General features: G+C 40.5%; 55 protein-coding genes, 1 riboswitch and 1 other annotated feature (1 of these 57 only partly in view). Of the genes, 37 read left to right on the forward strand and 18 right to left on the reverse strand.

Annotated features, from left to right (window positions below):
- A protein-coding gene (locus H2672_RS05020; RefSeq protein WP_186670251.1) for a dicarboxylate/amino acid:cation symporter crosses the window boundary here: on the forward strand, positions 1 to 500 show its end. The gene continues 718 nt to the left of window position 1, outside the view; 500 of the gene's 1,218 nt are visible here — the last part of the coding sequence; its start codon lies off the left edge, out of view; its stop codon occupies positions 498 to 500.
- A gap of 53 nt (positions 501 to 553) precedes the next feature.
- Here the strand turns inward: H2672_RS05020 and H2672_RS05025 are convergent, their stop codons facing one another.
- Complete coding sequence (locus H2672_RS05025) at positions 554 to 925, reverse strand: winged helix-turn-helix transcriptional regulator (protein WP_186669811.1); 372 nt, start codon at positions 923 to 925, stop codon at positions 554 to 556.
- Between the two features lie 193 nt (positions 926 to 1,118).
- Between H2672_RS05025 and H2672_RS05030 the strand changes: the two genes are divergently transcribed.
- The 3 genes from H2672_RS05030 (at position 1,119) to H2672_RS05040 (ending at position 3,814) form a co-directional block, all read left to right on the forward strand.
- Complete coding sequence (locus tag H2672_RS05030; RefSeq protein ID WP_186669813.1) at positions 1,119 to 2,318, forward strand: MFS transporter; 1,200 nt, start codon at positions 1,119 to 1,121, stop codon at positions 2,316 to 2,318.
- A 67-nt stretch (positions 2,319 to 2,385) separates the two neighbouring features.
- Positions 2,386 to 3,225, forward strand: a complete 840-nt coding sequence (locus tag H2672_RS05035) for an aldo/keto reductase (protein ID WP_222439309.1) — start codon at positions 2,386 to 2,388, stop codon at positions 3,223 to 3,225.
- A gap of 226 nt (positions 3,226 to 3,451) precedes the next feature.
- Positions 3,452 to 3,814, forward strand: a complete 363-nt coding sequence (locus tag H2672_RS05040; RefSeq protein ID WP_186669815.1) for a glyoxalase superfamily protein — start codon at positions 3,452 to 3,454, stop codon at positions 3,812 to 3,814.
- A gap of 43 nt (positions 3,815 to 3,857) precedes the next feature.
- On the opposite strand, the gene H2672_RS05045 is transcribed toward H2672_RS05040, so the two are convergent.
- Both H2672_RS05045 and H2672_RS05050 read right to left on the reverse strand, forming a co-directional pair.
- Positions 3,858 to 4,136 (reverse strand): hypothetical protein, encoded by a 279-nt coding sequence (locus tag H2672_RS05045; RefSeq protein ID WP_186669817.1) that lies wholly within the window; start codon positions 4,134 to 4,136, stop codon positions 3,858 to 3,860.
- A 278-nt stretch (positions 4,137 to 4,414) separates the two neighbouring features.
- Positions 4,415 to 6,010: a catalase gene (locus tag H2672_RS05050; RefSeq protein ID WP_186669819.1), complete on the reverse strand. Its 1,596-nt coding sequence runs from the start codon at positions 6,008 to 6,010 to the stop codon at positions 4,415 to 4,417.
- A gap of 180 nt (positions 6,011 to 6,190) precedes the next feature.
- Here H2672_RS05050 and H2672_RS05055 point away from each other — a divergent pair, with 180 nt between their 5' ends.
- Positions 6,191 to 6,793: a YitT family protein gene (locus H2672_RS05055; protein ID WP_186669821.1), complete on the forward strand. Its 603-nt coding sequence runs from the start codon at positions 6,191 to 6,193 to the stop codon at positions 6,791 to 6,793.
- A gap of 199 nt (positions 6,794 to 6,992) precedes the next feature.
- Here the strand turns inward: H2672_RS05055 and H2672_RS05060 are convergent, their stop codons facing one another.
- Positions 6,993 to 7,907, reverse strand: coding sequence for a ketopantoate reductase family protein (locus tag H2672_RS05060; RefSeq protein WP_186669829.1), 915 nt, complete (start codon positions 7,905 to 7,907; stop codon positions 6,993 to 6,995).
- 583 nt (positions 7,908 to 8,490) lie between these two features.
- Here H2672_RS05060 and H2672_RS05065 point away from each other — a divergent pair.
- The 3 genes from H2672_RS05065 (at position 8,491) to H2672_RS05075 (ending at position 11,464) form a co-directional block, all read left to right on the forward strand.
- Entirely contained in the window at positions 8,491 to 9,711 is a 1,221-nt protein-coding gene (locus tag H2672_RS05065) for an MFS transporter (protein ID WP_186669831.1), read from the forward strand.
- A 9-nt stretch (positions 9,712 to 9,720) separates the two neighbouring features.
- Positions 9,721 to 10,191 carry a DinB family protein gene (locus H2672_RS05070; protein ID WP_186669833.1) on the forward strand — a complete coding sequence of 157 codons (471 nt, stop codon included), beginning with the start codon at positions 9,721 to 9,723 and terminating at the stop codon, positions 10,189 to 10,191.
- Between the two features lie 97 nt (positions 10,192 to 10,288).
- Positions 10,289 to 11,464, forward strand: coding sequence for an MFS transporter (locus H2672_RS05075; RefSeq protein WP_186669835.1), 1,176 nt, complete (start codon positions 10,289 to 10,291; stop codon positions 11,462 to 11,464).
- A gap of 110 nt (positions 11,465 to 11,574) precedes the next feature.
- Here H2672_RS05075 and H2672_RS05080 read toward each other — a convergent pair whose 3' ends face one another.
- Together H2672_RS05080 and H2672_RS05085 are read right to left on the reverse strand one after the other, a co-directional pair.
- Entirely contained in the window at positions 11,575 to 12,000 is a 426-nt protein-coding gene (locus H2672_RS05080; protein WP_186669843.1) for a protein-tyrosine phosphatase family protein, read from the reverse strand.
- A 509-nt stretch (positions 12,001 to 12,509) separates the two neighbouring features.
- Positions 12,510 to 13,124, reverse strand: coding sequence for a DUF3298 and DUF4163 domain-containing protein (locus H2672_RS05085; protein WP_370569604.1), 615 nt, complete (start codon positions 13,122 to 13,124; stop codon positions 12,510 to 12,512).
- 1,085 nt (positions 13,125 to 14,209) lie between these two features.
- Between H2672_RS05085 and H2672_RS05090 the strand changes: the two genes are divergently transcribed.
- Entirely contained in the window at positions 14,210 to 14,641 is a 432-nt protein-coding gene (locus tag H2672_RS05090; RefSeq protein ID WP_186669845.1) for a YkvA family protein, read from the forward strand.
- A 63-nt stretch (positions 14,642 to 14,704) separates the two neighbouring features.
- Here H2672_RS05090 and H2672_RS05095 read toward each other — a convergent pair whose 3' ends face one another.
- Positions 14,705 to 15,565, reverse strand: coding sequence for an SAM hydrolase/SAM-dependent halogenase family protein (locus H2672_RS05095; protein WP_186669847.1), 861 nt, complete (start codon positions 15,563 to 15,565; stop codon positions 14,705 to 14,707).
- Positions 15,566 to 15,912: 347 nt separating this feature from the next.
- Between H2672_RS05095 and H2672_RS05100 the strand changes: the two genes are divergently transcribed.
- From H2672_RS05100 to H2672_RS05120, 5 genes are all read left to right on the forward strand, one after another.
- The gene (locus H2672_RS05100) at positions 15,913 to 16,287 is read left to right on the forward strand and encodes a nucleotide excision repair endonuclease (RefSeq protein WP_067207386.1); all 375 of its coding nucleotides are present in this window, start codon (positions 15,913 to 15,915) and stop codon (positions 16,285 to 16,287) included.
- 66 nt (positions 16,288 to 16,353) lie between these two features.
- Complete coding sequence (locus H2672_RS05105; RefSeq protein WP_186669849.1) at positions 16,354 to 17,613, forward strand: hypothetical protein; 1,260 nt, start codon at positions 16,354 to 16,356, stop codon at positions 17,611 to 17,613.
- A gap of 266 nt (positions 17,614 to 17,879) precedes the next feature.
- Positions 17,880 to 18,623, forward strand: a complete 744-nt coding sequence (locus H2672_RS05110) for a metal ABC transporter ATP-binding protein (protein ID WP_186669851.1) — start codon at positions 17,880 to 17,882, stop codon at positions 18,621 to 18,623.
- Positions 18,620 to 19,480: a metal ABC transporter permease gene (locus H2672_RS05115; RefSeq protein ID WP_186669853.1), complete on the forward strand. Its 861-nt coding sequence runs from the start codon at positions 18,620 to 18,622 to the stop codon at positions 19,478 to 19,480. The genes H2672_RS05110 and H2672_RS05115 overlap by 4 nt, the downstream gene beginning before the upstream one ends.
- Positions 19,481 to 19,507: 27 nt before the next feature.
- Entirely contained in the window at positions 19,508 to 20,452 is a 945-nt protein-coding gene (locus H2672_RS05120; protein ID WP_186669855.1) for a metal ABC transporter substrate-binding protein, read from the forward strand.
- A gap of 176 nt (positions 20,453 to 20,628) precedes the next feature.
- On the opposite strand, the gene H2672_RS05125 is transcribed toward H2672_RS05120, so the two are convergent.
- The 4 genes from H2672_RS05125 to tenA are packed head-to-tail and all read right to left on the reverse strand — an operon-like array spanning position 20,629 to position 23,768.
- The gene (locus tag H2672_RS05125) at positions 20,629 to 21,606 is read right to left on the reverse strand and encodes an ABC transporter substrate-binding protein (protein WP_255485347.1); all 978 of its coding nucleotides are present in this window, start codon (positions 21,604 to 21,606) and stop codon (positions 20,629 to 20,631) included.
- The gene (locus H2672_RS05130) at positions 21,603 to 22,343 is read right to left on the reverse strand and encodes an ABC transporter permease (RefSeq protein ID WP_186669857.1); all 741 of its coding nucleotides are present in this window, start codon (positions 22,341 to 22,343) and stop codon (positions 21,603 to 21,605) included. Before H2672_RS05130 ends, H2672_RS05125 begins: the two co-directional genes overlap by 4 nt.
- Positions 22,340 to 23,101 carry an ABC transporter ATP-binding protein gene (locus H2672_RS05135; protein WP_255485351.1) on the reverse strand — a complete coding sequence of 254 codons (762 nt, stop codon included), beginning with the start codon at positions 23,099 to 23,101 and terminating at the stop codon, positions 22,340 to 22,342. The genes H2672_RS05130 and H2672_RS05135 overlap by 4 nt, the downstream gene beginning before the upstream one ends.
- Positions 23,076 to 23,768, reverse strand: coding sequence for a thiaminase II (gene tenA / locus H2672_RS05140; protein ID WP_186669868.1), 693 nt, complete (start codon positions 23,766 to 23,768; stop codon positions 23,076 to 23,078). The genes H2672_RS05135 and tenA overlap by 26 nt, the downstream gene beginning before the upstream one ends.
- A gap of 106 nt (positions 23,769 to 23,874) precedes the next feature.
- Positions 23,875 to 23,978, reverse strand: a riboswitch (TPP riboswitch).
- A gap of 150 nt (positions 23,979 to 24,128) precedes the next feature.
- Here tenA and H2672_RS05145 point away from each other — a divergent pair.
- The 4 genes from H2672_RS05145 (at position 24,129) to H2672_RS05160 (ending at position 31,553) form a co-directional block, all read left to right on the forward strand.
- Positions 24,129 to 25,286 (forward strand): exonuclease SbcCD subunit D, encoded by a 1,158-nt coding sequence (locus H2672_RS05145; protein ID WP_186669870.1) that lies wholly within the window; start codon positions 24,129 to 24,131, stop codon positions 25,284 to 25,286.
- Positions 25,283 to 28,360, forward strand: a complete 3,078-nt coding sequence (locus tag H2672_RS05150; RefSeq protein ID WP_186669872.1) for an AAA family ATPase — start codon at positions 25,283 to 25,285, stop codon at positions 28,358 to 28,360. The genes H2672_RS05145 and H2672_RS05150 overlap by 4 nt, the downstream gene beginning before the upstream one ends.
- A gap of 232 nt (positions 28,361 to 28,592) precedes the next feature.
- Positions 28,593 to 29,948, forward strand: a complete 1,356-nt coding sequence (gene brnQ / locus H2672_RS05155; RefSeq protein ID WP_186669874.1) for a branched-chain amino acid transport system II carrier protein — start codon at positions 28,593 to 28,595, stop codon at positions 29,946 to 29,948.
- Between the two features lie 189 nt (positions 29,949 to 30,137).
- Positions 30,138 to 31,553, forward strand: coding sequence for a carbon starvation CstA family protein (locus tag H2672_RS05160; protein ID WP_186669876.1), 1,416 nt, complete (start codon positions 30,138 to 30,140; stop codon positions 31,551 to 31,553).
- A gap of 73 nt (positions 31,554 to 31,626) precedes the next feature.
- Here the strand turns inward: H2672_RS05160 and H2672_RS05165 are convergent, their stop codons facing one another.
- From H2672_RS05165 to H2672_RS05175, 3 genes are all read right to left on the reverse strand, one after another.
- Positions 31,627 to 32,289 carry a GntR family transcriptional regulator gene (locus H2672_RS05165; protein WP_186669878.1) on the reverse strand — a complete coding sequence of 221 codons (663 nt, stop codon included), beginning with the start codon at positions 32,287 to 32,289 and terminating at the stop codon, positions 31,627 to 31,629.
- 78 nt (positions 32,290 to 32,367) lie between these two features.
- Complete coding sequence (locus H2672_RS05170; protein ID WP_186669880.1) at positions 32,368 to 32,955, reverse strand: VanZ family protein; 588 nt, start codon at positions 32,953 to 32,955, stop codon at positions 32,368 to 32,370.
- A gap of 15 nt (positions 32,956 to 32,970) precedes the next feature.
- Entirely contained in the window at positions 32,971 to 33,489 is a 519-nt protein-coding gene (locus tag H2672_RS05175; RefSeq protein WP_186669882.1) for a GNAT family N-acetyltransferase, read from the reverse strand.
- Positions 33,490 to 33,615: 126 nt separating this feature from the next.
- On the opposite strand from H2672_RS05175, the gene H2672_RS05180 reads away from it, so the two are divergent.
- The 7 genes from H2672_RS05180 to H2672_RS05205 all read left to right on the forward strand — a co-directional run bounded on the left by H2672_RS05180 (position 33,616) and on the right by H2672_RS05205 (position 39,983).
- Positions 33,616 to 34,212 (forward strand): 3D domain-containing protein, encoded by a 597-nt coding sequence (locus tag H2672_RS05180; protein ID WP_255485355.1) that lies wholly within the window; start codon positions 33,616 to 33,618, stop codon positions 34,210 to 34,212.
- Positions 34,213 to 34,391: 179 nt separating this feature from the next.
- A complete protein-coding gene (locus H2672_RS05185; RefSeq protein WP_186669891.1) occupies positions 34,392 to 34,982 on the forward strand; it encodes a 3D domain-containing protein in 591 nt (196 codons plus the stop codon).
- 162 nt (positions 34,983 to 35,144) lie between these two features.
- Entirely contained in the window at positions 35,145 to 35,519 is a 375-nt protein-coding gene (locus H2672_RS19895) for a hypothetical protein (RefSeq protein WP_370569605.1), read from the forward strand.
- Positions 35,465 to 36,784 carry an ATP-binding protein gene (locus H2672_RS05190; RefSeq protein ID WP_370569606.1) on the forward strand — a complete coding sequence of 440 codons (1,320 nt, stop codon included), beginning with the start codon at positions 35,465 to 35,467 and terminating at the stop codon, positions 36,782 to 36,784. The genes H2672_RS19895 and H2672_RS05190 overlap by 55 nt, the downstream gene beginning before the upstream one ends.
- A 25-nt stretch (positions 36,785 to 36,809) precedes the next feature.
- A complete protein-coding gene (locus H2672_RS05195; protein WP_370569607.1) occupies positions 36,810 to 37,511 on the forward strand; it encodes a response regulator in 702 nt (233 codons plus the stop codon).
- A 218-nt stretch (positions 37,512 to 37,729) separates the two neighbouring features.
- Entirely contained in the window at positions 37,730 to 39,067 is a 1,338-nt protein-coding gene (locus tag H2672_RS05200) for a CitMHS family transporter (protein ID WP_186669895.1), read from the forward strand.
- A gap of 190 nt (positions 39,068 to 39,257) precedes the next feature.
- Positions 39,258 to 39,983 (forward strand): SDR family NAD(P)-dependent oxidoreductase, encoded by a 726-nt coding sequence (locus H2672_RS05205; protein ID WP_186669904.1) that lies wholly within the window; start codon positions 39,258 to 39,260, stop codon positions 39,981 to 39,983.
- Between the two features lie 194 nt (positions 39,984 to 40,177).
- Here H2672_RS05205 and mnmM read toward each other — a convergent pair whose 3' ends face one another.
- Positions 40,178 to 40,765 carry a tRNA 5-(aminomethyl)-2-thiouridylate-methyltransferase MnmM gene (mnmM, locus tag H2672_RS05210; RefSeq protein ID WP_186669906.1) on the reverse strand — a complete coding sequence of 196 codons (588 nt, stop codon included), beginning with the start codon at positions 40,763 to 40,765 and terminating at the stop codon, positions 40,178 to 40,180.
- Positions 40,762 to 41,721, reverse strand: coding sequence for a tRNA modification radical SAM protein MnmL/YtqA (gene mnmL, locus H2672_RS05215; protein WP_370569608.1), 960 nt, complete (start codon positions 41,719 to 41,721; stop codon positions 40,762 to 40,764). The genes mnmM and mnmL overlap by 4 nt, the downstream gene beginning before the upstream one ends.
- A 146-nt stretch (positions 41,722 to 41,867) precedes the next feature.
- Between mnmL and H2672_RS05220 the strand changes: the two genes are divergently transcribed.
- The 4 genes from H2672_RS05220 to leuS all read left to right on the forward strand — a co-directional run bounded on the left by H2672_RS05220 (position 41,868) and on the right by leuS (position 47,323).
- Positions 41,868 to 43,055, forward strand: coding sequence for an MDR family MFS transporter (locus H2672_RS05220; protein WP_186669910.1), 1,188 nt, complete (start codon positions 41,868 to 41,870; stop codon positions 43,053 to 43,055).
- 113 nt (positions 43,056 to 43,168) lie between these two features.
- A complete protein-coding gene (locus H2672_RS05225; protein WP_186669912.1) occupies positions 43,169 to 43,855 on the forward strand; it encodes a CoA transferase subunit A in 687 nt (228 codons plus the stop codon).
- An 18-nt stretch (positions 43,856 to 43,873) separates the two neighbouring features.
- On the forward strand, positions 43,874 to 44,533 hold the full coding sequence (locus tag H2672_RS05230; protein WP_186669914.1) for a 3-oxoacid CoA-transferase subunit B: 660 nt from the start codon (positions 43,874 to 43,876) through the stop codon (positions 44,531 to 44,533).
- Between the two features lie 42 nt (positions 44,534 to 44,575).
- Positions 44,576 to 44,794 (forward strand) — a binding site (T-box leader).
- Between the two features lie 111 nt (positions 44,795 to 44,905).
- Positions 44,906 to 47,323, forward strand: a complete 2,418-nt coding sequence (gene leuS / locus H2672_RS05235; RefSeq protein ID WP_186669925.1) for a leucine--tRNA ligase — start codon at positions 44,906 to 44,908, stop codon at positions 47,321 to 47,323.
- Positions 47,324 to 47,418: 95 nt separating this feature from the next.
- Here leuS and H2672_RS05240 read toward each other — a convergent pair whose 3' ends face one another.
- Complete coding sequence (locus H2672_RS05240; RefSeq protein ID WP_186669927.1) at positions 47,419 to 48,702, reverse strand: BaiN/RdsA family NAD(P)/FAD-dependent oxidoreductase; 1,284 nt, start codon at positions 48,700 to 48,702, stop codon at positions 47,419 to 47,421.
- Between the two features lie 333 nt (positions 48,703 to 49,035).
- Here H2672_RS05240 and H2672_RS05245 point away from each other — a divergent pair, with 333 nt between their 5' ends.
- The 3 genes from H2672_RS05245 to H2672_RS05255 all read left to right on the forward strand — a co-directional run bounded on the left by H2672_RS05245 (position 49,036) and on the right by H2672_RS05255 (position 52,017).
- On the forward strand, positions 49,036 to 49,347 hold the full coding sequence (locus H2672_RS05245) for a hypothetical protein (protein ID WP_186669930.1): 312 nt from the start codon (positions 49,036 to 49,038) through the stop codon (positions 49,345 to 49,347).
- A 329-nt stretch (positions 49,348 to 49,676) separates the two neighbouring features.
- The gene (locus H2672_RS05250; protein WP_186669932.1) at positions 49,677 to 51,287 is read left to right on the forward strand and encodes a putative polysaccharide biosynthesis protein; all 1,611 of its coding nucleotides are present in this window, start codon (positions 49,677 to 49,679) and stop codon (positions 51,285 to 51,287) included.
- Between the two features lie 10 nt (positions 51,288 to 51,297).
- On the forward strand, positions 51,298 to 52,017 hold the full coding sequence (locus tag H2672_RS05255; RefSeq protein ID WP_186669934.1) for a pseudouridine synthase: 720 nt from the start codon (positions 51,298 to 51,300) through the stop codon (positions 52,015 to 52,017).
- A gap of 129 nt (positions 52,018 to 52,146) precedes the next feature.
- Here H2672_RS05255 and H2672_RS05260 read toward each other — a convergent pair whose 3' ends face one another.
- Complete coding sequence (locus H2672_RS05260) at positions 52,147 to 52,368, reverse strand: DeoR family transcriptional regulator (protein ID WP_186669936.1); 222 nt, start codon at positions 52,366 to 52,368, stop codon at positions 52,147 to 52,149.
- A gap of 269 nt (positions 52,369 to 52,637) precedes the next feature.
- Between H2672_RS05260 and pepV the strand changes: the two genes are divergently transcribed.
- The 5 genes from pepV to H2672_RS05285 are packed head-to-tail and all read left to right on the forward strand — an operon-like array spanning position 52,638 to position 57,464.
- A complete protein-coding gene (gene pepV, locus H2672_RS05265) occupies positions 52,638 to 54,044 on the forward strand; it encodes a dipeptidase PepV (protein ID WP_186669949.1) in 1,407 nt (468 codons plus the stop codon).
- Between the two features lie 2 nt (positions 54,045 to 54,046).
- Positions 54,047 to 54,901, forward strand: a complete 855-nt coding sequence (gene dat, locus H2672_RS05270) for a D-amino-acid transaminase (RefSeq protein ID WP_186669951.1) — start codon at positions 54,047 to 54,049, stop codon at positions 54,899 to 54,901.
- 32 nt (positions 54,902 to 54,933) lie between these two features.
- Positions 54,934 to 55,908: a nuclease-related domain-containing protein gene (locus tag H2672_RS05275; RefSeq protein WP_186669953.1), complete on the forward strand. Its 975-nt coding sequence runs from the start codon at positions 54,934 to 54,936 to the stop codon at positions 55,906 to 55,908.
- A 29-nt stretch (positions 55,909 to 55,937) separates the two neighbouring features.
- Positions 55,938 to 56,585 (forward strand): tRNA (guanosine(46)-N7)-methyltransferase TrmB, encoded by a 648-nt coding sequence (gene trmB / locus H2672_RS05280; RefSeq protein WP_186669955.1) that lies wholly within the window; start codon positions 55,938 to 55,940, stop codon positions 56,583 to 56,585.
- A 33-nt stretch (positions 56,586 to 56,618) separates the two neighbouring features.
- Positions 56,619 to 57,464, forward strand: coding sequence for a YtnP family quorum-quenching lactonase (locus H2672_RS05285; protein ID WP_186669957.1), 846 nt, complete (start codon positions 56,619 to 56,621; stop codon positions 57,462 to 57,464).
- The last annotated feature ends 207 nt before the right edge of the window (positions 57,465 to 57,671 follow it).

The raw sequence follows: 57,671 nt of genomic DNA on the forward strand, positions 1-57,671 counted from the left end.
TGAGTCCCATCAAGTTTTTTAAAGGGATTTCACCTGCTGCACTTGTCGCTTTCAGTACGGCAAGTAGTGCTGGAACATTGCCAGTAACCATTAAAAATACGAATGAAAACCTAGGTGTGCCAAATAAAATTTCGAGCTTCGTTCTTCCGCTTGGTGCAACGATTAATATGGATGGGACAGCCATTTATCAAGGTGTTGCCGTTGTCTTCATTGCACAATTTTACAATCTAAACTTGTCATTTACTCAACTTTTAACCATTGTCTTAATCACAATTTTAGCTTCAATTGGAACAGCTGGAGTACCGGGTGCTGGTATGATTATGTTGGCGATGGTTCTAACCTCTGTCAATATGCCCCTCGAAGGAATCGCGCTTATCGCAGGTATTGATCGGATTTTGGATATGATGCGTACAACCGTGAATATTGTAGGGGATGCATCCGCAGCAGTTGTGGTAGCGGGCACTGAAAAAGATCAAATTGAAGTTGTTCCAAGCGATTGAAGCACAGAAAAAGCGCCCTCCGCAATTGCAGAAGGTGCTTTTTCTCCTGTTCATTATTTTAGTTTATCGTTTAAAATGCTATCTTCTAGAACGGAAAATTTATCTCCATATACTTTCGTAATATGTACGTTCCCCCATGCACATAGCGAATCTAATATGCCCTCTAAACTTAAACCATATTCACTCAATTCATATTCTACTTTAGGTGGAACCTGGTTGTAGGCAATCCGGTTAATTACGCCATCTGCTTCTAGCTCACGCAATTGTTGCGTGAGCATTTTTTGTGTGATGTCAGGCATGAGCCGTTTCAATTCACTCGTCCGTTTTTTACCATGTGTTAAATGGCACAGAATAACACATTTCCACTTTCCCCCAATTACTTCCAATGTTGCTTCGACGGATATATTATACTTCTTTTTTGTCATAGTTATCCTCCTCAGCTTAGGGTACTAAAAAGTACCTATATAACCTTTTAGTGCCTATGGTACTTTAAAGTGCGTACTTTTCTTTTTAATCCCTGTGACTCATACTAACATTTGCAGGTGAATTGCACGAGTAATTTAATTTTGCACTCCGCAAATTCAATCATACAACATGGGAATAGGAAGGATGAAAATAATGACTTTAGATAAAAAGAGGAGTATGTTTGCGCTGCTTGCATTAGCTATCAGTGCATTTGCAATAGGAACAACGGAATTTATTAGTGTTGGGCTGTTGCCGTTGATCTCTCAAGACTTAGACATATCGGTGACAACGGCAGGACTAACTGTTTCCCTGTACGCGTTAGGAGTAATGATAGGTGCCCCATTATTAACATCGCTTACTTCAAGAATGCCAAGGAAAAAATTATTGTTATGGATTATGATAGTCTTTATCATAGGAAACGGGATTGCAGCGGGTGCAACTAGTGTTACCGTTTTGCTTGTTGCCCGTGTCATATCCGCGTTTTCACATGGTGTTTTTATGTCAATTGGATCGACGATTGCTGCTGATTTAGTTCCTGAAAATCGTAGAGCAAGTGCGATTTCAATTATGTTTACTGGGCTTACTGTTGCTACGATTACAGGAGTTCCATTTGGCACATTCATAGGGCAACAATTTGGTTGGCGCTTTGCTTTTGTAGCGATTGTTGTCATCGGGGTTATAGGGTTTATTGCGAACAGTATTCTTGTTCCATCAGATTTACGTCAAAGTACTCCGACAACGATTCGGGACCAAGTTAAGCTCATAACAAATAGCCGGATATTGCTGGTATTGACTATTACAGCACTAGGGTACGGAGGAACATTTGTCGTATTCACGTACTTATCTCCGTTGCTTCAGACGATAACAGGATTTAAACAAGGAACCATCGTGATCATCTTACTTGTTTACGGAATTGCGATAGCAATTGGTAATATGATTGGCGGAAAGCTGTCAAATAAAAATCCGATTGGTTCGCTATTTTATATGTTTATTGCGCAAGCAATTGTGCTTTTCATATTGACATTTACAGCTCCATTTAAGGTTGTGGGTTTAGTAACAATACTTTTCATGGGTTTGTTTGCATTTATGAACGTTTCTGGACTTCAAGTGTATGTCGTCATGTTAGCCGAACGATTTGTACCGAGTGCAGTAGACGTTGCTTCTGCTATGAATATTGCCGCATTTAATGCCGGAATTGCGATGGGTGCGTACGTAGGTGGAGTGGTTACTGATTCGATTGGGCTCATTCATACGGCTTGGATTGCAGGGACAATGGTACTGATTGCAGCCATATTAACAGGCGTTAGTCGGGCGCTAGAAAGAAAAGATCAGCAAAGGATTAACCAATCCTGAAAGGGGGTGATTGGAACTGTGTAATCCGTAGCACAACTTTAATTAAAAAATAGGGGGACATTAAATAATGAAAAACTTACAATCGTCAACAACGTTGCATAATGGTACGAAAATGCCTTGGCTGGGTCTCGGTGTATTTAAAGTTGAAGAAGGTCAAGAATTAGTAAATGCAGTGAAGACTGCGATTGCACATGGTTATCGTAGTGTCGATACAGCCGCGATTTACGGCAATGAGGTTGGCGTAGGACTAGGTGTTCGTGAGGCGGTTGAAGAAACAGGTATTGCGCGAGAAAATCTATTTATCACATCAAAAGTTTGGAATTCAGAGTTGGGCTACGAATCAACAATTGCAGCTTATGAAGAGAGCTTAACGAAACTAGGTTTAGATTATTTAGATCTATACCTTATTCACTGGCCGGTAGCAGGTAAATATAAAGAAGCATGGAGAGCGCTAGAAACGCTTTATAAAGAAGGACGTGTTAAAGCAATTGGCGTAAGTAATTTCCAAATTCATCATCTTGAAGACTTGATGGAGGATGCGGAAATTAAACCAATGGTGAACCAAGTGGAATTCCATCCGCGTTTAACGCAAAAAGAACTGCAAACATTTTGCCAACAACAGGATATTCAATTGGAAGCATGGTCCCCCCTCATGCAAGGAGGATTGCTAGATAACACAGATCTTCAAGAAATTGCAGATAAGCATGGTAAATCCATCGCCCAAGTTATTTTACGCTGGGATTTACAAAATGGCGTCATCACAATTCCAAAATCAACGAAAGAACATCGTATTGCTGAAAATGCAACCGTTTTTGATTTTGAATTAACGGCAGATGACATGAAACGCATCGATAGTTTGAATCAAAATCATCGAGTTGGTCCAGATCCGGATAACTTTGATTTTTAATAAAAGCAAGTCCCCTATCATCTGAACGAGGATAGGGGACTTGCTTTGCGCGGTAATGTTTGCTGATGGGAATTGAAGTTATTGACACATGATTAGATTGAATTTGTAATTTATTATTGGTATAGTATTGAATAATCTGGCTATGGCGTGGTATATATACTGAATCATGTTTAGCGGTAGCATATTGCAGATAAATAACTTTATGGATTAGAGAGGAGCGTAATGTATGAAGTGTAAGGATATCACGCCGATTTTTCGAATATTTGATGAGAAGAAAGCGAAAGAATTTTACGTTGACTATTTAGGATTTGTTGTAGATTGGGAACATCGATTTGAGGAGAACATGCCATTGTATATGCAGGTGTCAAACGGAAATTGTAAAATTCATCTTTCAGAACATCATGGGGATTGTAGCCCAGGAGCTGCAATCCGGATTGCGATTGAAAATATCGAAGGCCTTCATGCAATGCTTCATTCGAAAGAATATAAATACGCACGTCCTGGTATTGAAACAACTCCATGGCAAACAAGGGAACTGACAGTTGGCGATCCATTCAGCAATCGTATTGTTTTTTTTGAGGAGGAATAATGAAAAAGAGGGTTTTCTTCAATAGAAGAAAACCCTCTTTTCATTATTTACTATTTCTGTAGGAATTTAAGATTTGATCGGACTGTTGCATGATTTGTAAGGCGTTGTTGATAGATTGTTGTCTTTTATACGTCTGGAACTTCTCTTTGATTTTTTCCGAATTATCAAGGATTGCAGGTAACTTAACACTTGGCGCGACAAATAAGGTGTCATTGTTTATGAACGAACTGCCTGGCAAGTGGTTCTGCATGCCGAGCAATTTTTTCGCTAAACGGATTGTGGCCGTTCGTTCATCCGTAGCTCTCCGAAGATCCAGGTCCACTAAGTGCTAAAGCCTCTGGGAACGAATGAATAGACACTTTTCCACTTTAAGAAAGTAGCCAAAGTTGCAATTTTAGCTCATAAATCATTCTCTATTGCATTTCTTCATTTTAAAATTTAAGGAAGTGTCACTTTCAATATGGTACCTCAATGTTACTTGTATTATCTTTGCTAAAATAAGCAAAGAAGACATTACTCTATAAATATCGGAGTGAAAAAAATAGTCCGAAAAAAAACAGCTCACCCCAATGGTTTTATTCCATTGAGTGAGCTGTTTTATTAATATGGATCGGCGTCATGGCTTTTTCTCACTGCTTCATCAGGGGCTTGATCGCCATCTCTATTTCCGAGGGGCTTCTGACTCGACACTTTTGTTGATGCTTGCGTCAAGCCATCACGTAAACGACGTCCGTATTCTTGATCGGCTTCTTCAGCAAGTTCCATCATTTTATCTTGAATGCGCTGGTCACAACTTGAAAGGTCTGAAACCAAATTTGAAATCAAATCTGCTCGTTCCCATTCTTTAAAATTGCGATACGTGTCTCCAGCTTGCTTTGTATTGCTTTGTCGGTCAATCGACTCCCGCACAAGTTTACCTTCAATATAGGGGGTGTATTCTATTCCATCTTGTTCCGCTTCTTTTAATCCGCCCAAAATCGATGGCTCGTAATTAATATGAGGGTTCTGACCCGGAGCTCGGTCAAGTTTATACTGCATTTGTCCGCCACTCTGATTTGTTGCGACCCGTTTTTTTGGAGAATTAATGGGTAGCTGTAAATAGTTGGCACCAACGCGATGACGCTGCGTATCAGAGTAAGAGAAAGTGCGCCCTTGAAGCATTTTATCATCAGAAAAATCAAGACCATCAACAAGCACACCTGTACCGAATGCAACTTGTTCTACTTCAGTAAAGTAATCTTCAGGGTTTTTGTTCAAGGTCATCTTTCCGACAGGTAGCCAAGGGAACTGATCTTCCGGCCATAATTTTGTATCATCAAGCGGGTCGAAATCGAGATCTGGATGCTCTTCATCACTCATAATTTGGACAAGTAACTCCCATTCGGGATAATCACCATCTTTGATCGCATCATGTAAATCTTGTGTCGCATGATTGAAACTTGTTCCCTGGATTTCACTTGCTTCTTGTTGGGTCAAGTTTTTAATACCTTGTTTGGGCTCCCAATGATACTTGACAAGTACTGCAACGCCTTCTTGGTTCACCCATTTATACGTATTGACACCGGAGCCTTGCATCATGCGGTAGTTAGCGGGAATCCCCCAGGGCGAATAGACGAATGTCACCATATGGAATGATTCAGGTGAGCTGGCACAAAAATCGAAAAAGCGTTCACCATCTTGAATATTCGTAATCGGGTCTGGTTTAAAGGCGTGAATCATATCAGGGAACTTAATCGCATCACGGATAAAGAAAATTTTCAAGTTATTTCCGACGAGATCCCAGTTGCCGTCCTCTGTATAAAATTTCACAGCAAATCCACGGGGGTCACGGAGTGTTTCAGGTGAGTGACCACCATGAATAACGGATGAAAAGCGGACGAATACAGGCGTCTGTTTGCCTTTCACCTGAAATAGTTTTGCGCGTGTATACTTGGACACAGGTTCGTCACCAGTTGTTCCGTAAGCTTCGAAAAAGCCGTGCGCGCCGGCACCACGCGCATGGACAACACGTTCAGGAATTCGTTCTCTGTCGAAGTGGCTGATTTTTTCTAGAAAATCATAGTTTTCTAAAACAGCAGGACCTCGATTGCCGACTGTCCTTAGGTTCTGGTTGTTTGTAACAGGATGTCCCTGTCTATTCGTCAATGTGTCTTCTTGTTCATCATTCGAGTTGTTAGTGGTTGAACTTTCAGGCAAATAAAAACCTCCTCTTTAATGAAATTCATCTTGAATAGGGTATCTCATCCTCACTCTGCTCAATATCGAAGGAATTAATTCCTGTTTTAGTTTATTTTGAAAATGAATGTTGTGAATGAGTGTAGAAATGCCGGAGACAAACATATACATCAATAAAGTAATTGAAATAGGTGGGGTCTTGTGTACATATTGCAAAAGGCATTGACGATATTTATGGGAAGTATATTAATTGCAATTGGTGTGAATGCATTTCTTGTTCCATTCGAGTTGTTGGATGGTGGTGCGATTGGTATTAGTCTAATTATCCATTACTCGATGGGCGTCAAAGTAGGGCTAACATTTCTTATCGTAGGCATTCCGATTTTTATGTTGGCTTGGAAGTATTACCGTTCATTCTTTTATAACGGAATCCACGGCATGTTGTTTTCATCCCTAATCATAGATTTGTTATATCCACTGAATGTGATTGGAAGGGAATTGGTGACTGGTCCTCTAATGAGCGCAATATGTGGCGGAATATTTATTGGTATAGGAGTCGGCATCATGCTTCGTAAAGACATTAGTATTGGGGGAACCGATTTACTTGCACAAATGATCGCTAGAAAACTAGGCATTAATACAGGTTTTGTGATTTTTTGTATCGATGTACTGATTGTTTCAATGGGAAGCTTATTGATCCCTTCCGTTAATTTGGTTTTGTCGTTTACGACGGTGTTCATTGTCGGGCTCACAACGAGTTTGATTGTATCGGTATCTGGAAAAGTTATTAATGTAAAAGTGTAGCGATAGCGCCCGTATTGATAGTAAGAAATGACTTGAAGAATAATTATGAAGTTTAAAAGCATTACATCGAAACTCCGAAATGTCACGGAGAATCTCAATAAGGAGAGTGGGGGCATACAGATTAACAAATTGAATCATTGAGACTAAAAAAGCTAACAGGGAAACAAGACCAAGTGTATCTCACTCGGTCTTGTTTCTGTCAGTCTTTTTTTTCGTAAATCTTTAGTTTGGTATAAATTGTTTCCAGTGTCGGGGTGGGAATGCCATGCGTTTTTGCATGTTGCAATAATAAACCTTGCAGATGATCAGCTTCTAATGGAAGGGATTTTTCCATGTCTCGTTGCATCGATGATTTCATGTCATACGGCATAGTACTTATTTTAGTGAATAGGTCTCTCGTAATTGTATCTTGTATAGGTGCACCCATCTTTTTCATTACTGTCCCGAGTTCTTCCAAAAGTGAGGCAATCGTATTACGCCCGGATTCAAGTTCCATGATAGGTCCAATAGAGGATCCCATAAGTGAAGTGACACCAGACATTACTGTAATGAACAAATATTTGTGCCACATTTCTTGAGTGATTTGTTTACTTAGGTCAAATGAAGCGTTTGCTCCATTAAAAACCGATTTTAATTTTTCAATCCGGGGTGTGATTTCACCGGATCTTTCGCCGTAAACAAGTTGGTGGAGTGGGCTTTTTTGAAGGATGGTCCCGTGTTCGTCAAGTGTTGTCTCGATAAAGCAAAGGCCCCCTATAACTGCATGTTCACCAAAAGCATCGACTAATTGGTCAAGATGGCCGATACAATTCAAAAGTGGCAGAATAATCGTGTCCTCTTTAACAAATAGACGGACATCATCAATTGCTTGTGTAAGATGATAGGACTTCGTTGAAATGATGACTACATCAAATTTCTCCCCAATGTCGTTTATCGTAATCAGTTGGGGAATGAACTTCATATTACCGTTAACACTTTCAATAGTTAAGCCAGATTTTTCAAGCGCTTCTTTACGCTTTGCCCGGACAAGAAAAGTAACGTTCTCCCCTTTTTCTATTAATCTTCCCCCGAAATAACCTCCGATTGCCCCCGCCCCGACGATTAATATCTTCACGTAAAATCCCCCCGCATCTGTATGATAAACTCTAGTATACATTAATCAGAGTTATTAGAAACGTTGTGTTGCGTGAAATGAAAAACGGTGGCACGACGAGACTTGAATGTCCCACTTGCCATCATTTAGCCTTAACCAATAATCGTAATCTATTTATTGTCAAGAACTTCATTTGTTTCGGAATCAACATTAGAGAATTGTTCACCCACGAATGCATCATCGTCTTTTTCTTTACTATATAAGTTAACCTACTTTTGAGGTGTAGAGAGATTGATAAATTTCATTTCAGTGTCCCCACCGGTTCCGCATATACCAGTTTCTAAGTCACATATTGAATTGCTTTTCATTTCCATCCCACTTCCTCATTTCTTTAGTTTGTATTTGTCAGTTCCAATAAATTAGGGACAATGGGTCCATTAAAAAGCCTGTCTAAAAAATATAGAAGCACGATTCCAAATTAAGTATATTGACATAGGTAGATTAAATCATTATTTTTTGCTTTATTAAACATCCGGTTATTCATAGTCTTTGATATACTTAGCCTATTAAGTTATCAACGTCAAAAAAAGGGAGCGGAAATCAAATGGCCGAAGAAAAAAATTCATCCGCATTAGGAAACCCCGTTTATCCAATCATGTTTGCAATTGGCGGCGTCCATTTGTTGAATGATACGCTTCAATCTGTCATTCCTGCAATGTTTCCGGTTCTTGTAAGGGATAGGGGATTCAGCTTTACTCAACTTGGGTTCATTTTCTTCGCTTTGAATATGGTTGCATCTGTGTTGCAACCGGTTATCGGGTATTTAAGCGATCGAAAGCCAAAACCTTATGCACTTCCTTTTGGAATGGTGTTTTCGCTTGTTGGCATAGGCGGACTCGCTTTTGCACCGAGCTATTGGCTACTAATTGTATCTGTCATGTTGCTTGGATTTGGTTCCGCTGTTTTTCATCCAGAAGGATCTCGAGTTTCATTTATGGCTGCTGGATCGAAGCGGGGGCTTTCCCAGTCCATCTATCAAGTAGGTGGAAACTCTGGTCAGGCACTTGCTCCGTTGATTGGGGCGTACATATTAGTTCCTTATGGCCAAAAATCGGCAGCGTTATTCTTGCTTGTCGCGGCACTTGGTATTTTCATTTTGATGAAAATATCTGCCTGGTATAAAAAACAGTTGGAACAGGAGAAATTAAACAATCGTAAAAAAGTGCTACTATCTTCTATTGGTAATTTGACGAAAAGGAAAATAGGGATAGCACTAGGTTTACTTCTTGTCATCATCTTCGCCCGTTCATTTTACGTTACGAATATTACAAGCTTTTTCATCTTTCACTTGGTGGAGAAATATAACATATCAGATAAAGAAGGACTACTCTATATATTCCTGTTTCTTGCACTTGGGGCAGTGGGCACATTTTTCGGCGGACCGATGGCAGACAAAATTGGACGGAAAAATGTCATTGTACTTTCGCTTACGGTGCCGATACCGTTATGCCTATTGCTCCCATACGCTTCATTATGGATTGTAGCAGTGTTACTGATGTTAATTGGTTTTTTCATTATGCTAAGCTTTTCGGTGACGGTTGTTTATGCACAAGAACTAGTACCAAGCAAAATTGGGACGATGGCAGGGCTGACTGTTGGCCTGGCATTTGGTATGGGAGCAATCGGTTCGGTTGTCATCGGAATAATGATGGATAGTATCGGGATTTACCCGACGATGATCATTGTTTCATTCCTCCCTATTATTGGACTTGTAGGATTGGCGCTTCCGCGCGATCAAAAAATAACAGCAGAAACCGCTTCTTAAGGAGGAGAAATGAATAGTTATTGTAATAACACATTGCATCAGATAAGGATTGCGGTTGATTCCATCGTTGAGCTAGTGGATGGCTTGGAAGAACATGACTTACAACAAAGACCTACAGCCAATAAGCATTCGATTGGAGAGTTATTAGGACATATAGCGACAATTTGTAGAGCGGATTATTATATTTCTGATGGTAAGAATCATGAGGAAATGATTACATATTATTCAACGGTTTCATTGACTTCAAAAATAGAAATTAAAGAGGCGTTGTTGAGTAATTACGCTTTTATGGAAGAGAGGTTTATGAAGTTTAGTAAGGAAGAGTTGCATGAGGAAGTGACTTCTTATTGGGGAACAACGTATTCGCGATTTGAATGGCTTTTAGAAATAGTGGCCCATCTGTACCATCATAGGGGGCAGTTGCATTCAATGCTTGTCCATTGTTACGGTATGGATTTGAAGATTCAGTTGTTTGAATAAGTGTACTGTGAAAATAAATGGTTTTTCCAATTGGCTTTTACATTCATTCCATATTATAATATGAAGTCGGTTTATATTTGAAAGTGGGTTGTAAAAGTTGTCAAAAAACCAAAGGAAGAAAATGCTAGTATTAATGATAAATATGTTTATTGCGGTAGGAAGTTTTGGAATTATAATCCCTATTTTACCGGCCTATCTTTTGTCAATTGGTCAAGGTGGGATGGCAGCAGGCTTGATGATTGCCATATTTGCGGGAGCACAGCTTATTATGTCGCCAATAGCAGGGAAATGGACAGATCGCTATGGACGTAGAATAATGATTATTTCAGGGCTTAGCGGTTTGGCTCTATCAATGTTTGTTTTTTACTTTTCAGATTCAATTGGAGTTTTATATCTTTCACGCGTAATTGGCGGCGTTGGGGCAGCACTATTAATCCCTGCAATTTTTGCCTATGTGGCAGATATTACGACAATGGATCAGCGTGCCAAAGGTAATAGCTTCATTTCCGCTTCGATGTCACTTGGGATTGTTATTGGACCAGGAATCGGGGGATTCTTAGCTGATTTCGGTTTGAAAATGCCTTTGCTCATTTCAGCATTGGTAGGACTTGCAGCTGTTGCTTTCTCAGCATTCATGTTGGAGGAAAGCATGGATACGAAAGTCGAAGTATCTAATGAAAAGCCTGAGCCAATGGTAAAAGAAATTGCACAGTCATTTAACAAACCATACTTTATCCCTTTAGTTATAACACTTGTCATGAGCTTTGGGTTAATGGCGTATGAATCAGTTCTTGGACTTTTTGTAGATAATGTGTTCGAAGCCACTCCGAAAGATATTGCTATATTAGTGACGTCAACAGGTATCATCAGTGTAATCATTCAACTTTTTGCTGTTGAGTGGATTGTTCGCAAATTTGGTGAAGTGGTCGTATTAAACATTTTCCTTGTGCTTGCAGCACTTGGATTTTTACTGTCCATCTTTGTACCAAGTTATATCATGTTTTTCGGTGTTACAATGATTATTTTCCTATCGACCTCTATACTGAGACCAGTACTGACGACACTCATTTCGAAGTTAGCGGGGAACGAGCAAGGATTTGCGATGGGTATGAATAATGCATATATGAGCATTGGCAACGTCCTTGGTCCACTTCTTGCAGGCATTCTGTTTGACGTGAATATTATTTATCCGTTCATTCTTGGATTAATCGTTCTTGTTATTACGATTTTTGTCTCGATGAAATGGAAAGGTCCACAGAATATCTCAATGTGAAAAAACAGGCAATCCCAATTAGAGGGGTTTGCCTGTTTTTTGGGGGTTCTATAATATTTGTTGGGGTATCCATACAATTTTTTGTAAGTTCTGTTTGGATTAGCGCTTAATTAAATTTCATAAATTCGTTTCAGTGCATCTTTAAATTGAAGTTTTACATTAATAGCGGGTTGTATTAATTTCGCTTGTTGCTCCGCTTCATCAATGGAATCAGCTAGTCCTAGTTCCATTAATGTTGCAATAGCAATGGTTCCTGCTCTACCTCGGCCGGTATTGCAGTGAAAGTAGACATTCTTTCCCTCTTTATATGCATCGACTACTTTTTTAACCGCAGCTTGGATGGACTCATCTTGTTGCTGGGCATCATCCACTATAGGCTGATGTACACTTTTATCACTTGAGAGTGCACCTGTCACTTCTGCCCGTAAATCATAAATCACATCGATGTTTTCATTGGTAAGAAGATCATCAATTGCATCTACACCGCCAATAAAGATACGGTTTGGGATTAGTTCTTCATACTTTTTGTTCGTCATGGATGCTCACCTCATTATGTAGTTACAATCAGTATATCATTTTTTAAAGATTGCTTCATATGATCAATATTCACATTAGTAATAAGGTGATGTAAATGCGGTTTAATTAATAAAGGATAATTTTTTACGTGCTCGATTTACATTTATGTGATTAAAAAGTCAACACTTTAAACGATTTAGTGGCTAGGTCTAGTTTTAGTGTGAAGTTCTATATTTCCTGGGGAATATTTAGTGAGTTTTGAATATAAGGCAGATAATCATTTGTATATCACTGTAATTAAGGTTTTATTCATCGGGAGTAATGTGGAATTACTTTCAATTACGGCCTATCGGCGAAGAATAACCATTCTTTTTTTACTTTTAAAGTCAAGTTTTTTAAAGCCAATTCATCGTTAGGTTAACTGGTATTTATGTTGGTATTAATTATAATGAAAAATTGAAAATCCTATTGCTGAAACAGAATCGAAGTTTCAACAGTAGGCTTAACTTTCAGGTTTATTGAAGAATAATCAAGTGAATGCCATCATCCGATCAAGTGGACCGTCAGGTTTTATAATATCCGCTAGATCTAGGATTGGAATAGGGAAATAAGGAAAGCCCCAATAGTGTGGCGTAATTTCGATTTGTTGGAAGTAGATAACCAGAGATGTATCTGCAATATAGAAATCCTGATCACTGCGGATTCCTTTGAATGGTGGGTCCGACAACTGGATATTCCAGTCTTTGATTCGTTTTCTAATTATATCCGACAACATCTTCTCGTAATTGCTTCCAGTTTTGAATAAATCCTTCAGTTCATATTGTTTTCCAGTTTTCGTATCAAAGGTCAGCGATTTACTGATAGTTAACCCGTTTGCACCGCCTGTAAATGAATAGACGATTAGATTTAAACTAAGGATGCCGCGTTGATTGTTTTTTAACTCATAATTGGCGAATAATTCCACAAGGTCTTTATCGTAAAAACTTTGCTCGACTAGAATTTTGTTCAAGGCTGTTATGATGGCATGATTAATCGTACTTTGCACATTCGGATTTGGTAATTGGGTAACGACAGGGTAATACACTTTAACATCTTTCGAGGCATGGGGCAGTCTTTTTGTCGTGATCGACACTGGTAAATCCACTGGGGACGTCCTTTCCTTCTCAATAGAGTAGTACATCATATGTGCAATTGAGCTTGAAAAGTCGAAATAATGGGTAGTAAGAATAAAATAATACCACGTCAGTTGATTAACCATTCATTTACATAAAGTACTGGTGAGATGGGCTTGATGACCTTTATTTTCACTTGACTATTTTCGGCCCGCTTACGGCTAACTATTCATAACAGATTTACTAAGGGGTCCTAGTGTGGCTAGAAGTGACTCCGTCACTTCTAGCCACACTTTTTTCAGTAATACTATTGCGAATTGTTGCCTGTCGCGATCCTACACTATTCAAGTGAAAAATGAAGTTGTTTTTGAAGAAAAGAGTAGATGCCACCCTATAGGGAGTGTAAGTGCCCGAAGATACAATTTCGGGCACTCTTGCACGTTGTACAATGTGTTCCTTGCTTACTTTTAGCAAAAAGTATATATCTAATCATCTGATGCCCTATAGAAAGTGACACTTCTTTAAAATAAAAAAGAAAAAATCATAAGGAAAGCATCAGCCGCCAAAATTGTATCTTTGGCGGCTTTTCTCCAGGTAAGAAGTCAGTTATTCTTTCGTCCCGAAAAAATTCAGCACTCTGTGTATGTATGTCTTTGGAGAGCGACGGATGAATGACAACCATAGGATTACCGAAAAGATGTGTAGGGATACGACTAAGTCGAATCCCTACACATCCAGACATCTCGGTAATCGTAATCGTAGTCATTCAATCCAAAGTAATCCAAAATCAACTATACACATAGCGTCCAGTAGGTGATTAAGTTAGTTAATGGTAACTACCGGTTAATCGACAGACGTGAAATAATACCTTTCTGATACGAAAATTATAGCCGCATATAGATTGAAATAAAGAACTTCATTGAATCCACAGCGGCTACCCCTTGAAAAGCGCCTTCGCTGTTTATATTGTTATTCATAAATCCAATCTCCTATATAAATGTTGATGTATCAACGATGTATAAAAAACCTACCGGCAGGGCTCTAGAGCTATCGAATGACACATAGCGTCGTTCCGTGTAGAATTAATGGCACGAGCACTAAATGGGGAGGTTTTAATATGACGAAAAAAGAGAATGAATTTGAAGACAAATTAAAAAACTTTGACCCTGAGTCCAGAATGCAGGGAACAGAAAACCATTATTCAGACGAAAAGTTTTGGGGCAAAATGATGAAATATGGGAAACGGGCGGGGAAGACAACAGTCTATTATAGCTTGCTCCTTTTTTATGTTGCAAAAAGCCCAAAGGTTCCCAAATCGACAAAAATGATTATTGTCGGTGCACTTAGCTATCTGATATTTCCACTCGATCTCATTCCAGACTTCATTCCAGTAGTTGGACTGGTGGATGATGCCGGCGTCATAGCGGGGGCCGTATTTAAAGTGATTTCTCATATTGATGACGATATAAAAAACAAAGCAAAAACAAAAATGAATACACTGCTTGGTGTTAAATTCGATGCTGAAGAAGTTGACAAGCGATTGGTATAGTGGAAAGAGCTAACGAGGGAATGAAGAATTCCACGTTAGCTCTTTTTGATTGCTGTGCTGTTGTTATTCATAGACAATTCTAGGTGCCTTGCGAATAACGATTTCCCAGTTTGTTCCCGTGCCTACACGATAGGCATCTGCAAACGATCCCTGATTGATGGCAATACCGATGTTATCGAGTGAGTTCACATAAACGAGTGGCTCGCCGATATGCAAGTCTGCAAATGATCGGCCAAAAGTCATTATGTTGTTGTAAATAGTACGGCCATCTGTCGTTATTGAAACTTCTATCGAATCGCCATGCTGTTCTACGATTTTCTTAAATTGACTCCGGCTAATATTCGTCCACAGATTGCCGAAGGGGCGGTCGATAATATCGACTATACCTGTAATTGTTTCATCCACAATGGTGGACAATTTCAAGGGGAGTGCAATTACTGTCGATGGATCAACTGATGCACCGATATCTTCAAATTGGATAATACCAGCAGCCAGCCGTGCACCTGTGTATGCGAATATATCCCGTCCATGGAAGGTGTGCGATTCACCTGAGTTAGGGAGTCTGTTTTTCGATTCATCGATTTCCCGGATCTCCGTTATTTTGATGAATTGCAATACATGTGTTAAGGTCCCGTTATCTGGGGTAATAATATAGTGATCATTCGCAGTCTTCGCGACAATCGCACGCCGATTCGATCCTACACCTGGGTCGACAATCGATACAAATACCGTTTCACTTGGCCAATAATTGATGGACTGTAATAAACGGTAGGAAGCTTCCCAAATATTGTATTGGGGAATTAGATGCGTGATTTCAAAAATCGGGATTCCACGTTGAACTGAGTTTGCTACGCCATGCATTGCACTCACTGCGCCATCACTTTTTCCGAAATCTGATTGAAAAACTAATAAACCTGTTGTCATTATAAATCCACTCCTCATTTATATAGTCTATGATAATAAGAAATAAAAAAATTCCATCCAAATCAATCATTAATCGATTGAAAAGGACGGAATTTACTCACTCTAGTTTACTCTTCAACGTGCATCTTTATTATTGTATAATTTACATGATTATGAATGGAAAGTCAATAAGGTTGGATAACGAAATTATCAGGACATGTGAAATGCCCGCCACACCAAGTCCTTTTTGAATGAGTCCGCTTTCTTCAGCACTGATGGCTAACGGAATAAAATGACACCATTCTTCGCTTTTTGGGTCGTTTTATGGTAGAATTTAAGTTCATAACAGAAGAGGACGTGACGTTTAATTGATCACAATTACTATACCAAATCCGGATGTAACGATTGTACAACGCAAACAAGAAATGGGTGCCGATGTTGCACCGATAAAACCGATTTACGGCTTTATTGATTTGCATGAGATTCCGCGTGATAAAGGCGGTATCATTTTGTTTTATAACAACAAAGATGAATTGCTGTTTGCTGGGAAAGCACGTAAACTGCGCCAACGTGTCAAGAAGCATTTTGAAGACACGGTCTCTCCAATCAAAAATCATCGTAACGAAGTGCATGAAATTGCGATTATCGTTGTCGAAGACCCAATGGAACGCGAAATTTATGAAACGTATATTATTAATACACAACGTGCGAAATATAACCTTGATAAAGTATTTTTTGAATGAAATAAAGAGCTGACTGCTTAATGCAATCAGCTTTTTATTTTGACTACATTGGAATAGGGTGAAGTTATGGATAGTAGATTGCAGGCAATTGTAAATCGCACGCAAGAGGAGTTCGGTCTTGAAAATTATTTGTTAGGAAGACACTCATTTTATAAGCAAAGGGATACTATGCAAAGTGTGTATTATCAATTGACGATGGAATGGTTCCCTAAAAATTTAAAGGGATTGATAGAAGAGGATGAGAATCCTGAAGGCACAGCAATTATTGAATATAATATTCAAAGTGGGAAATTTGAGAGAGTCATTTTTGTCCATGGCGAGTCAGATTCAACGATTACATTATTTAAAGAGAAAACCCCTGAAGAGGTGGTATCTTGGGTTGAACAACAAACAGATCTAGTATATGGAGTAGATTTCACTCTGAAAAGAGCAGCAGAAGATGAGTATGTTTATGAGACGAATGTAGATGGCGTCCAAATTTCACCTAGCTTTCAAATTGAAGTGAAGTTCGATAAAGAGGGAAAACTAACTTTTTACACTACATATGGAAGTCCGCCGAAGATGGAGCTAGTTGCAAAATCAGCATTCACTTTGACGTTGGAAGAAATTGAACCCATCGTAAAAGAGCATCTTCAGCTTGTCAATTTCCCATCCGAATCGCAAAAAAAGTTTGTACCAGCTTATGCGATGAATGAAGTGTTTGTCATGAATGATGGGAATAGACTTATCCCATTTTTAGAGGAAGAGCGTTCTGAAATAAAGTTGGGAACTGTTTTAGAATGGAACGTGTCGTTAAAAGGACATCTTGAACGGAAATACCTTCATGTGACCCCGTCAACCTTTAAGGAAGCATTTGAATCGGAAAAATTTTCCGATCCTCTTGTGCTTACAGATGATCAAATTGAGCAGTGTAAACAAATCATACTGGATACTATGCGAACGGAGTATCCGGCAGAAAGTGGCATATGGAAGTTAGACAAGCTTAAGGTGTTGGAAAACTATATAGAAGGATTTTGTTTTTTAAAAAATGAGAATGTGGAATTATTTAGTCGTAAGATTGTCATTCTAATAGACCGGGATTCGATGAAATTTGTAAATATGATGGATAATGAAGGGATGCTTGAAGTTTTTGATTCATTTACACTAGCAGAACAAGCTACTGTATCACATGAAGAAGCATACGAGAAAATGATTTCCTATATAACTATGGATCCTGTTTACGTATATGATCAAACGACGGAAAAGTATGTCTTATGTGGCTTGCCTGATTCGGAGATGGCGGTCGATGCCGTATCCGGTGAAATCATTGCATTGGCTGATCTATAAGGGGTAAATTAGAAAGGGCAGTTCTTAATTTTTAAGGATTGCTCTATTTCTCTTTACTTTTTCAGAACTTTCTTTTATAATCAGAGTATATTAAGTTTCCCTCGTGCAACAAAAGAAGTTTAGAGGAATGATATTTTTTTGTTATTAAAGTTTCCCAAGGGAAAGAAACGTGTGTAAGAATTTTATTTTTTTGACTATAAAGTTGCACTAAGGAAACATATGCGCATACACTACGGTTATACAAACTAAAACTAGGAAGTGATTGAATGGAGAATAGCATACAAATCCGCCATTTATACGTTTCTTATGACGGACAAAATGTATTGAATAATATTGACTTTGAAATTACCAAAGGGAAACTTGTAGGTATTATAGGGCCGAATGGCGCGGGAAAATCAACGTTGATGAAAGCGATGCTTGGATTAGTTCAAACGGATAAAGGCGAGATTTCAATTTTTAATAAACAAATCAAAGAAAATAGAAGAAAGACGGCTTATGTACCACAACGTGCAACAATTGATTGGGATTTTCCTATCACCGTAAAAGATACAGTTCTTATTGGAACTTATCCTTCGCTGGGTATATTGAAAAGACCTGGCCGAAAAGAAAAGGAATGGGCGTTGGAATGTTTGGCGAAAGTGGATATGTTGTCATTTAAAGATCGCCAAATTGGTGAGTTATCGGGGGGACAACAGCAACGTGTTTTTTTGGCACGTGCCCTTGCGCAAAAAGTTGATTTGTTTTTATTGGATGAACCATTTGTTGGTATCGATGCTACGAGTGAAGAGATGATTATCAAAATATTGAAAGAGCTGAGAGGTGAAGGCAAGACGATTATCGTTGTTCACCATGACTTAAGCAAGGCGGAAAAGTATTTTGATGAGGTTTTATTGCTAAATAAAGAATTAATTGCCTATGGGCCCGTACGGGATGTATTTATTCCTAAGACTATAGCAAAAGCCTATGGCGGACAATTATCCTTTTTGGAAGACATGGTGATGCCGACATGATGAATTTTATAGAAGCAATCATCCAGTATGAATTTCTCCAGAAAGCACTAATTACTTCAGTAATGGTTGGCATAATAAGCGGGGTAATTGGCTGTTTCATCATTTTAAGAGGAATGGCGTTAATGGGAGATGCTATATCACATGCAGTGTTGCCAGGTGTAGCTCTATCCTTTATGTTGGGTATTAATTTCTTTATAGGTGCAGTTGTAACAGGTATTTTGACAGCTGTAGGCATTGGGTATATTACTCAAAACAGCCGTGTTAAAAATGATTCATCTATAGGGATCATGTTTACTGCCGCATTTGCTGTAGGTATTATTCTCATAACATTTCTGAAGAGTAGTTCAGACTTGTATCATATCCTGTTTGGGAATGTATTGGCTGTAAGACCATCGGATATGTGGATGACGTTGATCATCGGATTGGTTGTTTTAGGAAGTGTGTACCTCTTTTATAAAGAGCTACTCGTCAGTTCATTTGATCCAATAATGGCTGAAGCATATGGTTTGCCTAATAAAATGATTCATTATTTCCTAATGACATTGCTCACATTAGTGACCGTTGCATCTTTGCAAACAGTAGGTATCATTTTAGTTGTAGCGATGTTAATTACACCCGCATCGACTGCCTACTTATTAACAAATCGCTTATCCATTATGATATTTTTAGCGATGTTATTTGGGGCGATTTCGGCAATCGTTGGCTTGTATTTGAGTTTCACTTTTAATCTGGCTTCAGGAGCTACAATTGTTCTTGTAGCGACAGCTCTATTTATTTTGACGTTTATTTTTTCACCGAAACAAGGGGTTTTATGGCGGTCAATGAAAGTTAGAAAACAAAAGATTCGTGTATCATAAATAAAGAAAATAGTGGGGGAATAATAAATGAAGAAATTAAGCATACTCTTATCCGTTTTCATCATGGCGTTTTTATTGGGTGCATGTAATAAAGGCACAGCTACAAATGAAGCGCCATCGGAACAAAGTAAAGATAAGGTAAAAGTAGTGACAACGTATTCAATTGTCTACGATATTGTGAAAAACGTTGGTGGAGATTTAGTAGATATTCATAGTTTAGCGCCAATTGGATCTGATCCACATCAATATGATCCATTGCCTCAAGATGTTGTATTAACAACTGATGCAGATGTTGTATTTTATAATGGGCTTAATCTAGAAGAAGGAAACTCTTGGTTTAATAAAATGATTGAAACTGCTGGGAAGTCTGGGGATGATGCCCATGTATATCAGGCAAGTGAAGGTGTTAAACCTATGCTACTGAATTCGGAAGACCACAGGGGGGAAGAAGATCCACATGCATGGCTAGATGCTAGAAATGGAATTATCTATACCGAAAATGTTCGTGATGCGTTAAAAAAAGTTGATCCTACCCATTCAGAAACCTATGATGCAAATGCAGAAAAGTATATTAAGGAAATAGAAGCAGTGCATACGGAAATTAAGGAAAAGATGGATAGTATACCAAAGGAAAAAAGAATTTTAGTAACAAGTGAAGGCGCATTTAAATACTTCTCCTCGGCATATGATTTCAAAGCGGCATATATTTGGGAAATCAATTCGCATAATGAAGGAACGCCAGATCAAATAAAAAGTATTGTTTCTACAGTTTTAGATGAAAAAGTTCCTGCCCTATTCCTCGAAACAAGTGTTGATCCAAGAAGTATGGAAATGGTATCAAGAGAAACAAAAGTACCAATTGCAGGAAAAATTTTCACTGATTCCCTAGGGAAACCGGGAGCAGACGGTGATACTTATCTGAAGATGTTAAAGTGGAATGCAGATATGATCTATGAAGGATTAAGTAAATAATGAACAAACCAACGGTCAGCTTCCTATTAGAAAGGAGGCTGACCGTTTTAGATTGTATAATAAGCGGAAGGTTTACCTTTGGCCCTAAGGGGTCCTAAATGGCATTAAGAATTCCTTAGCGGTTGCTCTTTCTGAACGAACCTGATGTACCAAGGTAGTAACAAGGATGACTTTTGTTAGTCCATATTAACAAAAATACCATTCAAATCAGGTTCTTCCGTTAACAAACCTTCATTCAACATCCAGTTCGCGGTCGCTTCCCAGTTATTCACATCCTGATCACCAAACTTGTTCTGTGCTTTCATTTTTGGAAGAAGAATAGATAGCGATTCTTTTTCAACATCCTCAATAAGAGGGAAGTTGGCTTCATTTTGGTTTTTTAGTAAGATAGAAATTGCTTCGTCAGGAGAACTTTCTATATCGACAAATGCCTTCCCTACTGCACGCCAGAAGGCCTCAATATTCTTCCGTTCCTTTTCCCACGTTTCATCACTCGTGACAACAACAAGCTCATAAAAAGAAGGGACACCATATTCAGTTGGATCAATATAGCCAGTAGGGTAGCCTTCGTATTCAAGAAGCGGTACTTCGTGGTTAATATAAGCGCCAATGACAGCATCTGTTTTGTTAGAAATAAGGGATGAATTCAATTCAAATCCAACGTCTACCATATTCACTTTACTGTAATCTCCACCATTCGCTTTCATCATCGTCTTAAGTATGGCTTCGTTTAATGGATTGCCTGTATAACCAACCGTTTTCCCCTCCAAATCTTTTGGTATCGTAATGCCACTGCTTTTTAAAAAAGCAACATGATTCAAAGGTGACTGGACAAGTGCACCGACGGATTTGATGTCAACATTCTGCTCAGACTTTGCAATAATAACGTCAGGCTGATAGGTGATACCCATTGTAACTTTCCCAGCTGCCGCAAGATTAATGGGGTCAGTCGGACTTGCAGGGAACTTGATATCCAGTTCAATACCCTCATCTTTGAAATAGCCTTTTTCCTCCGCGACATAAAGGAAGCTATGTACCGCATTCGGATACCAATCTAGCATGATACTTACGTTCTCAGTTTCTTCCTTATTATTGCATGCGCTGAGCAATAGGATTAGCGCGATACTTGTTAGTGATAATGTGATTTTCTTCAATTCTTATCCCTCCATTTTAATGTTTGATTTTCAATGATGGTCACACAGATAAATAGAACAATTCCGACGGCACTAAGTACAAAAATGGGTGCGAAAACAGCTGCACCATCGAATTGCGTCATCATACGTCTGCTGAAATAACCAAGGCCTGCCTGCGCTCCGAGCCATTCTCCGATTGCCGCACCAATCACGCTTAGTGTCACAGCGACTTTCATGCCAGAAAAGAAATGGGGGAGAGCAGTTGGTACGGAATACTTATAGAAAATATCCTTTTTTGAAGCACCCATCGTCAAAAAGAGCTCTTGCATGTCTTTTTTTCCCGACGATAAACCATCGAATGTATTCACTGTTATTGGGAAAAATGTGATTAGTACGGTAACGGCAACTTTGCTCCAAATTGTGTAGCCAAACCACAGTACGAAAATAGGGGCAAGCGCAATAATAGGAATCATCTGAGATGCAATGAGAATAGGATAGAGTGCTTTGCGGACGCCTGGACGGGAAGACATCAGTACGGCAAGGGCTGTTCCTGAAATAATAGAAATGACTAAACCGATAACAATCGTCATCAAAGTAACAGGCAGATGTTGCAACAACAATACTTCCTTCAATTCCCAAAAACGAAGGAATATCTGAATAGGGGAAGGTAGAATGAACGCTTTACCGTAAAGGCGTGCGCCCAACTCCCAGATACTTAGGAATACAGCAATAATTATTATGGATGCCGCATTTTTCACAGTGTTACCTCACTTTGCAGCTTACTGAGCAGCTGTTCTTTCAGTTTGAGTATTTCAGGTCTATGAAGATCCACTCTTGTCCGAGGTCTTTCAAGAGGCACTTCGATTTCCACGAATGAAGTGACGGGCTTGTTTTGCAACAGAAAAATACGGTCTGACAGAAACAATGCTTCTTCTACGTCATGTGTGATGAAAAGTACAGTTGATTTGCGCTTTACCCATTGATTGATGAGCCACTCTTGCATCGACAGTCGAGTGATAGCGTCGAGTGCCGAAAACGGTTCATCTAACAACAGTAGGGAATTCCCAGAAAGGACAGCGCGCAAGAAAGCGACGCGCTGCTTCATTCCACCGGAAAGTTCGCTGGGATAGTTATCCTCTGTTCCACCAAGACCAAACTCCTCTAATAATGGTTGCACTTGCTCCCTGGCAGCCTTTTTATCTAATCCGGCTACTTCAAGCGGAAGACATGTATTTTCTAAAATGGTTCGCCAAGGCAGTAGCAAATCTTGTTGTGGCATATAGCCAACCTTTCCGAGGCGCTGACTGTTTGGATTCCCTTCAAGAAAAATGGTACCCTCTGAAGGTTCATCTAGTCCGGTTACAAGACGGAAAATCGTGCTTTTACCGGAACCGCTCACGCCAATTATAGAGATAAACTCGCCGGGAAGAATGTTGAATGACAGATGATCAAGTATGCTGTTGCCTGATTGGTACGTGAATGAAACATCGTTAAACGCTAGCATTTGCCATTTCAACCCCAGGCCACATTTGTTTTGTATTCGCCATATCCCAAAACATGTATTCATAGCGAGTTGTATTGAGGAAGATATCTTCGAGCTTTAACAGTTCATGCTCCGGTTTACCCTCTGCTGATTTGTTCATTAAGTCGATACACCAGCCAGCAAGTTCCTCGAATTCATCAGAAGAATACATACGAATCCAGTCTCCGTATAACGGGTGATTTGCGGCTCCTGGAATGGCATTCAGTTCCTTGCCAATTTCCCAGTAACTCCATGCACAAGGAAGCAGTGCAGCCATAACCTCGGCAACGGTTCCATTTTGACAGACATGCAACATGTAGTGCGTATAGGCAAGAACAATCGGAGAAGGTTTTGCGTCTTCTAGTTCCTGTTTAGAAATGCCAAACCGTAGTGCATAGCTACGATGCAATGCCATTTCCTTGTTTAGTGTTCCATCGAGAAGCGTTGCGAACTTGCCCATTGTTTCCAAGTCATCGGCTTTGACAGCACCAATTGCAAACAGTTTTGCATAATCAATCAAGTACAAGTAATCCTGTACCATATAAAATCGGAATTTATCCGGATCAAGCGTCCCATCGCCAATCCCTTGTACGAACGGATGGCTATGATTCTGTTTCCAGACTGGTAATGTCTTTTCGAGCATGCGGTCAGTGAATTTCATAATTTCAACACTCCCTTTATTTATTGAAACCCCAAAAACCCACTCCTTGAAGAAGAAGTGGGTTGTAGACAGTCAAACGTATCCCGGAAAATAGACCGGCAGAATTATTGTGTCAGCACCTCTTCCTTACGCTGGTATTAACCAGTTCAAGTTATAAGGGTCAAGGCACATGCCTCTCTCAGCTCTGTTAGAGCACCCCTAGCGGTGGATCATATGAAATTGGATTCACTCACATTATAAGCATACTAAAAATAGAAGGTCAACCTTAATGTTGGAAATAGTTGAAAAGGAATGTATGTTTCCTTTTTTGGTAATTATCCTGTAAAATAGAGGGAAAGAGTATTGAAAGGGGAAATGAAATTGAGATTTTTCCATACAGCGGACTGGCACCTTGGCAAGCTTGTTCAGGGGATTTATATGACAGACGGACAGCGTTATGTACTAGATCAATTCATTGAAGCGATAAGAGAAGAGAAGCCCGATGCGGTCGTTATCGCAGGCGACTTATATGACCGAGCCGTGCCGCCGACGGAAGCTGTCACGCTGCTAGATGAAGTGCTTGAAAAAATCACCATGGAACTAGGGATACCTGTCCTTGCGATTGGAGGTAATCATGATAGCCCGGGACGCCTTCATTTCGGTAGTGGATTAATGCGGGCAAATGGTTATCATATCACGGGTCAAATGACGAGAGATATCGAGCCAGTTGTTCTGACTGATGATTTCGGCGAAGTTCATTTTTACCTCGTACCTTTTGCGGACCCATCTGTAGTGAAACACTTGCATGATGACGAAACAATTATGAACCACAATGATGCTATGAAGAAAGTGACGTCAACCATTCGTGAGCAGATGGTTGAGGGGGTTCGACATGTGTTTGTTGGACATGCTTTTGTGACGCCTCATGGAGAAAGTGAGGCGAACACGAGTGATTCCGAACGACCGCTTGCAATTGGTGGAGCGGAATATGTGTCTGCACATCTTTTCGAAGGATTCCATTATACCGCTCTTGGTCACTTACATCAGGCACATTATGTGTTAAATGAAACAGTGCGATTTGCGGGTTCGCCAATGAAATATTCGATTTCAGAAGAAAATCACAATAAAGGGTTTCTGATCATCGAACTCGATGCTAGAGGACAAGTATCCGTTGAAAAACGGGAGTTGAAGGCGAAGCATGATATGCGGACAGTTGTAGGGACGATGGAAGATATTTTATTGCATCCAGTAAGTGAAGATTATATTTTTGTGAAATTGCTAGATGAGACACCGGTTTTATTCCCGATGGAACAAGTCCGGTCAATCTATCCGAACGCGATGCATGTTGAGCGTAAAGTGTTCATGTCGAACGCAAATGTGGCGGATGAACAACGTATGGAACATGGGAAGCATGATGATTTTGCACTCTTCAAAGCGTTTTATGAACAGATGAAAGGCGAAGTGGCGGACGAAGAAACGGAAACCCTCTTTGCGGAAGTGCTCCATGAAGTTATGCACAAGGAGGGGGCGGGACTGTGAGACCAATTCAATTGACGATGACGGCATTTGGGCCATATAAAGGAACGGAAATAGTCGATTTTAGAGAACTAAAAGACAATCGTCTGTTCGTCATATCTGGCGCAACGGGAGCAGGAAAGACAACGATTTTCGACGGCATCTGCTTTGCATTATATGGCCAGGCGAGCGGAGAAGATCGAACGGATATTCGGGCGATGCGAAGTGATTTTGCTGACGATGCAGTCCAAACAACGGTTGAATTGATGTTTGACATACATAATCGGACGTATCGAATCATGCGACAAATTCCATATGTCAAACAAGGGAACAAATCTGAAACGTCTGCACGTTGCGAGTTTTATGAATTAACGCCGGACGGGGAAGTTCCGCTTGTAGATAGGCAAATCGTGTCTGAAATTAATAAAAAGGCGGAAGACCTGATTGGATTTACACAGGCGCAATTCAGTCAGATTGTCATGTTACCACAAGGAGAGTTCCGGAAGTTTCTCACGTCCGATACAGAAAATAAAGAAACAATCATGCGTAAAATATTTAAAACAGACAAGTACCGTGAAATTGTGGAACAGCTGAAAGGGAGGAAAGAAAATGCACAAGCGACCCTGACGAAAGAAATGCAACAGAGCGAGGGGCATATTGGACAAATAGCATCCTTACTGCCGGAGCGCGAGTCATCGGTCTTTACTGTCCTTGCGAATGAACATTACAATGTGAACCAAGTTGTTCAAGGGTTGGAAGAGGAGCTAGTGTTTTATCAAGAAAAGACGGTTGTTGTTAAAAAGAGTTATGACGACGTCTACGTGAAGCATGCAAAAATGCAAGAAACTTACCACGCTGCGAAAAGTATGAATGAACGTTTTGTTGAGCTGCAACAAAAAGAAATCTTGTTAACAGGTTTATCCAAACAACAGTCGGAAATGGAACGAAAAGAACAACAGATAACTGATGCGGAACGAGCTGCTTCAATTGGTGAAATCGAAATGCAGTTTCTCGCGTTGAAAGAAGAGACTGACGCAAAAGCCGATAACTTTAAGAAAGCAGAGAAAGCCATCCTGGTAGCTACAGAAAACATGGAACTTGCTGGACAGTGTTTTAGTGTTGAAGAGGCAAGAAAAGAAGAACGTGAAAAAATGACAGAAAGCTTGATTCGCCTAAAGGATTTTTTACCGGCAGTATCGAGTTTGGCGTCGAAGGAAGCCGCTCTTGATTTGATGAAGAGAGAAATCAATGTTTTGGAACAAGAACTTGGAAAAATCGCCGGAAAGACAGATGAAGAAACCAGTAAATTAGAAAAGCTGAAATTGAAAATTGAGACGTTTGAAGTGGGAATTGCTCCGTACGATGAACGTATCGATCAATTAAATGAGACGAATGAAAAGTGTAAGATACTTGATGAATTCATCAGTATTCAAAGTCGTTTAAATGTATTGGGTAAAGGAAAGTACGACAATGAAATGCATTACGAAAAATGTAAAACGGAATACGATGCAGTCGAAAAGACTTGGCTGAATAATCAAGCAGCTATGTTGGCTGAGTCTCTTAAGGATGGGGAATCCTGCCCTGTATGTGGGAGCGAACATCATCCCGCAAAAACGGATAAAACAATAGAGGTAACCGTTTCGAGGGAACAGCTTGAAGCGGAAAGAAGAAGGCTGAAAGAAGTCGAAAGTCAATTCCGAACCGCCGTTATTACCTATCAAAATGTAGTAGAACAGTTGAATGAAAAAGATAAGGAAATGAAGCGTTTTGCTATAGAAATAGGAAAAAACAATCTGCATGTGGATAAACAAAAGTTGGAAAGGGAAGTAACGAAGCTTCGTGAGGATCGGAAATTACTTGTTGATCTGAAAGAGAATTTGAAAAAACAAGAATTGATTACAGCGCAATTCATGGCGCGAAAAATTGAAGTGGAGCGTGCGTTGAATCAACAGCAATCGTTGTATGATACTCAATTAGCCGTTTTTAACATGACATTACAAACAATACCGGAAGATGTTAGGGTACTTGCTAAACTTCAGGAGCGCATTGCTGAAGTGGAAAAGAAAAAAGAGGAATTAGATTATGCTTGGGAAACAGTACAAAAAGTGCGGGAAGAAACTAGCAAGAAGCTGACGGAGGCGAAATCTGCAGGAATTCATGCTTTGGAAACATTGGGGGAAGTTGAAGGGAAGAGGAGCCGTGCGGAAAGCAGATTCACACACGCATTGGAAGAATCCGCGTTCGCTACAGAAGAGGCTTATCGCGAGGCGAAAATGCAAGAAGTGGACCGCACTTTGTTAAGAGAAAAAGTGGCAGCATTCAAACAACAGCTTCATAGTTTACGCGATGCAGTAGGGGAATTACGGGTACTTCTTGAAGGGAAAGAAGTGTTGGATCTAAGCAATTTGGCTACGAAATTGGCCGAAATGAAAAATGACTATGAAGCCGCTCTTACTGATTACAATGCATCTTCAGAATATGAAAAAACTGCATTCGGTTTGAAAGAAAAACTTGTGCAGTCATCCGGAAAAGTGATGGAACTTGAACGGATATATGGGAAAATTACAGACCTTTACGATATTGTAAGAGGACAGAACGGATTGAAATTGTCATTCGAACGCTTTATTCAAATCGAGTACTTGGAACGCATTATCCAATCTGCGAATGAACGTCTGAAGGAAATGTCGAACGGGCAATTTGTCTTAATCCGCAGCGACCGACAGGAAGTACGAGGGAAACAAAGTGGACTGGGTCTGGATGTATATGATGCTTATACAGGTCAAACACGCGACGTGAAGACATTGTCAGGTGGTGAAAAGTTCAATGCCTCTCTCTGTCTTGCGCTTGGTATGGCGGATGTCATTCAAAGTTTCCAAGGTTCGGTTTCGATCGACACGATGTTTATTGATGAAGGATTCGGGTCACTCGATGAGGAATCGTTGAACAAAGCGATTGATACACTTATTGATCTGCAGAAATCAGGTCGAATGATTGGTGTTATCTCTCACGTTGAAGAACTGAAAGCTGCTCTTCCAGCCATCCTCGAAGTGAAAAAAGCGAAAGAAGGCAATAGTCACACTCATTTTATTATAAAATGAGTGAACCTTATGTCCGTCTGCATGTTCAATCATGCAGACGGATTTTTTTCATTACGCAAATAGGATCTTAATTTAGTAACATATTTGTGTTGGTAAAATCAATATATTCAATTTATTAAAATGATAATATTTTCAGTAATATATTGTGTTTTTCAGATAAAAAGAGTAATATTAGTTTCACTGATATATTGCATATATGTAAAAGCAATCACACCAAGGGGGAACTGGAACTATGGAAAAGAAATTATCATTTTCATCATATCTTGCTATAGGCTTGATGTTATTTGCATTATTTTTTGGAGCGGGAAATCTAATATTTCCTGCACAGCTCGGACAATATGCAGGAACGAATATGTGGCTTGCTGTTATAGGCTTTTTGATCACGGGCGTAGGGCTTCCGTTTCTTGGCATTTTAGCAATAGGCTTCTCAGGTAGCCGTAATTTACAAGATCTCGCAAGTAGAATCCACCCGGTTTATGCAGTAATATTCACATCACTTCTATATCTGACAATCGGACCATTTTTTGCCGCTCCTCGTACAGGTGCAGTTGCTTTTGATGTCGGTATATCTCCATTTATTAGTGCAGAATATACACAAATTGCTTTAATTATTTTCACATTGCTATTTTTTGGCGTTACATTGTGGCTGGCACTGACCCCAGCAAAACTAGTTGACCGTGTCGGTAAGATTCTTTCACCAGCGATTATCATTCTACTTCTCGTATTGCTTGTAATGGTCGTCATGAAACCAATGGGGACAATTGGATCTCCGCAGGGTGCATATGCAAGCGGTGCATTCATGAAAGGATTTACGGAAGGGTATAACACAATGGATGCACTTGCATCACTCGTCTTCGGAATTCTCGTTATCAATGCCATTCGCTCGATGGGTGTGACGAATAAGATAGCTATTTTAGCTGCGACTGCTAAGACAGGTGCCGTTGCAACGGGGCTCCTTGCAATTCTTTATCTGGGAATTGCATACTTGGGGGCGACGAGCACGCAGTTGTTCGGACTTTTTGACACGGGTGGGCCCGTCTTGAGTAATGCATCATCGTATTATTTCGGTGCGTTTGGTTCCGTCATGCTTGCAGTCATTATAATTCTCGCATGCTTGACGACTAGTATAGGGTTAATGATGGCTTGCGGAGAGTATTTCCATACGATTATGCCGAAAATCAGTTACAAAATATTCGTAACGATTTTCACTACATTCTGTTTCGTTGTGGCAAACTTTGGCTTGTCTAACATCATTACGTATTCGATTCCTGTATTGATGTTCCTTTATCCGCTATCTGTTGTTTTAATACTGCTTACGTTCTGTTCACCGCTGTTTAACCACTCGCGTCTTGTATACGTATCGGCAACAGCTATCGCATTCATGATCAGTTCGATAGATGGTTTGAAAACACTTTGTGAATTACTTGAAATAGACTACTTCGGATGGATGGCACCAATCGTTTCGTTTTATCAACGTGTATTACCGTTCTATAATGAAGGTCTAGGTTGGCTATTACCAGTTCTAGCTGTCATGCTAGTGACAGGAGTATTGGCTCGATTACTAAAAATGTCATCAGTGAATACTTAATGAAATAATAAAGTAGAGCTACATCACCTTTTGAAAAGTGATGTAGCTCTTTTTTGTGTAAATGGATTGAATAGTACGTTGAATAAAAAGTTATTGGTTTATTATTTTATAACATTTCTACTTGTTTTATATATCTAATAATATATAATAGTCTGTGTATTGCTTTTATACATAGAGGAGGAAGCGTAAATGGTAACGTTTTTTGCATCATTGATTGTACTTTTTGCCGGCTACGCAGTTTATTCGAAAGTTGTTGAAAAAGCGTTTGGGGTGAATGATGCCAGAGCAACACCGGCGTACACGGTGAATGATGGTATGGATTATGTACCGATGAGTTGGTGGAAAGGATGGCTCATCCAATTATTGAACATTGCGGGACTAGGACCAGTTTTTGGTGCAGTTGCGGGTGCGCTGTATGGACCAGTAGCGTTCATCTGGATTGTTTTCGGAAGTATTTTCGCGGGGGGCGTACACGATTACTTTTCGGGAATGCTGTCATTGAAACATGGTGGGGCACAATTTCCGACAATTGTAGGTAAATACTTAGGGAGTTTTGCTAAAAAAGCAATCACGATTATTTCAATCGTGTTGATGATCCTTGTTGCTGCTGCATTCACCGCGGGTCCAGCTCAGCTGATTGCACAAATTACACCGCTTAGCTTTATGGCTGCACTTATCCTTGTATTCGGTTACTTTGTACTAGCTGCAGTTTTGCCTATTAATAAAATCATTGGTAGAATCTATCCGGTTTTTGGCGCTATCCTCATTTTTATGGCGATGGCAATCGCTGTAGCCCTCATTTTTGGTGGTCAGCCGATTCCAAACCTGACATTAGAGAACTTACATCCAGGAGACTTACCGATATGGCCGCTCCTTATGGTGACGATTTCATGTGGTGCGATTTCAGGCTTTCATTCGACCCAGAGCCCAATCGTTTCCCGGACGATGAAAAAAGAGTCGGAAGGTCGTAAAATATTCTACGGTGCGATGATTGCAGAAGGCGTCATTGCGCTCATCTGGGCTGCTGCGGGAATGACATTCTTCGGAGGGACAGGCGGTTTACAGGCTGCTCTGGCGGCTGGGGGACCTGCAGGTGTTGTCAATGAAATATCCACTACGCTTTTAGGAACAGTCGGAGGTATCCTGGCTATTCTAGCTGTGATTATCTTACCGATTACAACGGGCGATACTGCTCTCCGTTCTTCCCGGATGATTGTGACTGAATCCATTTCGAAATGGGTTAATCCTGATAGAAAAGTTATCGTTTTTGGTATTACAATCGCACTTGGCGTACCGATGTTTTTTTTATCGACAATTGACTACACATTTTTATGGCGTTATGTCGGGTGGACGAATCAGCTGTCCGCAACTATCATGTTGTGGACAGCCGTCTCATTCTTGATGAAAGCAGGTAAATCGCATTATATTGCTGGAGTACCGGCTCTATTTATGACAGGGGTAGTATGTACGTATATTTTCTATGCACCTGAAGGATTTAACATAGACTATACAGTATCGCTCATCATCGGAGCTATTTTGACTGCGGGGGTGGCTGCCCTCTACATTCGACAGATTATTCGTCACAAAGATGCTACTATGAAATAAGTTTTACCGAAGTCTTGAATGATCTAAACCAAAAGCCGGCTTCCTCATTTTCGAGGCAACCGGCTTTTCGCTTTCAGTTAGTTGATAATGAATGGAATTCTTCAATCGCACGGAGCCAATTTCCACGCATAATAGCGGATACGTTCGCTTCATCACGATTTTTCATTAACGTTATAATTTTATCATGCTCATCAATCGATTTTTCAGTCAAAATAATCGAGTTATGGAAGAACAATCTTCTAACATGCGCTTGAAGTGATGCAACCATGGATATGATGTATGGATTGTGCGCTACATCAACGATAATCTGATGGAATTCCTCGTCGATTTTCAAAGCAGAAAAATAATCTTCTGTATAGACTGCGTGAGCAAATCTTCTATTCGTACTTTCAAGTAAGGCAATCGTATCTTCTGTAAGTTGCGGGATCGCAAGCTCTGCGGATAAAGCTTGCAGCGCTGCTAGTGGGGGGAGAAGATCTGTTATAGATTCTTTATCCACTTCTGTTACTTGTGTCGCTTTCCCGGGATACATCTTCACGAACCCTTGCACTTCGAGAAGTTGCAACGATTCACGAATAGGTGTCCTGCTAACTCCGAGCGCCCCGGCTAGTTCTGTATCGTTTAACTTCTCACCTGGATGTAATGTACCATCTATAATCCATTGCTGGAGTTGGTTAAATGCATTTTCCTTTGCGGAAACTCGAAGCGGCTTCGCATGATCTGTAGGTACCGGCACTATGAATCACCATCCTGTATAAGTCATTATTGCTCTAGTATACAATAAAGTAAGACCAGTTGAAAGATATGCAATATATTACGAGCGGAATTTTTTCTTTTTAAACAAATGGTTCACCTTCGGGAAGTGTTTTTTCATGACAACATACACGCAGTAGCCAATCATACTTCCTACTGTATTTAACCATAAATCATCAATATCACTACTTCTTGCTTGGGATAATTGCGTTATTTCAATGAAAAGTGAAATGCTTAAACCAATCAAAGAAACTTTCCAAAATCGATTGAATCTACTCCATACTAAAGGAATCATAAAGCCGATGGGCATGAAAATGCATATGTTACCTAAAAAGTTTATTATAAATGGCTGCCAGAAATTCAATTCTGTAATGGCATAATAGTTATCTTGAAAAACTCTGAACGGAATTAGATTTACATTCGAAAAAGAGCGTGTAACGACGGGTCCCGTATAGAGAAACGTCAGGATCGTTTGTGAAAATAACGCTGTCATGAATAATAGAAAGATGACAACACCGATTTCATGGTAGACATGAAGTTTCTCGTAGCCACGTATTTTATTGTAAATGATACGAAAAATGATAATAATGGGCAAAGCAACGAATAAATAAGGAATCATTTCTGTGATATAACCTAAAATTGAAGTCATTAAATCCACCTTACTTTAATTAATGTCACGCTTATATTTCAGTGATATATCCTGGTCTTCTTTAGAAGTTCCGTATGCAAATTCTTCATGCTGGAAGATGAATCCGCGCGCCTCGTAAAAGGGGATGCCATAATCATTGCCTTTGGCGACGGAAACCCATTGTTCATGTGCGCCATACGTATATTTCTGTATTTTAGTAAAGAAGTCAAGAAGTCGTGTGCCAATACCCATTCCGCGCATTAAGGGGTCTAAATAGAAGACATATACTTCTCCCGCCGTTTTACTCGTCATTCCGCCGCCAATAGCCCCGACGATTTTTCCATCTGTCTCAGCTATGAAATAACCGTGCCATTCTTCATTAATAGAGACGATTTCCTGCTCAATACGTTGCACGCTGTAATATTGACCAATCAGTTTAGTGATGTAGTCTACAGAATAAAGTTTCTCGTATGTAAACCATTGACTCGCTACAAGTATGTCAGTTATAGCTGTAGCGTCGTTTCTTGTCGCTCTACGAATAGTTATCGCCTTCATTACAGACACCTCTTTGCATGTAATAATACACATCCTGATTGTAATGGTAAAGACGGCTTTCTGTAATGTTCTTGTAACAGTAGGTTGCTATTATAAGTATAGACTAAATAGCAGGGAGTAGAGTAATTGAGAAAATTATTAATGACACTCATTCTTACGATTGCATTATTGGTCAGCGGCGCAAATGAGAGCTGGGCAGCATCGCCAAATTACACAGTGAAGAAGGGCGATTCGTTATACAAAATCGCGAAGATGCATAACGTATCCGTATCTAATTTAAAGTCATGGAATAACTTGAAGTCAAACATAATTCATCCGAATAAGAAGCTGAAAGTCTCTTCTGGAGCAAAGGTAGTAAAAAAAGCACCTGAAACGAAAAAAACAGTTAAATCAGTTGCTAAAACGCCGTCTCGGTCTGACTCCGACAATGTAGTCAAAGAATTCACCGTGTCGGCCAGTGCATTTACAGCGAGCTGTAATGGTTGTTCAGGTATAACGAAAACAGGTATTAATCTAAAAACTAACCCGGGAGTGAAAGTCATCGCTGTCGATCCAAGTGTCATTAAACTTGGAACGAAGGTATATGTGGAAGGCTACGGATATGCAATCGCTGGTGATACGGGAGGCGCAATCAAAGGAAACAAGATTGACGTGTTTTTCCCCACAAAAGGGGAAGCGTATAAATGGGGCCGTAAAAATGTGACGATAAAAATATTGAATTAAATAATAAAGCGTTGGCTTTCCAATTGGAGAGTTGGCGCTTTTTGTGTACCTACTTACAGTAAGAGAGTACCAAAAAATATGCTGATTCTTTGTAATGAAAAAGACAACTCGTTGTAATGTTCTTGTCATACAACTTGGGCAAGCTGTCTCCTGAGAATAAAATACAAGGAGACGAGTAAATGAAAAACATATTTTTGACACTAATCCTGACGATTGCCTTATTGATCAGCGGAGCTAATGAGGGTTTCGCTTCATCTTCAACGTATAAAGTTAAAAAAGGCGATACATTATACAAAATTTCTCAAATGCATAATACAACAGTAGCGAAATTGAAGTCGTGGAATAATTTGAAATCAGATATCATTCACCCAAATCAAAAACTTAGTATCGTTTCAAACGCTAAAAAATCTAAGAAAGTAGCTACAACAGCCGATAAGCCTCCTGCAAAAACTGTATCACGGTCAACAACTACGAACGACGTCAAAGAATTTACCGTCACGGCAACTGCATATACAGCGTATTGTAACGGTTGTTCTGGTATCACAAAAACGGGCATAAACTTAAGAGTAAACTCGGAACTAAAAGTAATCGCTGTCGATCCAAATGTCATCAAACTTGGAACGAAAGTGCATGTAGAGGGCTACGGATATGCGATTGCGGCTGATACTGGAGGTGCTATTAAAGGAAACAAGATTGATGTGTTTATCCCTTCGAAGAGTGGGGCTTATAAGTGGGGGCGTAAGAAAGTGAAAATAACAATAATCGAATAATAACTATCAAAGCTTGCCCAGAAGATTGGGTAAGCTTTTTTAATTGAACTAAGGGATTCATAAAACACAATTTTGCAATACATAATTAGCACATTGCTATTCACACTTGAGTCTGCTATATTTCGAGTTTATATACACATTCAATCGAAGGAGAAATTCACTATGATTAACTTTCAAAAAAGTGACATCAACAATCCTCATATCAAACCTGACGTAACAGTTAATTTAAAAATGAAAATGATTCTTCTCATTGGCATTTTAATCATTGCAATCGTCTTAGTAATGGGTCTTTTCGTCGGATTTTTCATGTCTGATACGTTGGAAACTCAAATGGGGGAGCGGGCACTTAGCGTTGCCGAAAGTGTAGCGCGTATTCCGGAATTGGCAAAAGCATTTGAGGATGACGACCCCGCTTCTATAATCGACCCGATCATTGCGCCGATTCAAGAGGCACTGGCGCTCAGTTCATTGTCATCGGAAACATGGAAGAGATCAGGTATGCCCACCCGAAAGCGGATCATATCGGTAGAAAAATGATTGGTGAGGATAACGAGAGGGCGTTAATATATGGCGAATCATACGTCTCGAAAGCGGTTGGGTCTTTAGGTAGTTCGCTAAGGGCGAAAGTGCCGGTATACTTGGAAGGTAACATCGTCGGTGTCGTTTCTGTCGGTTTTTTAGCCGACAATATACAAAGTATAAGCCGAAACTACAATCACCAATTATGGCTTGTCCTTGTACTTATTACAGGATTTGCAATCCTGGGAGCGGTAATTATTGCAGCGTATATTAAAAAAGTGTTATTTGGAATGGAGCCTGAGGAAATTTCGCATTTATTATTCCAGAAAGAAACAATTCTTCAGTCGACGCATGAAGGGATTGTTGCATTAAATCCAAATGGAATGATTACGATGATGAATTCCGCCGCTCAACGATTATTATTCGATAAACAACTTGCGTCCGATTATTACATAGGAAAAATGATACAAGAAGTATCCCCAATCGTCCATTTATCAGAATTATTGACCGATGTAAATGGGCTTTCGGATAAGGAGATGGTGATTGGCAAGAACATTGTTTTTGTAAACACGGTTCCCATTTATTTTGAACAGACGTTTATGGGGACGGTCTCCACTTTTCGGAATAAGACTGAAATTGAGTTGTTAACGAAGGAACTGACACGGGTTAAATTATATGCAGATGCATTAAGAGCCCAAACCCATGAATTTTCAAATAAGTTATACATGATTTTAGGCTCACTGCAACTAGGCAAGAAAGAGGAAGTTATTGATTATATTCAAAAAGAAAGTAACCTGCAAAAAAACTGGATTCGCGTATTAATAGGCAAAGTGTCGGATCCGTTAGTTAGCGGGATTTTATTGGGGAAATTGAATCAAGCGAATGAATCAGGAATTGAGTTAACGATTCATCCGGATAGTGTATTGAAAAATAACGTTTCTGAAAAGAAGGGCGAAGCACTATTGACCGGTATTGGAAACTTGATTGATAACGCGATGGATGCGGTGAAAATGAAACCCACCTCAAACCGGAAAATATCGATATTTTTCACTGATATAGGAGATGAAATCATTTTTGAAATCGAGGATTCAGGCGTTGGAATTCATATAGACCTGGTCCGGAAAATATTTGAACAAGGATATTCTTCCAAAGCGGGCATGAATCGCGGCTTTGGACTTGCTTTGACGAAGCGGCAAATTGCCGAAGTGGGTGGCGCTCTCTATTTAGAGGAAAGTGAACTTGGCGGGGCTTGTTTTGTTATTTCTATCCCGAAGGACATGTAAGAAGGAGGACAGGAAAATGAGTGAAATGATACGTGTATTAATTATAGAGGACGATTTTAGAATCGCTGAAATCAATCGTCAGTTTGTTGATCGGGTGACTGGATTTATGGCACTGGAAGTGGTTAAAACCGGCGAAGATGCGTTAGCCTATCTGCGGAATAACAGCACTGGAGGACCCCATCTCATATTGTTGGACGTCTATATACCAGATACGGAAGGATTGGGCCTGTTTTGGCAATTACGGAAAGAGTTTAATGAAATTGACGTCATCATGGTGACTGCGGCCAGGGAAGTGGGGACAATTACGGAAGCATTACGTGGCGGCATTTTCGATTACATCGTGAAACCTTCAGATTTTGCCCGGTTTGAGCAGACGTTGATAAGATTCAGGGATCAGCGCGCCTTTTTGATGTCAAAGGAGGAGCTTGGACAAGATGAAATCGACCGGCTGACCGGTTTGCAAACAGTATCAGGTTCGCGGACTGTTTCGGAAGAGATATTGCCAAAAGGGATCGATCAAATTACTTTGGATAAAATAAATGCCGCTTTACAGACAGGCGGAAAATCAGGGATGACCGCAATGGAGGCTGGCAATAAAGTAGGGGTAAGCCGCTCTACAGCCCGACGCTATTTGGAATATCTTGTGTCGGTAAAAAAAGCGGGAGCACAACTTAACTACGGAGACATCGGTCGGCCCGAGCGTAAATACACACCGTGGACAAAATGAGCAAAAAGAACAGAACGATTACTAGTGTTTTTACATACATAAACTTATGCAATCATCTCCTTTGTGGTAAATTTCTGAGTATAGAAAAATTTGAAAATGAGAGGGTTTACTTTATGTGCCGAAACAATCTTTCTATCATTCGGAAAAAGTTGTATCCGCTTACATTTAAAGACCTTCCTTTTCGTTAGTAAACAGCTGTTTACTAGAAGGGAGACATTATGCTAAGTATTATTGGTTTAGTTACGATTCTTATTATTGTTCTACTGCTCATCAGCGGAAAAGTTTCACCGATTGTGGGACTTGTACTCGTTCCTATTGCAGGAGCGTTCATTGCAGGATTCAACTTTGAACAAATTGGTGAATTTTTCACAAGCGGAACACAGTCGGTATTCAGTGTCGCTGTCATGTTCATTTTTGCGATACTCTTCTTCGGTATCATGCAAGATGTCGGAGTATTTGATCCTCTAATTAATAAGATGATTTCGATCAGTCGCGGGAATGTAATTGCGGTTGCTGTCGGAACGGTCGTCATCGCCGCAATCGCCCAATTGGATGGTTCTGGAGCTTCAACGTTTCTAATTACGATACCCGCCTTGCTTCCGTTATATAAAAAGTTGAAGATGAACCCATATTTATTGCTGATGCTGGTCGGGACGAGTGCGAGTATCATGAACATGGTTCCATGGGGAGGTCCGCTAGGCAGAACTGCGGCAGTGCTCGATATGGATGTCACGGAATTATGGAGGCCGCTCATTAAAATACAAATTATCGGTCTAGTGTTATTAGTTGTACTTGCAGTGCTCTTGGGTATTCGCGAAAAACGCCGTATTGCAAAACTCGCCTTAGCAGGAGAAGGACCCATATCTGCCGATGATGTATTAGATTCATCATTAGATGTCAATCAAAACCAAGATTCAGTGACAGAAAAAGTAGTAAGTCGTCCGAAACTCTATTGGATAAACACCGTATTGGCAATCAGTGTAATTGGTGTTCTAGTTTGGGGTGTAATTCCAGCAGGCTTTGCATTTATGATTGGGGTCAGTATCGCTTTACCTATTAACTACCCTAATATTCAGGACCAGATGGCACGTATAAAAGATCACGCACCGAGTGCGCTTCTGATGGCAACAATCATTCTGGCTGCAGGTTCATTTTTAGGTATTCTGAATGGCACGGATATGTTGAATTCAATCGCAAAAGATCTCGTGACAATTCTTCCGGCATTCATCATTCCTTATTTACATATTATAATAGGCGTGTTCGGAGTTCCATTCGATTTACTTCTAAGCACGGATGCTTATTACTTTGCACTGCTTCCGATTGTCGATCAGGTTGTAACCGGTTTTGGCGTATCTTCCTTATCTGTCGCTTATGCTATGATCATTGGAAATATTATTGGAACGTTTGTCAGTCCTTTATCGCCGGCTCTTTGGCTAGCGCTAGGATTGGCAGGTCTCGAAATGGGACGCCATATCCGTTATTCGTTCATGATGATGTGGGGTTTCAGTATTGTTTTGTTGGCAATCGCCGTAGCAATTGGTGTTATTGCAATCTAACATACAAATAGCAGCCAACTCACCTTCGGGAAGTTGGCTTTTTAGTCGGTTAAATTGTGTCAGAATTGACTGGGTGAATGTGCCCCAGTCAATTCTATGATATATATTGGTGTTAGGGGGAAGATGTGAGTACCTCTGATTTATTTAGGGGTATTAAAAAATAGTGAAAACTAGTAGGGGGGGAAGTTAAATGAACGTCTATATTATTACAGGTGCTTCTAAAGGTATTGGGTTTGAACTTGCAAAGCAGCTACGCGTTGAGGGGCATTTCGTTATTGGAATCGCACGCACGTCAAGCGAACTTGATAGCGTAAAATTCATTCGAGCCGATCTTTTGGAAACGGAGAAACTTGAAGCGCTTATGGATGAAATAATCGCGGCTGCCCCACAAGAAGCGATGTCATTCACACTTATTAATAACGCCGCAATGGTTAAACCTATTGGATTAATGGGGAGTGTCCATGCAAAGGAAATGAAAAAAGCAATTGCGGTGAATTTGACGGCACCAATGATATTATCCAATGCATTTATTTCGGCTTTGAAAAAATTCCGAGGGCTGAAGCGAATCGTCAACATCTCTTCTGGAGCAGGTCGCAATGCATACGAAGGTTGGGGAACATATTGTACAACAAAAGCTGGGCTCGATCATTTTTCACGGGTTGTCGCGCTTGAGCAGGAACATGTAGATTACCCAGTAGAAATCGTTTCTATCGCGCCGGGTATTATAGATACCGATATGCAGAAAACTATACGCGGAAGTAAAGAGGAGGCATTTCCGCTCCTTGACCGCTTTATTGATTATAAGGATAAAGGGTTGTTAAGCAGTGCGGAACAAACTGCTGGGCAATTGATTGAATTTATGGCGCATGTAGATTTCAAAACAACAGGGCCGATTGCTGATTTGCGGAATTTTTGATGGTGAAGTTCGGAGCGACCGTATAAGTAGTCCAACCGTTCATACACCATAGCGTACGGACCGTATAAGTTGCCTGACCGACCATATACCATATCGTACCAACCATATACGCTACAAGACCAATCAAATACTAACAAAATAACAACCAAAAAGGTTGCCTACGATTAATTTCCAATCGTGCAACCTTTTTCTATTTATTCAACTTGTTTAACTGCTGTAAAATCTTTCATTTTTTCCATCGCTATCAAGAATGGGGGGTTGTTTCGCTGATTGATCATTTCATAACGAATGACATGGACATCGGCTTGATGAAGATTTTTTACATAAGCCAGAAGCGCATCCCGTTCTTCTCCGCCGCCTTCATGTCCATCATAGACAGAAACTGCGATGATCCCGCCTTTTTTTAGTAAACCAAGCATTGTATGGATTGCTTTGATTGTTGAATCGGCTTTTGTAACAATCGACAAATCTTCACTATGCGGCAAGTAACCGAGGTTGAAAACTGCACAGCCAATTTGTCCGTTGACATACTTTTCGACGTTTGAATGACTATCTAATATAAGTGACACGCGTTCGCTTAAATCACCTAGTCGCTCCGCTGTTGCGTCGAGTGCTGCCTGCTGAATATCGAATGCTAGGACATGTCCATTTTCACCGACAAGATCAGCTAAAAAGAGTGTGTCGTTTCCGTTGCCTGTTGTTGCATCAACAACAGTTTCACCAGCATTGACTGTTTCACTAAATAATTGTCTTGCAAAAGGAAGGATGCGATGCAGCTTCAAATCAATTCGACCGCCCCTGCATAATGTTTCCCTTGCCAGCTGTTCCGGCATTCGAGTTCTTTGTCAATGCCGTTCAACACTTCCCATTTCGTGACACTCCACATTGGGCCAATCATTAATTCAATTGGACCATCGCCTGTAATGCGGTGGACAATCATTTCAGGTGGAAGAATTTCAAGCTGATCAGCAACGAGATCAATGTATTCCTGTTTTTCTAGGAATTCAAGTTGGCCTTTTTCGTATTGTTTCACCATTGGCGTTCCTTTTAGTAGATGAAGAAGATGGATTTTGATGCCTTGAACATCGAGTTTTGCAACTTCACGTGCCGTTTCCATCATCATGTCATAATCCTCAAGTGGTAAGCCGTTGATGATGTGTGTGCAGACCCGAATACCGTGTTTGCGCAGTTTCTCGACGCCTTCAACATAGGATTTGAAATCATGGGCCCGGTTAACAAGATTGGCTGTTTTTTCGTGAACGGTTTGCAGACCAAGTTCAACCCATAAATAAGTCCGTTCATTTAGCTCAGCTAAATACTCAACGACATCGTCAGGCAAGCAGTCTGGACGAGTTGCGATTGACAATGCAACAACGCCTTCTTGCGCTAATGCCGCTTCGAATTTTTCTTTTAACTTTGGAAGAGGTGCATGCGTATTTGTGTAAGCTTGGAAATAGGCCATGTATTTGCCGTCTTTCCATTTCTTATGCATTCTTTCGCTGATTTCTGCAAATTGGACGTCAATCGGATCGACGCGGTCGCCGGCGAAATCACCGGATCCTGCAACGCTACAAAATGTACAGCCGCCGAAAGCAACAGTACCATCCCTGTTTGGGCAATCAAATCCAGCGTCAAGTGCAACTTTCATTACTTTGAATCCAAATTCGTCTTTTAAGTGACGTGACCATGTATGATAGCGTTTCCCTTCAGTAGGGAAAGGTAAGTTTAATTTATCCACTTTATTCACTCCTCTAACAGCTAATTGTATCATGTTTTTCCGCGCTAGCATCATCTGAATTATGGAACTTATTTTATTTGTCTTGTCCGAATGTAGAAAAAGTCATACACTTTTACTAACTTTAGATATGGACGGAGACGGACGGTATGCCTAAAAAAGTATGGCTTCTCGTAATTGGAATGTTTATCAACGTTATGGGCAACTCGTTTCTGTGGCCGCTTAATACAATCTATATGCACGATTATTTAGGGAAATCGCTTTCTGTCGCTGGACTTGTCCTAATGGCGAATGCAGGAGCGGGTGTCGTGGGCAACTTGCTTGGCGGTTATTTATTTGACCGGATAGGCGGATTCAAGTCTATCATGGCTGGAATTATTATTTCAATCATCGGTCTTGTGGGTCTTGTATTTTGGCATGACTGGCAACCTTACATCTGGTTTTTGACACTTCTAGGTTTCAGTGGAGGCCTAATTTTTCCGAGTATGTATGCCATGGTCGCAACGCTATGGCCGGAGGGCGGCAGGAAAGCCTTCAATTCGATTTACCTTGCTCAAAACGTCGGTGTGGCGATTGGGCCAGCCTTAGCAGGGCTTGTCGCATCTGTTAGTATCGACTATATATTTCCTGCGAACTTAGTGTTTTATGTCATCTTTTTCTTTATCGCTTTCTTTGGTTATCGCAAACTTGAAATTGCGCCTGATCGTCATACAAGTGTCATTAAAGAGAATAAAAAAATTCGTCAAAAAGCACCGTTTTATGCGCTACTTATCATTTCAGGTGGTTATTTGATTATGTGGCTCGTCTATTCCCAGTGGATGACGACAATTTCTACGCATTCATTATCACTTGGTATTTCATTGAAAGAATATAGTTTATTATGGACGATAAACGGTCTGTTGATTGTAATAGGACAGCCAATCATTAAGCCTGTCATCTCCAGGCTGGAAAATAAGATAAAAACACAAATGCTTATCGGGATTGTCATTTTTAGTATTTCTTATATCGTAGTTAGTTTTGCAGCATCATTTACAATGTTCATCGTCGCAATGGTGATTGTGACATTTGGAGAAATGTTTGTGTGGCCAGCTGTACCAACCATTGCGAGCCAGCTTTCGCCTAAAGGAAGAGAAGGATTTTATCAGGGAATTGTCAATTCCTTCGCGACAATGGGTCGGATGTTTGGACCATTCATTGGAGGAATTCTGGCTGACCAATACGGTATGCAAGTGATGCTATTCATTTTGACGGCATTTATGATTATCCCAATCATCACCAGTTTACTGTACGATCGGCCTATTAAAAAAGCTAATCATCAATCGGAAAGCCACTTATAGGCTTTCCGTTTTTTTTCTATACACTACTATCGTTGCAACATTCGGTAGAGTTTGATTTAATTGAGGTGAAGGATTATTACGTGACTTCCGAATGATTCAAAGGGGGATGTAAAATGAAACCGATTTATTCATCAGCAAAAGAGGCGGTTGCACAGATTAAAGATGGTGCAACGTTAATGGTTGGGGGATTTGGGCTAGTAGGAATTCCGGAACAACTCATTTTAGCACTTGTTGAAAAAGGTGTGAAAGACTTAACAGTTATTTCGAATAACTGTGGAGTCGATGAGTGGGGACTTGGACTTCTGTTGAAAAATAAACAGATTAAGAAAATGATAGGCTCATATGTTGGTGAGAATAAAGAATTCGAACGCCAGGTGCTATCGGGTGAAATTGAAGTCGAGTTAACGCCTCAGGGAACACTTGCTGAAAAGATACGTGCAGGCGGAGCTGGTATACCGGCATTTTTCACGCCGGCCGGTGTTGGAACGCTCGTCGCGGAAGGGAAAGAAATCCGCATATTTGACGGTAAAGAGTACGTTCTGGAAGAAGCGCTTCATGCAGATTTCTCACTTATTCGTGCAGCAAAAGCCGATAAATTCGGCAATTTAATTTATAATAAAACAGCACAAAATTTCAATCCGATGATGGCGGCTGCAGGGAAATTCACAATTGCAGAAGTGGAGGAAATCGTCGAAACGGGTGATCTTGATCCAATGACTATTCATACACCAAGCATTTATGTGCAAGGACTTCTAAAGGCGCAACAAGAGAAACGAATTGAGCGTCTGACGACTCGCTAAGGAAAGGGGAATTGTGATATGGGAGAAGTGAATGTAAGGGAAAGAATCGCAAGACGGGCTGAAAAGGAAATCGAAGACGGTAACTACGTCAATCTTGGAATTGGTATGCCAACGCTCGTAGCTAACTATATATCGCCTGATAAAACAGTCGTACTCCAATCAGAAAATGGATTGTTGGGCATTGGGCCTTATCCGACTGCTGATGAAGTCGATCCAGATCTCATTAATGCTGGAAAAGAAACGGTCACCTCTATCCCGGGTTCGGCATACTTTAACAGTGCTGAATCGTTCGCGATGATTCGCGGAGGACATGTCGACGTTGCCATACTTGGCGCGATGGAAGTGTCTGAAAAAGGTGATTTAGCTAACTGGATGATTCCGGGCAAGATGATCAAAGGAATGGGTGGAGCGATGGACCTAGTTCATGGCGCGCGAAAAATTATCGTCATTATGGATCACGTTGCGAAAGACGGCTCTGCGAAGATTAAGAAAGAATGTTCACTTCCGTTAACAGGGAAAGCGGTCGTTCACAAAATCATTACAGAACGTGCATTAATTGACGTGACACCTGAAGGACTTGAATTGAAAGAAGTCTTTGAAGGTTTCACTATTCAAGAAGTCATCGATTCGACGGAGGCAGTGCTAATTGTTAAGGACGTTATTGAAGACGTAAAATGATTGTTGTTAAAATGACATGATTCGGGTAAACTAATAGCAATAGCTTTGGCATTGATGAGGAATAGTAATCTTTGCTGTCGATTTTAGAGAGCAGGCGGTTGGTGGAAGCCTGTACGACAGAGATGAACTCGCCTTGGAGCCTGCATTGGTGAATTATGTACGACTAACCCGTGCCGTTTTTCCGCGTTAAGGAGTCAAGTTGGGCGGTTCTGCCGTCAATTTGGGTGGCACCGCGGGAATTATACGACTCTCGTCCCTTATTTTTTTAAGGGACGGGAGTTTTTTATTTTGATTCAGCCGGTGTTCATGCACAGGTTCAATCAAAATAAAGCCTCCGGCGGATGTCACAAATTTGAATAGGAGGAATTATAAATGAGTTATAATCACGGTCAAATTGAGAAGAAGTGGCAACAATACTGGAAAGACAATAAAACATACAAAATGATGGATGATCCGTCAAAACCGAAGTTTTTTGCGCTTGATATGTTCCCTTATCCGTCAGGTGCTGGACTTCACGTGGGGCATCCACTTGGCTATATCGCGACAGATATTTTGAGTTCATTCAAACGGAAGCAAGGTTATAACGTCCTGCATCCGATGGGCTGGGATGCATTTGGTCTTCCAGCAGAGCAATACGCGCTTGATACAGGAAATGATCCTGTCGAATTCACAGCTAAAAATATCGCAACGTTCAAGCGTCAAATGAATGATCTTGGTTTTTCGTATGACTGGGACCGTGAAATTAATACGACAGATCCATCTTATTACAAATGGACGCAATGGATTTTCATCCAACTTTACAATAAAGGCTTAGCTTACGTTGACGAAGTTGCTGTGAACTGGTGCCCAGCACTTGGTACGGTTCTTGCGAATGAAGAAGTAATCGACGGCAAGTCAGAACGCGGCGGCCATCCGGTTGAGCGCCGTCCAATGCGCCAATGGGTACTGCGTATTACAAATTATGCAGATCGCTTACTTGAGGATCTTGATGAACTTGATTGGCCGGAAAGCTTGAAAGATATGCAGCGTAACTGGATTGGTCGTTCTGAAGGGGCACAGCTGACGTTTGAAATCGACGGAACAGATCTGTCGTTTGAAGCATTCACAACACGTCCGGATACGATTTTTGGAGCGACGTATGCAGTCCTTGCACCTGAATTAAAACTCGTCGAAAAAGTGACGACTGCCGAACAAAAGGATGCAGTTGAAAAATACCTAAACGAAGTCAAAATGAAGAGTGATCTTGAACGCACGGATCTTGCAAAAGAGAAGACGGGTGTCTTTACGGGAGCTTACGCAATTAATCCTGCAAGCGGCGAAAAGATGCCAATTTGGATTGCAGACTATGTTCTTGCTACTTACGGAACAGGCGCGATCATGGCGGTTCCGGCACATGATGAGCGTGACTATGAGTTTGCAAAAGAATTTGACCTGCCGATCATTGAAGTTGTAGCAGGTGGCGACGTTTCCGAAGAAGCATATGTTGGAGATGGAAAACACGTTAATTCAGGTTTCCTTGATGGCTTAGGTAAAGAGGAAGCAATCGAAAAAGCAATTGCATGGTTTGTTGAAAAAGGCAAAGGCGATAAGAAAGTTACATTCCGTCTTCGTGACTGGTTGTTCTCAAGACAACGCTACTGGGGCGAGCCGATTCCAATTATCCATTGGGAAGATGGCACAATGACGCCTGTTGATGAAGCAGATTTACCGCTTGTATTACCGGTAACGGATAATATCAAACCAAGCGGAACGGGCGAGTCGCCACTTGCAAATATCGAGGAATGGATAAATGTGACTCATCCAGAAACAGGGATGAAAGGTCGTCGCGAAACAAACACGATGCCACAATGGGCGGGCAGCTGCTGGTATTACTTGCGTTATATCGATCCTGATAACGATGAAATGCTTATCAATCCGGAACTTGCAAAACGCTGGTTACCAGTAGATATCTACGTAGGCGGCGCAGAGCATGCGGTTCTACATCTGCTTTACGCACGATTCTGGCATAAAGTGCTTTATGATATCGGAGTTGTTCACACGAAAGAGCCATTCCAAAAGTTGTTCAACCAAGGGATGATTCTTGGTGAAGGTAATGAGAAGATGTCGAAATCAAAAGGCAATGTAGTTAATCCAGACGATATCGTTCATTCGCACGGAGCCGATTCACTTCGCCTTTATGAAATGTTCATGGGACCTCTGGAAGGTTCAAAAGCATGGACGACGAATGGTCTTGACGGTGCTCGTCGTTTCCTAGATCGTATTTGGCGCCTATTCGTCAATGAAGATGGATCACTTAGCACGAAAATTGTTGGTAAAACGGGTGGATCACTTGAGAAAGTTTACCATCAAACAGTGAAAAAGGTGACGGAAGACTTCGAAGGGATGCGCAATAATACAGCAATTTCTCAGATGATGGTCTTCATCAACGAAGGCTATAAAGTCGATTCGATTCCGAAAGAGTATGTCGAAGGCTTCGTCAAAATGATCTCACCGATTATCCCGCATCTTGCAGAAGAGTTATGGGAGAAGTTGGGGCATGCTGATACAATTACGTATGAAAAATGGCCGACATTTGACGCATCAAAGCTTGTCGATGATACAATTGAAATGGCTGTTCAAATCAACGGTAAAGTGCGTGTGAAAATCGTCGTATCGAAAGACGTTACGAAGGATGAACTTGAGAAGCTTGCACTAGAAGATGAAAGTGTGAAAGTGCTCCTTGAAGGCAAAGATGTGAAAAAAGTCATCGCGATTCCGGGAAGACTGATTAATATTGTTGCAGTAGGATAAAAAAGAAAATCCGTGTAAGAGGGTTGTACCCCTTACACGGATTTTTTGTTGTAAAGTTCAAACAATCTGTGGCACAGAATTTCCGAATTCAACGATTATAAATCAGTCGCGTGCTCCCCGGCATTCATCCCAGCAATCCTGCCAGTAACAAGTGCAGAAGTAATATTATACCCGCCAGTATAGCCATGAATATCTAAAATTTCACCACAGAAGTATAGACCTTCTTTCTTGCGTGAACTTAGTGTTTTCGGAACGATTTCTTTTACGGAGACTCCACCGCCTGTGACGAATGCTTTTTCAAGCGGCTGTGTGCCATTGACATTCATCGAGAAAGCTTTCAATAACTTAGCCAGTGCCCTAATCTTTTCTACTAGCATCTGAGCTCCAGTTTCAGTCGGATCAATTCCTGCCCGGTCGAATAAAAACAGCATCCAACGTTCAGGTACAATTCCTTTTAACACATTCTTTACGGCTTTCGTTGAATCTTCTTTTAAAGTGGTATTGAGCAGTTGGAAAATTTTTTCTTCATTCAGATCCGGCAAAGAATCGATTCTCATTTCAACGGGCTTGTTGCCGTTTTTCATACGTTCTTTCACGACGAATTGACTGCAACGTAAAATGGCAGGTCCGCTTAAGCCGAAATGGGTGAACAACATGTCCATTTGATGTGTGATGAGATTCTTACCTTTGGAATTAAGGACGGATACTGCCACATCACGAAGCGCAAGACCTTGTAAATCTTTTGAAAGGATGAAAGGCTCATTTGACAATAAAGGCACTTCCGTTGGATAAAGTTCTGTCACGGTATGACCGGCTTTTTCCGCCCATGGATAACCGTCACCAGTTGAACCAGTTTGAGGGACCGCTTTTCCTCCGACTGCAACAACGACAGCATGAGCACGAATTTCCTCGCCAGAATCCAGTCTGACACCTAGAATTTGCTCTTCATTCATCAACAGTTTTTTAACGCGCGTTTCTAATCGCACTTCAACATGTAAACGATCCATTTCTGTCAGCAATGCATTGACAACATCTTTTGCTTTGTTCGAAACAGGAAACATTCTGCCATGATCTTCTTCTTTCAATGCAACGCCAAGACCTTCAAAAAAACGAATGATGTCTTCATTATTGAAAACTGAGAAGGGACCATATAAAAATCGACCGTTCCCAGGAATGTTTTTAACGATTTCTTCTTGTGAAAGGCGATTTGTAACGTTACAGCGCCCGCCCCCTGAGATTGCCAGTTTAGTGCCAAGTTTTTTACCTTTTTCAAGAAGGAGAACTTTCCTTCCATTTTCAGCAGCGGCAATTGAAGCCATCAATCCTGATGGGCCACCGCCGATGATGATGACGTCTACATCAATATTGTTAGTAGTCATTGTGTTATCAAGCCTTTCGGAAATGGATTATTAACTATCAGTTTACCACAGCATCATTGAAAAATAGTAGGGGCGATCAAAATGGAAGAAAATAGAGCAACGGCATGTGGTACAATTAAAATTGCTTTTACAATAAAACTTTCAAGAATAGTGCTATATATGTTGAAGTATTGCCTACGGTATATAAACTAGCGTAGGCGCCTTACAAGGGTAGCTGAAGCCATATTCAATGGAATCATTTATTCAACTGATATTGAAGTTGAATGATAAGAAAGCAAAGTTAAATGTACATGAATATATTTACTTTGACGAAGAATCGGGAGAGTGTACGTAATGACTAAAGAAGTAACTAGCGAAGTTGAACAGCATATAAGTCAGCAAGAGGGATATCAAGAGAAATCGTATCCAACGAGCGCGGAGAACGAACAAATAAGACACGATGCTTTTCAACAAAAAGAGTGCCAGCGCATCTACCATAAATTGATTAGCAATGCAGGGGGAATGGAGGTTGTCAGAAAAGGTAGACGATTGATAGCGAAAAAGATTGCTACCACATGCTTCCTAAACTCAACAGAGCCTGACTACGAAGAATTTAAGCAAGGTGTACTGATTGCTAACGAAAACATTAAATTAGTTAGAGATTAATCACCCTGAACTTACTTAGTGGTAAATGACAAATGTGGAACATCCTTTAGGCTGCCTTTACTCCGTTATTTATTGGACATAGGTGGCCTACTTTTTCTTGAATTCAACCTCCGTCATACTATTCTCGCCATTGTTTCTGGCGACTACTCGCTCATATTCACTTGTTCATACGTTTTGCTCAATACATTGTCAGATGATGAAGTCATACATAGTGGGAATAACACTTTCAGTTTTTCTTTAATATACACAATTGACGGCTATACATTGTGAAAAGCGTCGCCTATGGGGTAAACTGTTAAGTAGATTTATGAAGAATGGAAGGATCAAACATGTCGTCAAATCTTGTAAAAGGGACCTTCATACTTACGATAGGTCTATTTTTATCGAAAGCGCTTGGACTCTTATATGTTATTCCGTTTTACGCAATCGTTGGGAAAGAAAGTATCGGTCTTTATCAATATGCCTACATCCCTTACAATATCGCGTTGGCTATAGCCATATCAGGGGCACCACTTGCAATATCAAAATTTGTAGCAAAATATAACGCACGTGGTGATTATGCAACCGGGCGGAGGCTTTTGAAGTCGGGAATGCTTGTGATGTTACTCACAGGTATACTTTCCTTTTTAACGTTGTACTTTTTAGCCGAACCGATTGCAAGACTAGTTCGTAAAAATGATGAACAAATCTTTACAGTAGAAGAGATTGCCGGAGTTATTCGTTGGGTCAGTTATGCACTGCTTGCCGTTCCGCTTATGAGTATCGTGCGTGGCTTCTTGCAAGGCAACCAGAAGATGATGCCGACTTCTGTTTCGCAATTAGTGGAGCAGATTGTGCGTATTGTTGTTGTTTTAGCAGGAGCATTTATTGTCGTAAACTTCATGCATGAATCACCGAGAACTGCAGTGAATTTTGCAGTGTTTGCAGCGTTTATCGGAGCGCTTGCGGGTCTCGGTGTACTGTTCAAGTATTGGAAAAGTTATAAACCGGAATTCGACCATCTTCTTGCGAATAGCACTTCTTCGAGTGATATTTCATTCAAAGATATGTACAAAGAAGTATTTGCTTATATTTTGCCTTTCGTTCTAGTTGGGGTTATTAATCCCCTTTATCAATTTGTTGATATGATTACATTCAACGATACGATGTCTTCAATTGGCTTTGCAGAGGTAACTGACATCTATTTCACTATGCTGAATTTTTTGACGCATAAGATTGTCATGATTCCAGTAATGGTTGCCACAGGATTTTCGATGGCGCTTATTCCGGTTATTACAAGTTATTATGCGAAAAATGATCAAAAAGGGATTACAAATTCACTTGATCAGACCTATCAGATTATGCTGTTTTTAACGATGCCAATCGTCATCGGATTAATTGTTCTAGCTAATGAATTTTACCAATTTCTATATGAAAAAGACGCTATGGGTGCAGAGATATTAGCAAATTATGCCCCTGTAGCAATTTTGTTCGGATTATATACGGTAACGGCTGCCATCTTGCAAGGTATTGACAAGCATAAGTGGATTGTATTCACGTCATTACTTGGTCTTTTTTTCAAACTTGCACTGAATATACCGCTTATCAAATTATTTGAAACAAATGGTGCAATTTTGGCAACATCAATTGGCTATACAATTGCAGTTGGTATAAATATAGCTATCATTACAAAAGTCCTTCACTATAGGTCGCAGATGGTATTCAGAAGACTAATTCTCATCGGTATTCTAAATGTCATCATGCTTTTAGCGGTCACATTTACGTTGAAAGGCCTGACAGCAATCAGTCCCACTGACGGGAAAATGCAGTCCCTCCTGTACATATTAATTTGTGCTGCAGTAGGCGCTGCTATTTACGGCTATCTATCACTTAAAACAGGTCTTGCACAGAAGTTATTCGGAGAGCGATTGACTAGATTTACGAAGAAATTAGGCTTTTAGGAGGAACAAAATGCGTTTAGATAAATTGTTGTCCAACATGGGATACGGTACTCGGAAAGAAGTTAAGAAATTGATGAAAAAAGGTGCTGTCCGGGTTAATGCAGAGCCGGTGAAAGATGCGGCTTTTCATGTCGATACAGTGAAGGATGAAGTAACCATACTTGGTGAAAAAGTCATCTATAAAGAATTTATGTACCTGATGATGAACAAGCCACAGGAGGTATTATCTGCAACTGAAGATAAAAGGGACCAGACAGTTATTGATTTATTAGACTCAGAATATAACATTTTTGAACTGTTTCCTGTTGGCAGGTTGGATAAAGATACAGAAGGTTTTCTGTTGCTAACGAATGATGGAAAGCTTGCGCATAACTTATTGTCACCTAAAAAAGGTGTGCCGAAAACGTATTATGCCCATATTGAAGGTATTGTTACAGAAGAGGATACCGAGCGGTTTTCAGAGGGCGTTATTCTGGATGATGGATATGAGACAAAGCCTGGTCAGTTGCGCATTTTGAAATCAGCCGATATTTCCGAAATTGAGTTGACGATTACAGAAGGGAAATATCATCAGGTCAAACGAATGTTTGAAGCTGTTGGTAAGCAAGTTATTTATTTAAAACGTTTATCAATGGGGCCCTTATCTTTGGATGAAAGTCTAGCGCTGGGGTCATACCGGGAATTGACGGAAGAGGAATTACAGCAACTTGTGCAAATTACTGAAAAATAAAAAGGGCTGAGCCGTTTGAGAATACGGTTCAGCTCTTTATTTTCATCCAAACCGCAGGCGCCAGCCTCAGTGCCTACGGAATGCAGGTACTGGAACTGACGCCTTACGCTTTTCTAGGTTATGTGCGGGTCATGAAGATAATTTCACTTTTTTTGCTGTCGTCGTCCATTTACCGCGTACCGGGCTTATAATAAGCTCGTTGTATTCCAGGACGTTTAAGTCCCTTTGTACCGTACGGTGAGTGATGCCAAATTCTTCGACCAGGTTTTCGGTAGTTACAGTACCATTATCAAGGATATAAAAGTAGATATCCTTGATGCGTGTAAGCATACGATCAGTTGCAGGTTTCAAGTGTGGAATCACCCCTTCATCTTCATTTTCCAAAAATTTTGGTCATGAGACTTATGAATGTTGCCTAAAGCACGTTGAAATTATCCCTGACGACGCACATCCTTTCGAAAAGGTTGAAAAGTCAGATTAAACATTCTGACAATACTAGTATAGCGTATTTCCTTGAAGATTGCATGAGTTTTTTGTAAAAAGTCTGTAAAAGAGGATTCCTCTTTATTTTCTTGGGTTAACGTGTGAAAATAGACTTATTGTGAAAGAAGGTGCCTTGAATGTTTAATTGGGAAAATGAAGCTTTGAAAAGGCGAGAATCTCTACTAACTGATTTACAAAGTTTAATTGCCATTCCTTCTGTGCTTGATGAAAGCGCAGCTACTGAAGATTTACCATTTGGACCAGAACCAAAGCGCGCGCTCGACTGGATTTTAGAAGAAGGTCGCAAAGCGGGAATGATTGTGAAAAATATAGACAATATGGCGGGACATATTGAGATGGGTGAAGGGGATGAACTCATCGGAATCCTTTGCCACGTCGATGTCGTACCAGCGGGTAGTAATTGGATACATGAGCCGTTTGGCGGTGCTATCGAGGACGGCAAGCTGTTTGGTCGCGGTGCTATTGACGATAAAGGACCGACTATAGCGGCATGGCATGCTATGAAAATGGTCCGGGACTCAGGTGTCACAATGAACAAACGAGTGCGGCTCATTATTGGAACAGACGAAGAGAGTGGTTTTCGTTGTGTGAATCGCTATTTTAAAAAAGAGGAAATGCCGGATATTGGATTTGCACCAGATGCAGACTTCCCAATTATTAACGCTGAAAAAGGAATTGCTTCTATCCTATTTAGGCAAAAGGCGATAACTGCGGATGGACAGCTTCTGTTATTTAAGTCAGGAAATCGAACAAATATGGTGCCGGATTATGCAGAGGCCCACTTGGCAGAGGAAGTTGAATTCAACAATGAACAGTTCATTACGTTTTTAAATATTCATGGCGTCACAGGGGGAGTTTCCACGGATGGTCGTAAAACCGTCATTAGTTTGAATGGGAAATCAGCTCACGCGATGGAACCAGATAATGGTGTCAATGCCGCTGTACTTCTAGCTTCTTTCTTGAATCGGATTTTAAAAGAAGGTCCATCAAAAGACTTTACACAATTCATGTTTGATGCATTTGCTAATGAATCTAGAGGGCTTTTCTTAGGTTTGGCATTCAATGATGAAATGTCGGGTGATACGACGCTGAATGCGGGTATCGTGACATACAATCCCGAAAGCGGTGGGGAAATTAACGTTAGTCTGCGTTATTCAGTTAGCTATCTTTTTGAAGAGAAAATGACGACATGTATGAAACGGTTAAAGGAAACACCTTTTTCGGTCGATATCGGATCGAACTCTGCACCGCATCATGTGGATGCAAACGACCCCCTTATTCGGACGTTGCAAGAAGTGTATACTGATCATACCGGTGAACATGCTGAGTTACTGGCAATCGGGGGAGGCACATACGCGCGTGTCCTTGAAAAAGGGGTTGCTTTTGGAATGCTATTTCCTGGTAGGGAAGATGTAGCTCATCAGGCAGATGAATATGTATATATAGATGATTTAGTGAAGGCTACTGGGATCTATGCAGATGCAATTAGCCGACTCGTATCTGAAAGAACGGAGGGGGAATAAGGATGACAGTATATTTTATGGATGGACAGTTTACAGAACGTGATGGATTAGCTATTTCGATTGAGGATCGCGGTTATTATTTTGGCGATGGTGTGTATGAAGTAATTAAAGTATATGGTGGGGAATTATACACTGCGGAAGAACATATAGAACGTTTATTTCAAAGTGCTACGAAGATAAAGATGACAATTCCCTATGCTGAAGTCCAGTTGATGGAAATTGCTCGTGAATTAGTGGCGAAAAATAACATTTTGGTTGGACACGTTTATATCCAAGTGACACGTGGATCCGCACCAAGACTTCACCAATTCCCTAATCCGGCAGTACCGCCAGTCGTGACAGGATATGCAATTAACAACCCAAGACCGATGGCGGGCATAGAAAACGGAGTCGGGGTCAAGTCAGTGGAAGATGTCCGTTGGTTGCGTTGCGATATTAAAAGTCTTAACTTACTTGGCAATGTTCTCGCTAAGCAAGAGGCGCATGAGGCGGGTTGTATAGAGGCATTGCTTCACCGTGACGGTGTTGTCACGGAGGGTTCTGCGTCGAATGTGTTTGGGGTAAAGGATGGAATAGTCTATACTCATCCTGTAACAAATCTTATTTTGAATGGCATTACACGGCAGGTTGTTCTAGGACTATGTGAAGAACAAGGAATTCCTGTCGTCGAGAAATCATTTACACTAGATGAAGCTTTTGAAATGGATGAATTTATCTTAACGTCAACAACATCTGAAGTGACACCAGTCATTTCAATCGACGGGCGTCCTGTAGGCTCGGGACTAGTAGGACCATTGACAAAGAACTTACAAAAAGCATTCAACTTGCAAATCCCGTCTTTCATTGCGGGTGAATAATAACGAACAGTATGTGATCGGAGTGAATGGACATGGCGCAACTTGTTAAACTGCTTGACTATGTCTCCCGTTACGAACAAGATCTTACGCGTTACCCTTCGCAGTATATCCGATTAAAAAGGTATCAATGGGAACGTATGAAGACCCAGTGGGAAAGTGGAGCGGATTTATCAGAATGGCAACAGGAGATTAAAGAGGTAGAAGAACCGCAAGAGAGCAAATGGTTTTCACCTCTACTCCGGGTCTTCGGTCAACGTAAGGATGTTGAGGCAGAGCAAGATCACGACAATCGCGTAGATGAAAAAAGTGATGAAGAAAATTTTGGATTTAGCCCAAATCTGATTCATAATCCATCAAGTCTTGAGCATTTAAGGAGACTGTATTTGGAACAACTTTTTCATTTTCAAATCAAGTGGGCAAGTTCGACGTTAATGGACAAGTCAAGAGTGGATTCGCGTTTTTTCCGAGATTCACTTTTACGAAGTTTCGCTCAGAATCTTCCGGATAATTATTTATTGTTTTATTATCCAATCTTGCTTCTGAAGAAAGCGCCTGTTGAGCTAGACATTATCATTGTGACACCTGTTGAATGCATGTGTATTACGGTACTTGAGAAAGAGGACGTTGCAGCGTTTAGCGGGAGCGGGGACAGATTCTGGTTAAAGAAGCTTGGGAAAAAAGAAACGAAATTTCTTAGTCCGCTCATCGCCCTGAACAGAACTGAAAAGATTATTTCAAGTATATTTAAAGCACAAGAAATCGATTTTCCTATACGGAAATATTTAATTTCACGTAACGGGTATATCGACCATCCAGGTTCTGCGTTTGATGTTGAAATTATCGATAGACGGTCCTATGATGACTGGTTTTCTGTACTTCAGAAATTGCCTGTTCCTATGAAATCTACGCAATTCAAGGCGGGCCAGGCAATACTTGACTTGGGGCAAACTACATCAATAAGTAGATTATTTGGTGAAGATGAGGAACAACAATCAGAAGAAGATTAATTACCTATAAATAGAAAAGAGTGTATACAATGCGACTTCGTAATAAACCATGGGCAAGAGACTACATGGCAGAACACCCAGATATCCTATTAGCAGAACCAGAAAAAATGATGAATGGTTGGCATACCCTTTTTGGTAATGAAAACCCAATACACATTGAAGTTGGGTCGGGTATGGGGCAATTTGTCATCGGCATGGCAATTGCCAACCCTAATGTGAATTATATTGGCATAGAGCATTTTGACAATGTTATCGTATCTGCGCTAGAAAAGGCGGTTGAAGCAGAAAAGCCGTCAAATTTAAAACTGTTTCGTGCAAATGGAATGGACCTTACGAAAATCTTCCACAAAGGGGAAATAAATAGGGTATATTTAAACTTTTCCGATCCGTGGCCGAAAACGAGAAATGCTAAAAGAAGACTAACGCATGAAACGTTTTTAAAGCTGTATGAAGAAGTACTTGCTGAAGGTGGGGAAATTCACTTCAAAACAGATAATCGTCTGTTGTTCGAATACTCACTTGTCTCAATGTCGGAGTACGGCATGAAGCTAGGCTATGTATCGCTTGATTTGCATGCAGAAATGCCTGAAGATAATATTATGACGGAATATGAAGAGAAATTTTCTGCAAAAGGACACCCGATATACAGGCTTGAATCTCAATTTACTAATTCATAATCGTATTAGACAAGGGAATGGGAGGATGTTTCTGTGGATACATATACATTTCATGATATGACGTTGAGGTGGCTAGATGGTAGTGGGAATTTTCTAGACGGCGGGACGATGTTTGGAGTTGTTCCAAAAGCACTTTGGTCAAGGCGATACGAAGCTGATGAACAAAATCGTATCAAGATGAGAAACGATCCGATTTTTATTCAGTATGAAGGTAAAAATATATTGATCGACACGGGGCATGGAAAAGGAAAACTCAGTGAGAAAATGATGAAAAATCTGGGCATTGTTGAAGAGGCAAAGGTTGAGGGGAACCTTGCTGAGCTGAGTTTATCACCGGAAGACATTGATATTATTCTTATGACACACATGCATAATGACCATGCAGCGGGTTTGACAGAATGGCGTGAAGGGAATCTTGTTTCTGTTTTCCCGAACGCTGAAATTTACGTTTCACAAACCGAATGGGATGAAATGCGTAATCCGAATATCCGATCCAGGAATACATACTTAAAAGAAAACTGGGAGCCTGTTCAGCTACAGGTGAAGACTTTCGAGGGAAGCATTACGATCATGCCGGGAATTGAAATGATCCATACAGGCGGTCATAGCGATGGTCATAGCGTTATCAAATTGACTCAGAATGACGAAACGATTCTCCATATGGCTGATATTATGCCTACACAAGCACATAGTAACCCGTTGTGGGTTCTGGCTTTTGATGATTACCCGATGACGTCAATTTTTGCTAAAGAAAAGTTGATGAAAGAGGCACTTGCAGGTGGATATAGATTCACATTTTACCATGATGCTTATTATCGACTTGTTAAATGGGATGCAAGTGGCAAAGAAATCATAGAATCCGTTAAGGTTACTATTTAATAAAAAACCGTCACAATTCCAGTGGAATCCGGAATTGTGACGGTTTTTTAAAAGAAAAGAAAGTAAACTTTTTTTCGACTTAGAAATGTGTCTATACTTCAGGCGCCAGCCGCTTGGAGGCCCACAGGATGTGGGTCACGTAGCCATTGCCGCAGGACGCGGCGTACTTAGGCTACGTTCCTTGAAAGCAATCCAGCTATGTGGCAA

The sequence above is a fragment of the Sporosarcina sp. BP05 genome, assembly GCF_014282005.1.
Taxonomy (GTDB): Bacteria; Bacillota; Bacilli; order Bacillales_A; family Planococcaceae; genus Sporosarcina.

Coding starts and splice junctions, on each gene's coding strand:
- H2672_RS05025 (WP_186669811.1), bottom strand. CDS start 925: ATGACAAAAAAGAAGTATAATATATCCGTCGAAGCAACATTGGAAGTA.
- H2672_RS05030 (WP_186669813.1), top strand. CDS start 1,119: ATGACTTTAGATAAAAAGAGGAGTATGTTTGCGCTGCTTGCATTAGCT.
- H2672_RS05035 (WP_222439309.1), top strand. CDS start 2,386: ATGAAAAACTTACAATCGTCAACAACGTTGCATAATGGTACGAAAATG.
- H2672_RS05040 (WP_186669815.1), top strand. CDS start 3,452: ATGAAGTGTAAGGATATCACGCCGATTTTTCGAATATTTGATGAGAAG.
- H2672_RS05065 (WP_186669831.1), top strand. CDS start 8,491: ATGGCCGAAGAAAAAAATTCATCCGCATTAGGAAACCCCGTTTATCCA.
- H2672_RS05070 (WP_186669833.1), top strand. CDS start 9,721: ATGAATAGTTATTGTAATAACACATTGCATCAGATAAGGATTGCGGTT.
- H2672_RS05080 (WP_186669843.1), bottom strand. CDS start 12,000: ATGACGAACAAAAAGTATGAAGAACTAATCCCAAACCGTATCTTTATT.
- H2672_RS05090 (WP_186669845.1), top strand. CDS start 14,210: ATGACGAAAAAAGAGAATGAATTTGAAGACAAATTAAAAAACTTTGAC.
- H2672_RS05095 (WP_186669847.1), bottom strand. CDS start 15,565: ATGACAACAGGTTTATTAGTTTTTCAATCAGATTTCGGAAAAAGTGAT.
- H2672_RS05105 (WP_186669849.1), top strand. CDS start 16,354: ATGGATAGTAGATTGCAGGCAATTGTAAATCGCACGCAAGAGGAGTTC.
- H2672_RS05110 (WP_186669851.1), top strand. CDS start 17,880: ATGGAGAATAGCATACAAATCCGCCATTTATACGTTTCTTATGACGGA.
- H2672_RS05115 (WP_186669853.1), top strand. CDS start 18,620: ATGATGAATTTTATAGAAGCAATCATCCAGTATGAATTTCTCCAGAAA.
- H2672_RS05120 (WP_186669855.1), top strand. CDS start 19,508: ATGAAGAAATTAAGCATACTCTTATCCGTTTTCATCATGGCGTTTTTA.
- tenA (WP_186669868.1), bottom strand. CDS start 23,768: ATGAAATTCACTGACCGCATGCTCGAAAAGACATTACCAGTCTGGAAA.
- brnQ (WP_186669874.1), top strand. CDS start 28,593: ATGGAAAAGAAATTATCATTTTCATCATATCTTGCTATAGGCTTGATG.
- H2672_RS05160 (WP_186669876.1), top strand. CDS start 30,138: ATGGTAACGTTTTTTGCATCATTGATTGTACTTTTTGCCGGCTACGCA.
- H2672_RS05170 (WP_186669880.1), bottom strand. CDS start 32,955: ATGACTTCAATTTTAGGTTATATCACAGAAATGATTCCTTATTTATTC.
- H2672_RS05175 (WP_186669882.1), bottom strand. CDS start 33,489: ATGAAGGCGATAACTATTCGTAGAGCGACAAGAAACGACGCTACAGCT.
- H2672_RS05185 (WP_186669891.1), top strand. CDS start 34,392: ATGAAAAACATATTTTTGACACTAATCCTGACGATTGCCTTATTGATC.
- H2672_RS19895 (WP_370569605.1), top strand. CDS start 35,145: ATGATTAACTTTCAAAAAAGTGACATCAACAATCCTCATATCAAACCT.
- H2672_RS05190 (WP_370569606.1), top strand. CDS start 35,465: ATGGAAGAGATCAGGTATGCCCACCCGAAAGCGGATCATATCGGTAGA.
- H2672_RS05195 (WP_370569607.1), top strand. CDS start 36,810: ATGATACGTGTATTAATTATAGAGGACGATTTTAGAATCGCTGAAATC.
- H2672_RS05200 (WP_186669895.1), top strand. CDS start 37,730: ATGCTAAGTATTATTGGTTTAGTTACGATTCTTATTATTGTTCTACTG.
- H2672_RS05205 (WP_186669904.1), top strand. CDS start 39,258: ATGAACGTCTATATTATTACAGGTGCTTCTAAAGGTATTGGGTTTGAA.
- H2672_RS05220 (WP_186669910.1), top strand. CDS start 41,868: ATGCCTAAAAAAGTATGGCTTCTCGTAATTGGAATGTTTATCAACGTT.
- H2672_RS05225 (WP_186669912.1), top strand. CDS start 43,169: ATGAAACCGATTTATTCATCAGCAAAAGAGGCGGTTGCACAGATTAAA.
- H2672_RS05230 (WP_186669914.1), top strand. CDS start 43,874: ATGGGAGAAGTGAATGTAAGGGAAAGAATCGCAAGACGGGCTGAAAAG.
- leuS (WP_186669925.1), top strand. CDS start 44,906: ATGAGTTATAATCACGGTCAAATTGAGAAGAAGTGGCAACAATACTGG.
- H2672_RS05240 (WP_186669927.1), bottom strand. CDS start 48,702: ATGACTACTAACAATATTGATGTAGACGTCATCATCATCGGCGGTGGC.
- H2672_RS05245 (WP_186669930.1), top strand. CDS start 49,036: ATGACTAAAGAAGTAACTAGCGAAGTTGAACAGCATATAAGTCAGCAA.
- H2672_RS05250 (WP_186669932.1), top strand. CDS start 49,677: ATGTCGTCAAATCTTGTAAAAGGGACCTTCATACTTACGATAGGTCTA.
- H2672_RS05255 (WP_186669934.1), top strand. CDS start 51,298: ATGCGTTTAGATAAATTGTTGTCCAACATGGGATACGGTACTCGGAAA.
- pepV (WP_186669949.1), top strand. CDS start 52,638: ATGTTTAATTGGGAAAATGAAGCTTTGAAAAGGCGAGAATCTCTACTA.
- dat (WP_186669951.1), top strand. CDS start 54,047: ATGACAGTATATTTTATGGATGGACAGTTTACAGAACGTGATGGATTA.
- H2672_RS05275 (WP_186669953.1), top strand. CDS start 54,934: ATGGCGCAACTTGTTAAACTGCTTGACTATGTCTCCCGTTACGAACAA.
- trmB (WP_186669955.1), top strand. CDS start 55,938: ATGCGACTTCGTAATAAACCATGGGCAAGAGACTACATGGCAGAACAC.